66 protein-coding genes and 1 pseudogene are annotated in these 45,121 nt (G+C 38.9%); 43 read left to right on the top strand and 24 right to left on the bottom strand.

Annotated features, from left to right (window positions below):
• Positions 1-112: 112 nt before the first annotated feature.
• From HMPREF9073_RS08505 to HMPREF9073_RS08490, 4 genes and pseudogenes are all read right to left on the bottom strand, one after another.
• Positions 113-469 (bottom strand): TfoX/Sxy family protein, encoded by a 357-nt coding sequence (locus HMPREF9073_RS08505; protein ID WP_009750940.1) that lies wholly within the window; start codon positions 467-469, stop codon positions 113-115.
• Positions 470-475: 6 nt separating this feature from the next.
• Positions 476-853, bottom strand: a complete 378-nt coding sequence (locus HMPREF9073_RS08500) for a hypothetical protein (protein WP_009750939.1) — start codon at positions 851-853, stop codon at positions 476-478.
• Positions 854-1,182: 329 nt separating this feature from the next.
• A pseudogene (locus tag HMPREF9073_RS08495) lies at positions 1,183-1,384 on the bottom strand (helix-turn-helix transcriptional regulator).
• Between the two features lie 161 nt (positions 1,385-1,545).
• Complete coding sequence (locus HMPREF9073_RS08490) at positions 1,546-1,869, bottom strand: hypothetical protein (RefSeq protein WP_009750937.1); 324 nt, start codon at positions 1,867-1,869, stop codon at positions 1,546-1,548.
• 528 nt (positions 1,870-2,397) lie between these two features.
• Here HMPREF9073_RS08490 and rpsL point away from each other — a divergent pair.
• From rpsL to HMPREF9073_RS08320, 34 genes are all read left to right on the top strand, one after another.
• Positions 2,398-2,811, top strand: coding sequence for a 30S ribosomal protein S12 (gene rpsL / locus HMPREF9073_RS08485; protein WP_002679283.1), 414 nt, complete (start codon positions 2,398-2,400; stop codon positions 2,809-2,811).
• A 32-nt stretch (positions 2,812-2,843) separates the two neighbouring features.
• On the top strand, positions 2,844-3,320 hold the full coding sequence (rpsG, locus tag HMPREF9073_RS08480) for a 30S ribosomal protein S7 (RefSeq protein WP_002679527.1): 477 nt from the start codon (positions 2,844-2,846) through the stop codon (positions 3,318-3,320).
• Between the two features lie 8 nt (positions 3,321-3,328).
• Positions 3,329-5,449 carry an elongation factor G gene (gene fusA / locus HMPREF9073_RS08475; protein ID WP_009750935.1) on the top strand — a complete coding sequence of 707 codons (2,121 nt, stop codon included), beginning with the start codon at positions 3,329-3,331 and terminating at the stop codon, positions 5,447-5,449.
• A 12-nt stretch (positions 5,450-5,461) separates the two neighbouring features.
• The gene (rpsJ, locus tag HMPREF9073_RS08470) at positions 5,462-5,773 is read left to right on the top strand and encodes a 30S ribosomal protein S10 (protein WP_002679460.1); all 312 of its coding nucleotides are present in this window, start codon (positions 5,462-5,464) and stop codon (positions 5,771-5,773) included.
• Between the two features lie 181 nt (positions 5,774-5,954).
• Positions 5,955-6,572: a 50S ribosomal protein L3 gene (gene rplC, locus HMPREF9073_RS08465; RefSeq protein ID WP_009750934.1), complete on the top strand. Its 618-nt coding sequence runs from the start codon at positions 5,955-5,957 to the stop codon at positions 6,570-6,572.
• Positions 6,572-7,201 (top strand): 50S ribosomal protein L4, encoded by a 630-nt coding sequence (gene rplD, locus HMPREF9073_RS08460; protein ID WP_009750933.1) that lies wholly within the window; start codon positions 6,572-6,574, stop codon positions 7,199-7,201. The genes rplC and rplD overlap by 1 nt, the downstream gene beginning before the upstream one ends.
• A gap of 7 nt (positions 7,202-7,208) precedes the next feature.
• Positions 7,209-7,496: a 50S ribosomal protein L23 gene (gene rplW / locus HMPREF9073_RS08455; RefSeq protein WP_009750932.1), complete on the top strand. Its 288-nt coding sequence runs from the start codon at positions 7,209-7,211 to the stop codon at positions 7,494-7,496.
• A gap of 21 nt (positions 7,497-7,517) precedes the next feature.
• Complete coding sequence (rplB, locus tag HMPREF9073_RS08450; protein WP_009750931.1) at positions 7,518-8,345, top strand: 50S ribosomal protein L2; 828 nt, start codon at positions 7,518-7,520, stop codon at positions 8,343-8,345.
• A gap of 11 nt (positions 8,346-8,356) precedes the next feature.
• Positions 8,357-8,635, top strand: a complete 279-nt coding sequence (gene rpsS, locus HMPREF9073_RS08445; protein ID WP_009750930.1) for a 30S ribosomal protein S19 — start codon at positions 8,357-8,359, stop codon at positions 8,633-8,635.
• 8 nt (positions 8,636-8,643) lie between these two features.
• The gene (rplV, locus tag HMPREF9073_RS08440) at positions 8,644-9,054 is read left to right on the top strand and encodes a 50S ribosomal protein L22 (RefSeq protein WP_009750929.1); all 411 of its coding nucleotides are present in this window, start codon (positions 8,644-8,646) and stop codon (positions 9,052-9,054) included.
• Positions 9,055-9,062: 8 nt separating this feature from the next.
• On the top strand, positions 9,063-9,803 hold the full coding sequence (gene rpsC, locus HMPREF9073_RS08435; RefSeq protein ID WP_002679516.1) for a 30S ribosomal protein S3: 741 nt from the start codon (positions 9,063-9,065) through the stop codon (positions 9,801-9,803).
• A gap of 20 nt (positions 9,804-9,823) precedes the next feature.
• Positions 9,824-10,243, top strand: coding sequence for a 50S ribosomal protein L16 (gene rplP / locus HMPREF9073_RS08430; RefSeq protein ID WP_002679503.1), 420 nt, complete (start codon positions 9,824-9,826; stop codon positions 10,241-10,243).
• A 10-nt stretch (positions 10,244-10,253) separates the two neighbouring features.
• Positions 10,254-10,445, top strand: a complete 192-nt coding sequence (rpmC, locus tag HMPREF9073_RS08425) for a 50S ribosomal protein L29 (RefSeq protein ID WP_002675028.1) — start codon at positions 10,254-10,256, stop codon at positions 10,443-10,445.
• A 14-nt stretch (positions 10,446-10,459) separates the two neighbouring features.
• The gene (gene rpsQ, locus HMPREF9073_RS08420; RefSeq protein ID WP_002675041.1) at positions 10,460-10,717 is read left to right on the top strand and encodes a 30S ribosomal protein S17; all 258 of its coding nucleotides are present in this window, start codon (positions 10,460-10,462) and stop codon (positions 10,715-10,717) included.
• Positions 10,718-10,719: 2 nt separating this feature from the next.
• Positions 10,720-11,088 carry a 50S ribosomal protein L14 gene (gene rplN / locus HMPREF9073_RS08415; RefSeq protein WP_002675043.1) on the top strand — a complete coding sequence of 123 codons (369 nt, stop codon included), beginning with the start codon at positions 10,720-10,722 and terminating at the stop codon, positions 11,086-11,088.
• A 16-nt stretch (positions 11,089-11,104) separates the two neighbouring features.
• Positions 11,105-11,419, top strand: a complete 315-nt coding sequence (gene rplX / locus HMPREF9073_RS08410; protein ID WP_009750928.1) for a 50S ribosomal protein L24 — start codon at positions 11,105-11,107, stop codon at positions 11,417-11,419.
• Between the two features lies 1 nt (position 11,420).
• Positions 11,421-11,972 carry a 50S ribosomal protein L5 gene (gene rplE / locus HMPREF9073_RS08405; protein WP_009750927.1) on the top strand — a complete coding sequence of 184 codons (552 nt, stop codon included), beginning with the start codon at positions 11,421-11,423 and terminating at the stop codon, positions 11,970-11,972.
• 4 nt (positions 11,973-11,976) lie between these two features.
• Positions 11,977-12,246, top strand: a complete 270-nt coding sequence (gene rpsN, locus HMPREF9073_RS08400; protein ID WP_002675050.1) for a 30S ribosomal protein S14 — start codon at positions 11,977-11,979, stop codon at positions 12,244-12,246.
• 21 nt (positions 12,247-12,267) lie between these two features.
• The gene (gene rpsH / locus HMPREF9073_RS08395; protein WP_002675052.1) at positions 12,268-12,666 is read left to right on the top strand and encodes a 30S ribosomal protein S8; all 399 of its coding nucleotides are present in this window, start codon (positions 12,268-12,270) and stop codon (positions 12,664-12,666) included.
• Between the two features lie 21 nt (positions 12,667-12,687).
• A complete protein-coding gene (rplF, locus tag HMPREF9073_RS08390) occupies positions 12,688-13,230 on the top strand; it encodes a 50S ribosomal protein L6 (RefSeq protein WP_009750926.1) in 543 nt (180 codons plus the stop codon).
• Between the two features lie 11 nt (positions 13,231-13,241).
• The gene (gene rplR, locus HMPREF9073_RS08385; RefSeq protein WP_002679484.1) at positions 13,242-13,598 is read left to right on the top strand and encodes a 50S ribosomal protein L18; all 357 of its coding nucleotides are present in this window, start codon (positions 13,242-13,244) and stop codon (positions 13,596-13,598) included.
• Positions 13,599-13,603: 5 nt separating this feature from the next.
• Positions 13,604-14,128 (top strand): 30S ribosomal protein S5, encoded by a 525-nt coding sequence (rpsE, locus tag HMPREF9073_RS08380; RefSeq protein ID WP_009750925.1) that lies wholly within the window; start codon positions 13,604-13,606, stop codon positions 14,126-14,128.
• A gap of 11 nt (positions 14,129-14,139) precedes the next feature.
• Complete coding sequence (gene rpmD / locus HMPREF9073_RS08375) at positions 14,140-14,322, top strand: 50S ribosomal protein L30 (protein WP_002679387.1); 183 nt, start codon at positions 14,140-14,142, stop codon at positions 14,320-14,322.
• 17 nt (positions 14,323-14,339) lie between these two features.
• On the top strand, positions 14,340-14,792 hold the full coding sequence (gene rplO / locus HMPREF9073_RS08370; RefSeq protein WP_009750924.1) for a 50S ribosomal protein L15: 453 nt from the start codon (positions 14,340-14,342) through the stop codon (positions 14,790-14,792).
• 10 nt (positions 14,793-14,802) lie between these two features.
• A complete protein-coding gene (gene secY, locus HMPREF9073_RS08365) occupies positions 14,803-16,146 on the top strand; it encodes a preprotein translocase subunit SecY (RefSeq protein ID WP_009750923.1) in 1,344 nt (447 codons plus the stop codon).
• A 9-nt stretch (positions 16,147-16,155) separates the two neighbouring features.
• Positions 16,156-16,371 carry a translation initiation factor IF-1 gene (gene infA / locus HMPREF9073_RS08360; protein WP_002675066.1) on the top strand — a complete coding sequence of 72 codons (216 nt, stop codon included), beginning with the start codon at positions 16,156-16,158 and terminating at the stop codon, positions 16,369-16,371.
• Positions 16,372-16,648: 277 nt separating this feature from the next.
• On the top strand, positions 16,649-16,765 hold the full coding sequence (gene ykgO, locus HMPREF9073_RS08355) for a type B 50S ribosomal protein L36 (protein ID WP_002676536.1): 117 nt from the start codon (positions 16,649-16,651) through the stop codon (positions 16,763-16,765).
• A 2-nt stretch (positions 16,766-16,767) separates the two neighbouring features.
• Positions 16,768-17,142: a 30S ribosomal protein S13 gene (rpsM, locus tag HMPREF9073_RS08350; RefSeq protein WP_009750922.1), complete on the top strand. Its 375-nt coding sequence runs from the start codon at positions 16,768-16,770 to the stop codon at positions 17,140-17,142.
• 13 nt (positions 17,143-17,155) lie between these two features.
• Positions 17,156-17,557 carry a 30S ribosomal protein S11 gene (gene rpsK, locus HMPREF9073_RS08345; RefSeq protein ID WP_002679512.1) on the top strand — a complete coding sequence of 134 codons (402 nt, stop codon included), beginning with the start codon at positions 17,156-17,158 and terminating at the stop codon, positions 17,555-17,557.
• Positions 17,558-17,640: 83 nt separating this feature from the next.
• Positions 17,641-18,246, top strand: coding sequence for a 30S ribosomal protein S4 (rpsD, locus tag HMPREF9073_RS08340; RefSeq protein WP_009750921.1), 606 nt, complete (start codon positions 17,641-17,643; stop codon positions 18,244-18,246).
• Between the two features lie 26 nt (positions 18,247-18,272).
• On the top strand, positions 18,273-19,265 hold the full coding sequence (locus HMPREF9073_RS08335) for a DNA-directed RNA polymerase subunit alpha (protein ID WP_009750920.1): 993 nt from the start codon (positions 18,273-18,275) through the stop codon (positions 19,263-19,265).
• A gap of 31 nt (positions 19,266-19,296) precedes the next feature.
• Positions 19,297-19,824, top strand: coding sequence for a 50S ribosomal protein L17 (gene rplQ / locus HMPREF9073_RS08330; RefSeq protein WP_009750919.1), 528 nt, complete (start codon positions 19,297-19,299; stop codon positions 19,822-19,824).
• A 132-nt stretch (positions 19,825-19,956) separates the two neighbouring features.
• Entirely contained in the window at positions 19,957-20,625 is a 669-nt protein-coding gene (locus HMPREF9073_RS08325; RefSeq protein ID WP_034555665.1) for a YceI family protein, read from the top strand.
• A 57-nt stretch (positions 20,626-20,682) separates the two neighbouring features.
• Positions 20,683-21,936, top strand: coding sequence for a hemolysin family protein (locus HMPREF9073_RS08320; protein ID WP_009750917.1), 1,254 nt, complete (start codon positions 20,683-20,685; stop codon positions 21,934-21,936).
• 645 nt (positions 21,937-22,581) lie between these two features.
• Here the strand turns inward: HMPREF9073_RS08320 and sufD are convergent.
• The 10 genes from sufD to HMPREF9073_RS08275 form a co-directional block, all read right to left on the bottom strand.
• Positions 22,582-23,883, bottom strand: a complete 1,302-nt coding sequence (sufD, locus tag HMPREF9073_RS08315) for a Fe-S cluster assembly protein SufD (protein ID WP_009750916.1) — start codon at positions 23,881-23,883, stop codon at positions 22,582-22,584.
• A 4-nt stretch (positions 23,884-23,887) separates the two neighbouring features.
• Positions 23,888-25,057 carry an immunity 26/phosphotriesterase HocA family protein gene (locus HMPREF9073_RS08310; RefSeq protein ID WP_009750915.1) on the bottom strand — a complete coding sequence of 390 codons (1,170 nt, stop codon included), beginning with the start codon at positions 25,055-25,057 and terminating at the stop codon, positions 23,888-23,890.
• Positions 25,058-25,098: 41 nt separating this feature from the next.
• Positions 25,099-25,959, bottom strand: coding sequence for a hypothetical protein (locus HMPREF9073_RS08305; protein ID WP_009750914.1), 861 nt, complete (start codon positions 25,957-25,959; stop codon positions 25,099-25,101).
• A gap of 15 nt (positions 25,960-25,974) precedes the next feature.
• On the bottom strand, positions 25,975-26,715 hold the full coding sequence (sufC, locus tag HMPREF9073_RS08300; RefSeq protein ID WP_009750913.1) for a Fe-S cluster assembly ATPase SufC: 741 nt from the start codon (positions 26,713-26,715) through the stop codon (positions 25,975-25,977).
• A gap of 67 nt (positions 26,716-26,782) precedes the next feature.
• Positions 26,783-27,460 (bottom strand): DUF6348 family protein, encoded by a 678-nt coding sequence (locus HMPREF9073_RS08295; RefSeq protein ID WP_009750912.1) that lies wholly within the window; start codon positions 27,458-27,460, stop codon positions 26,783-26,785.
• Positions 27,461-27,475: 15 nt separating this feature from the next.
• Positions 27,476-27,727 (bottom strand): SMI1/KNR4 family protein, encoded by a 252-nt coding sequence (locus HMPREF9073_RS16575; protein ID WP_369699436.1) that lies wholly within the window; start codon positions 27,725-27,727, stop codon positions 27,476-27,478.
• A gap of 195 nt (positions 27,728-27,922) precedes the next feature.
• The gene (locus tag HMPREF9073_RS08290; RefSeq protein WP_009750910.1) at positions 27,923-28,699 is read right to left on the bottom strand and encodes an SH3 domain-containing protein; all 777 of its coding nucleotides are present in this window, start codon (positions 28,697-28,699) and stop codon (positions 27,923-27,925) included.
• Entirely contained in the window at positions 28,692-29,729 is a 1,038-nt protein-coding gene (locus HMPREF9073_RS08285) for an SMI1/KNR4 family protein (protein WP_009750909.1), read from the bottom strand. The genes HMPREF9073_RS08290 and HMPREF9073_RS08285 overlap by 8 nt, the downstream gene beginning before the upstream one ends.
• Positions 29,730-29,746: 17 nt before the next feature.
• The gene (locus tag HMPREF9073_RS08280) at positions 29,747-30,529 is read right to left on the bottom strand and encodes an SDR family NAD(P)-dependent oxidoreductase (RefSeq protein WP_009750908.1); all 783 of its coding nucleotides are present in this window, start codon (positions 30,527-30,529) and stop codon (positions 29,747-29,749) included.
• Between the two features lie 49 nt (positions 30,530-30,578).
• On the bottom strand, positions 30,579-30,950 hold the full coding sequence (locus tag HMPREF9073_RS08275; RefSeq protein ID WP_009750907.1) for a helix-turn-helix domain-containing protein: 372 nt from the start codon (positions 30,948-30,950) through the stop codon (positions 30,579-30,581).
• A 137-nt stretch (positions 30,951-31,087) separates the two neighbouring features.
• Between HMPREF9073_RS08275 and HMPREF9073_RS08270 the strand changes: the two genes are divergently transcribed.
• Together HMPREF9073_RS08270 and HMPREF9073_RS08265 are read left to right on the top strand one after the other, a co-directional pair.
• Positions 31,088-31,648 carry a hypothetical protein gene (locus HMPREF9073_RS08270; RefSeq protein ID WP_009750906.1) on the top strand — a complete coding sequence of 187 codons (561 nt, stop codon included), beginning with the start codon at positions 31,088-31,090 and terminating at the stop codon, positions 31,646-31,648.
• Between the two features lie 21 nt (positions 31,649-31,669).
• A complete protein-coding gene (locus tag HMPREF9073_RS08265) occupies positions 31,670-32,284 on the top strand; it encodes a hypothetical protein (RefSeq protein WP_009750905.1) in 615 nt (204 codons plus the stop codon).
• A gap of 82 nt (positions 32,285-32,366) precedes the next feature.
• Here HMPREF9073_RS08265 and HMPREF9073_RS08260 read toward each other — a convergent pair whose 3' ends face one another.
• The 10 genes from HMPREF9073_RS08260 to HMPREF9073_RS08215 form a co-directional block, all read right to left on the bottom strand.
• Positions 32,367-32,891 (bottom strand): hypothetical protein, encoded by a 525-nt coding sequence (locus HMPREF9073_RS08260; RefSeq protein WP_034555662.1) that lies wholly within the window; start codon positions 32,889-32,891, stop codon positions 32,367-32,369.
• A gap of 70 nt (positions 32,892-32,961) precedes the next feature.
• Positions 32,962-33,624: a hypothetical protein gene (locus tag HMPREF9073_RS08255; RefSeq protein ID WP_009750903.1), complete on the bottom strand. Its 663-nt coding sequence runs from the start codon at positions 33,622-33,624 to the stop codon at positions 32,962-32,964.
• Positions 33,625-33,693: 69 nt separating this feature from the next.
• Positions 33,694-34,392, bottom strand: a complete 699-nt coding sequence (locus HMPREF9073_RS08250; RefSeq protein WP_034555681.1) for an SMI1/KNR4 family protein — start codon at positions 34,390-34,392, stop codon at positions 33,694-33,696.
• A gap of 29 nt (positions 34,393-34,421) precedes the next feature.
• Positions 34,422-34,730: a hypothetical protein gene (locus HMPREF9073_RS15505; RefSeq protein WP_009750901.1), complete on the bottom strand. Its 309-nt coding sequence runs from the start codon at positions 34,728-34,730 to the stop codon at positions 34,422-34,424.
• Positions 34,731-34,742: 12 nt separating this feature from the next.
• Positions 34,743-34,937 (bottom strand): hypothetical protein, encoded by a 195-nt coding sequence (locus HMPREF9073_RS08240; protein WP_009750900.1) that lies wholly within the window; start codon positions 34,935-34,937, stop codon positions 34,743-34,745.
• The gene (locus tag HMPREF9073_RS08235; RefSeq protein ID WP_009750899.1) at positions 34,934-35,869 is read right to left on the bottom strand and encodes a hypothetical protein; all 936 of its coding nucleotides are present in this window, start codon (positions 35,867-35,869) and stop codon (positions 34,934-34,936) included. The genes HMPREF9073_RS08240 and HMPREF9073_RS08235 overlap by 4 nt, the downstream gene beginning before the upstream one ends.
• Before the next feature lie 6 nt (positions 35,870-35,875).
• On the bottom strand, positions 35,876-36,433 hold the full coding sequence (locus HMPREF9073_RS08230) for an RNA 2'-phosphotransferase (RefSeq protein WP_009750898.1): 558 nt from the start codon (positions 36,431-36,433) through the stop codon (positions 35,876-35,878).
• Between the two features lie 13 nt (positions 36,434-36,446).
• The gene (locus HMPREF9073_RS08225) at positions 36,447-36,764 is read right to left on the bottom strand and encodes a hypothetical protein (protein ID WP_009750897.1); all 318 of its coding nucleotides are present in this window, start codon (positions 36,762-36,764) and stop codon (positions 36,447-36,449) included.
• Positions 36,765-36,822: 58 nt separating this feature from the next.
• On the bottom strand, positions 36,823-37,527 hold the full coding sequence (locus HMPREF9073_RS08220; RefSeq protein WP_009750896.1) for a hypothetical protein: 705 nt from the start codon (positions 37,525-37,527) through the stop codon (positions 36,823-36,825).
• Positions 37,528-37,732: 205 nt separating this feature from the next.
• Positions 37,733-39,601 (bottom strand): M1 family metallopeptidase, encoded by a 1,869-nt coding sequence (locus tag HMPREF9073_RS08215; protein WP_009750895.1) that lies wholly within the window; start codon positions 39,599-39,601, stop codon positions 37,733-37,735.
• Between the two features lie 145 nt (positions 39,602-39,746).
• On the opposite strand from HMPREF9073_RS08215, the gene HMPREF9073_RS08210 reads away from it, so the two are divergent.
• From HMPREF9073_RS08210 to purB, 7 genes are all read left to right on the top strand, one after another.
• A complete protein-coding gene (locus HMPREF9073_RS08210) occupies positions 39,747-40,529 on the top strand; it encodes a TerC family protein (protein WP_009750894.1) in 783 nt (260 codons plus the stop codon).
• A 16-nt stretch (positions 40,530-40,545) separates the two neighbouring features.
• Positions 40,546-40,779, top strand: coding sequence for a hypothetical protein (locus HMPREF9073_RS08205; RefSeq protein ID WP_009750893.1), 234 nt, complete (start codon positions 40,546-40,548; stop codon positions 40,777-40,779).
• Between the two features lie 86 nt (positions 40,780-40,865).
• A complete protein-coding gene (locus tag HMPREF9073_RS08200; protein WP_009413378.1) occupies positions 40,866-41,240 on the top strand; it encodes a hypothetical protein in 375 nt (124 codons plus the stop codon).
• Between the two features lie 34 nt (positions 41,241-41,274).
• Positions 41,275-41,475, top strand: a complete 201-nt coding sequence (locus tag HMPREF9073_RS08195) for a hypothetical protein (RefSeq protein ID WP_009413377.1) — start codon at positions 41,275-41,277, stop codon at positions 41,473-41,475.
• A 328-nt stretch (positions 41,476-41,803) separates the two neighbouring features.
• A complete protein-coding gene (locus tag HMPREF9073_RS08185) occupies positions 41,804-42,037 on the top strand; it encodes a hypothetical protein (protein ID WP_009413375.1) in 234 nt (77 codons plus the stop codon).
• A 502-nt stretch (positions 42,038-42,539) separates the two neighbouring features.
• Positions 42,540-43,661 carry a hypothetical protein gene (locus tag HMPREF9073_RS08175; RefSeq protein ID WP_009413373.1) on the top strand — a complete coding sequence of 374 codons (1,122 nt, stop codon included), beginning with the start codon at positions 42,540-42,542 and terminating at the stop codon, positions 43,659-43,661.
• A 46-nt stretch (positions 43,662-43,707) separates the two neighbouring features.
• Positions 43,708-45,039: an adenylosuccinate lyase gene (gene purB / locus HMPREF9073_RS08170; RefSeq protein ID WP_009413372.1), complete on the top strand. Its 1,332-nt coding sequence runs from the start codon at positions 43,708-43,710 to the stop codon at positions 45,037-45,039.
• Positions 45,040-45,121 lie beyond the last annotated feature (82 nt).

Here is a 45,121-nt window from a genome sequence, read left to right as displayed (position 1 = left end):
TGTTAAGTAATTACTTACGTCGAACTCACGTTAAAATAGAATTTATGATGATTAGTGGGGCAATTGATGATTAACAAAAATCCCTATGAGGTAAGTACCTCACAGGGATTTTTTAGTTGTTTTTATTCTTTTTCTTAGAACTCTTTGCCTTGCTGTTGAACTCTAAACAGAGTTGTAACCAAAAATCAAAGTCTTTTTTTTGGTTGTACCCCGTAGGGTCTACATAGCAATAGCCAGAGAGCTCTTTGCCTCTCATTACCACTGGCGAGAAGCCCTGCCTTTCGGCAATTTCTTCTGTCTGTTGAGGGTCAAACCTACACATTAGGCAATCCTCTCCTATATTGATGCACATCTTGTTATTCACCAAGAAAGCCAAACCGCCAAACATCGCTTTTTCTTCCACCGTGATATGAGAAATTTCAGCTAAATATTCGCGAACTCTATTCGCAAGTGTTATACTATAAGCCATTTTATATTAGATTTTTAAATGCTCTTTGAGATCGGGGGCAAAAGTAGTACCTTCATATTTGCCCTCGTGAAAGTATTCATAAGCACTGACTTCCAATTCCCCACAATCGGAAATAAGATTGCCATCTTCATCGTATATTTTGTAAGTCTGCTGGGTGTTGCCTATGGAATTTTCACCATCTAATCCTAATAAAACGCTGTAAAAAACATCTGTTAAGAGGGTATCTATTACTTCTTTTAGCTGCTCTTGCTGAGTGTTACTGAGCACCATTTCTTTTATTTTGGCATTTACAGCACTGGGGTATTGGGGCTGCTCTTCAAAGCAGGATTTTAGAAAATTTAGTTTTTCAAGGTAAAAATTCTTTGCAAATTCGTCTGAAGTCATAGAGTTGTTATTTAAACGATTCCTTTTTCAATGTATCACAAAGTTTGCCTTGTACTGCCTTGCGTATTTAGGCAAATCTATAAGAGTAGAACCTTCAAACATTAGTTCTATATAATAAGGCAGGTCATATGCTTGTATTTCCTCGTCTATAAGGTGATCAGTAAGGGCGTCGAGTTCGTCAAAATTATATATAGTTATTAGTTTTTTTAATCGATTAGTAAATTAGTAAATTTGTAAATCAGCAAATGGACGTACTGTTCTTTCATTGTAGCAGAAAGAAAACTACGCTCAATCCACTGTTGCCAAGTAGGTAACGCTTACTACTTGTTTCATTTCTCTACAAGAGTTACGACCCCTACTTCGGCACCGAAGAGAGCCAATAACTTGATTTACTTTATCTAAACGCAAGGTTTTTTTGCCCTGTTCCAATTCACGTACAAAGCGCAGTCCGACGCCCGCTCGCATTGCCAATTCAGGCTGTGTAAGGCGTAACTCCTTACGCCTTTCCTTTACAAAAGAAGCGATATTCATAATTAGTAAATTGACTAATTAACAAATTAGCTAATTAGATTATACCTTTTCGGGTGTATTTTTTTATTGAAATTTCTCAACTCGTCAAACCACTGCGTTATTTTCTCTTCCTCAATAGTAAAAGGTAATGTTGATTGAGTAAAAACATATATTTCCCATATTTACTTGTTTATTAATATCAGAAAGGTCATCAATACCGAAAAAAACGCTACCAATAATGTAGTAGGTAAATGAACTTTTACAGCTAATAGCACAGTGAATCCCACCAAAAGTACATTTATAATAATACAATAACGAAAACTAAGAGGCAGTTGCAGTTGGTAATGCATCAAGTTAGCAATCCCAGCAAAGATAAGAGCTAATCCAGCACTGAAAAACCAAAAACCTTCAGCTGAAAAATGCTCATACTTCTTAAAACTCAGTGCCGAGTGTACCACCCCCAGCATTATAATTACTATAATAGTAATGAAATAAAGACTCCTCATTGTAAAAAAATGTTTATCAAAGGCAAAGGTAATACTTTCTAATAACAAATACAAATAGATTCGTAATTTACCGTCAGGTGAAAATTAGTGAAAATTCGTGGAGTTATGATAATCAATCACTTTTGAAGTATGTTGTGTAAGAAGCCAGCGATAGCTGAGTATGTGCTGCAAACGCCCTTTTGCAAACGCCCCCACAAACAAAACATTTTAAACACCTTACATTTTCTTACCTCTTATCTCTTACCTAAAAAACAACTTTTTTGTGATATTTGTAACAAAATTAAAAGTATATAACTCCTTATAATATAATTACTTCTATAAAAAGTAAATGTGTAATATGTTGATAATCAGTGTGTAATAGGTAATTACTGCATCTAACCCCCAACCCCTAACCCCTAACCTCTCTTACCTCTTATCTTTCAGATAGTTTTGTGGTTTTAAAAAATAATTGTACTTTTGCACCCGCTTTGAATAATTAAAGCCTAAAACTCAAGTAAACAAATAAATAAATATATAGTATTGTAAATTATGCCAACAATTTCACAATTAGTACGAAAAGGAAGAACCAGAATTACCAAGAAGAGTAAATCGGTTGCTTTGGATTCGTGCCCACAACGCCGCGGTGTATGTACACGTGTGTACACCACTACGCCTAAAAAACCGAACTCTGCTATGCGTAAAGTAGCTCGTGTTCGTTTAACTAATGGCAATGAGGTGAACGCTTACATCCCAGGTGAAGGTCACAACCTCCAAGAGCACTCGATAGTATTGGTACGAGGCGGAAGGGTAAAAGATTTACCAGGTGTTAGATATCACATCGTGCGTGGCGCACTTGATACTGCCGGTGTTGCCGGTAGAACGCAACGTCGCTCTAAATACGGTGCTAAACGCCCTAAACCAGGACAAGCCGCTGCCGCACCAGCTAAAGGTAAGAAAAAGTAATTTAACACACAAAATCTTTTAACTGAAAAGAAATGAGAAAAAGACAGGCTAAAAAACGCCCACTTTTACCGGATCCTAAGTTTAACGACCAATTGGTTACCCGCTTCGTGAATAACCTTATGTGGGACGGTAAAAAATCAGTGGCTTTTAAAGTATTCTACGACGCTATCGATATCGTAGAACAAAAGAAAAATAACGACGAAAAGTCGGCATTAGAAGTTTGGAAAGATGCTCTTAGCAACGTAATGCCTCACGTCGAAGTACGCTCTCGCCGTGTAGGGGGTGCTACCTTCCAAATTCCTATGCAAATTCGCCCAGACCGTAAAGTCTCTATGGCTATGAAATGGCTCATCGGGTACGCTCGTAAACGCAACGAGAAATCTATGGCTCAGAAATTGGCTGCCGAAATTATCGCTGCCTCTAAAGAAGAAGGTGCTGCCGTGAAGAAAAAAATGGATACGCACCGTATGGCTGAAGCTAACAAAGCATTCTCACACTTTAGATTCTAATTAACACGATGAGTAGAGATTTAAAATATACAAGAAACATAGGTATTGCCGCTCACATCGATGCTGGTAAAACCACCACTACCGAACGTATACTTTTCTATACCGGTAAAACTCACAAAATCGGTGAAGTTCACGATGGTGCATCTACTATGGACTGGATGGAACAAGAAGCTGAACGCGGTATCACTATCCAATCTGCTGCAACCACTTGTAAATGGAACTTCCCTACCGAAAATGGTAAACCTACAGCCGACGCTAAAGAGTATCACTTCAATATTATCGATACTCCCGGTCACGTCGATTTTACCGTTGAGGTAAACCGTTCTTTGCGCGTACTTGATGGATTAGTATTCCTCTTCTCTGCCGTAGACGGTGTAGAACCTCAATCTGAAACTAACTGGCGCTTGGCTGATAACTACAAAGTTCCTCGTATTGGGTTCGTAAACAAAATGGACCGTCAAGGAGCTAACTTCCTCAATGTTTGCAACCAGGTAAAAGATATGCTCAAATCTAACGCCGTTCCTATCGTATTGCCTATCGGTGACGAAGCTGACTTTAAAGGCGTTGTAGATTTGATTAAAAACCGCGCTATTGTATGGCACGAAGAAAACTCAGGTTCTACCTTTGATATAGTAGAAATTCCTGCCGATATGAAAGAAGACGTAGCTAAATACCGTGCTCAATTGATTGAAGAAGTAGCTGGTTACGACGAAGGTCTTCTCGAAAAATTTATGGAAGATGAAAGCTCTATCACCGAAGAGGAAATACACAAAGCACTACGTGCTGCTGTAATGGATATGGCTATTATCCCAATGGTGTGCGGTTCATCATTCAAAAACAAAGGGGTGCAATTTATGCTTGATGCGGTATGCCGCTACTTGCCTTCACCTCTTGACAAAGAAGCTATCGAGGGTACTAACCCTGAAACTGGCGAACCTGCCCTACGCAAACCAGCCGTTGATGCTCCTTTCTCAGCTTTAGCGTTTAAAATTGCTACTGACCCTTATGTAGGACGTTTGGCATTCTTCCGCGCTTACTCAGGTCACCTAGATGCAGGTTCTTACGTATTGAACACTCGTTCAAACAACAAAGAGCGTATCTCTCGTATCTACCAGATGCACGCTAATAAACAAAATCCTATCGAATACATCGAAGCTGGTGATATAGGGGCTGCAGTAGGTTTTAAAGATATCAAAACTGGTGATACCCTTTGCGACGAAAAATATCCTATCGTACTCGAAAGTATGGTATTCCCTGATCCAGTAATCGGTATTGCTGTAGAACCTAAAACAAAAGCCGACGTTGATAAATTAGGTATGGCTTTAGCTAAACTCGCTGAAGAAGACCCTACCTTCCAAGTAAAAACTGACCAAGCCTCTGGACAAACTATCATCTCTGGTATGGGTGAGTTGCACTTGGATATCATTGTAGACCGCCTCAAACGCGAGTTCAAAGTAGAAGTAAACCAAGGACAACCTCAAGTAGAGTACAAAGAGGCTATTACAGGTAAAGCTGATCACCGCGAAGTCTACAAAAAACAAACTGGAGGTCGTGGTAAATTCGCCGACATCGTATTCCGTATGGAACCAGCCGAAGAAGGTAAAGTAGGTCTTGAGTTTGTCAACGAAATCAAAGGTGGTAACATCCCTAAAGAGTATATCCCATCAGTTGAAAAAGGTTTCAAAGAAGCTATGAAAAACGGACCTTTGGCAGGCTTCGAAATGGACGCAATGAAAATCGTTCTTATCGATGGCTCTTTCCACCCTGTCGATTCCGATTCATTGTCATTCGAGTTGGCAGCCAAATTGGGTTACAAAGAAGCTGCTCGCGCTGCAAAAGCCGTATTGATGGAACCTATTATGAAATTGGAAGTTATTACTCCAGAAGAAAATATGGGAGATATCGTAGGCGACTTGAACCGCCGTCGTGGTCAAGTAAATAATATGGACGACCGTAATGGCGCTAAAGTAATCAAAGCTTTTGTTCCATTATCAGAAATGTTCGGCTATGTAACAGCACTTCGAACTCTCTCATCAGGTCGTGCTACTTCTACAATGGAGTTCTCTCACTATGCCGAAACTCCTTCTAACATTGCAGACGAAGTAATTAAAAACGCCAGAGGCAACTAAATTATTAAGCAAATGAGTAATCAACAAAAAATAAGAATAAAGTTAAAATCTTACGACCACAACTTGGTAGATAAATCTGCTGAGAAAATCGTAAAAACAGTAAAAGCAGCCGGTGCTGTAGTAGTAGGACCTATTCCGCTACCTACCCACAAAAAAATATTTACTGTATTGCGCTCTCCTCACGTAAACAAAAAAGCTCGTGAGCAATTCCAATTGAGCTCTCACAAACGTCTCCTCGACATCTACAGCTCTTCATCTAAAACTATCGACGCTTTGATGAAATTGGAATTACCAAGCGGTGTTGACGTAGATATCAAAGTTTAATAACTTTACTAAAATGTCCCGAAACTGCGGGTTAGGGAAAAACGGATAAAAATGATTCAGGGTTAAAAAGCCTCGGGCATTTTTTGACCCTGAAACATTTATAGGTATCATTCCCTGATACCTCACACCTGTCCCCTGACTCCTAAATAAAAAACTAATAACTAATTTAATATTTAATTTTATGTCTGGGTTAATCGGAAAAAAAGTAGGAATGACCAGCATTTTTGATGAGAACGGTAAAAATGTACCTTGTACCATCATCGAAGCAGGTCCTTGCGTAGTTACCCAAGTCAGAACCAAAGAGGTTGATGGCTATGAGGCTCTTCAACTTGGTTTCGATGACAAAGCAGAAAAACGTGCTACCAAAGCTGAGCTTGGTCACTTCAAAAAAGCAGGTACTTCTGTAAAGAAAAAAGTTGTTGAATTCCAAGGTTTTGAAAACAATTACAAATTAGGTGATACTATCACCGTCGATTTCTTCACCGAAGGCGAGTTCGTCGATATCACAGGAACTTCCAAAGGTAAAGGCTTCCAAGGGGTGGTACGTCGCCACGGTTTTGGCGGAGTAGGTCAAACTACTCACGGTCAGCACAACCGCCTCAGAGCACCAGGTTCAGTAGGTGCTTCGTCTTACCCCTCTCGCGTATTCAAAGGTATGCGTATGGCTGGACGTATGGGAGCTGAAAAGGTAACAGTACAAAACTTGAAAGTATTAAAAGTGGTTGCTGAGAAAAATCTTTTACTAGTAAAAGGTTGTATCCCAGGTCACAAAAATGCTTACGTAACTATTCACAAATAATGGAAGTAGCAGTATTAAACATACAAGGAAAAGAAACAGGTAGAAAGGTAACCCTTTCTGATGCTGTATTCGGTATCGAGCCTAACAATCACGTAGTATACTTAGATGTAAAACGCTATTTAGCTAACAAACGTCAAGGTACTCACAAGGCTAAAGAAAGAAACGAAGTAGCTGGTAGTACTCGCAAAATCAAAAAACAAAAAGGTACTGGTACAGCTCGTGCAGGTAGCGTAAAATCTCCTGTATTTGTGGGTGGCGGTCGCATATTCGGTCCTCGTCCTAAAGATTATACACAAAAACTTACTAAAAACGTAAAACGATTGGCTCGCCGCTCTGCCCTCAGCGCTAAAGTGCAAAACCAAGCCCTCGTTGTAGTTGAAGATTTAAATTTCAACGCCCCTAAAACTAAAGATTTTACAGCTGTTGTGAAATCCCTCGGCTTAGAAAATAAAAAATCACTTTTTGTGTTGCCAAATACAAATAATAACGTATATTTGTCCTCTCGTAACGTACCTACTTCAAGCGTAGTAACAGCTTCAGAATTAAATACTTACCAAGTAGTCAACGCTGCAAAGGTAGTACTTACTGAGAGCTCAGTAGCAGTTTTAGAGTCAATTTTAACAAAATAAGAAGAAAATGAGCGTATTAATTAAACCTGTAAATACAGAAAAAGCAACCGAAAATAGCGAGTTAAAAAACTGCTATACTTTCGTAGTAGCTAACGACGCTAACAAGATTCAAATCAAAAATGAAGTTGAAGCTACTTATGGCGTTAAAGTGAAATCCGTACGTACCCTTAACTACGGGCCTAAACGTTCTACTCGTTATACAAAAACAGGCTTGCAAATCGCTAAAACAAACGCAGTGAAAAAAGCAGTTGTGCAAGTAGAAGATGGAACTATAGATTTTTATAGTAATATATAAGTATTTAACAAATAGACAAAAATGTCAGTTAGAAAATTAAAACCAATTACCCCCGGTCAGCGTTTTAGAGTAGTAAACGAATTCGACACCATTACTACTGATAAGCCGGAAAAGAGCTTGCTCGTTCCGTTGAAAAAGACTGGTGGTAGAAACAATCAAGGAAAAATGACCATGCGTTACATTGGTGGTGGTCATAAGAAAAAGTACCGTATCATCGACTTCAAACGAAACAAATTCGGCATCGACGCCAAAGTAGTTTCTATCGAGTACGACCCTAACAGAACAGCATTCATTGCTCTTGTTCAATACACCGACGGCGAAAAGCGTTACATCATCGCTCCCGCTGGTTTGAAGGTTGATCAAGTAATCGTTTCAGGTCAAGAAAATATCGCTCCTGAAATCGGTAACGCAATGCCGCTCTCTCAAATCCCTCTCGGTACCGTAATTTCTTGCATTGAATTGCGCCCTGGACAAGGAGCTAATATCGCTCGTTCCGCAGGTACTTTCGCCCAACTAATGGCTAAAGATGGTAAGTATGCTACCGTAAAATTACCTTCTGGTGAAACCCGTATGATCCTCCTCACTTGCCTCGCAACCATAGGAGCTGTATCAAACTCCGACCACCAATTGGTACTTTCTGGTAAAGCTGGTCGCTCTCGCTGGTTAGGACGCCGTCCTCGTACACGTGCCGTAGTAATGAACCCTGTAGATCACCCAATGGGTGGTGGTGAAGGTCGTGCTACCGGTGGTCACCCACGCTCACGTAAAGGAATACCAGCTAAAGGTTATAGAACCCGTTCTAAAACCAAAGCAAGTAATAAGTATATTGTAGAACGCAGAAAAAAATAAGAGACTAACAAATGGCACGTTCATTAAAAAAAGGACCTTACGTTCACTATAGCTTGGAAAAGAAAATCCAACAAAATATACAATCAGGTAAGAAAAACGTTATCAAAACTTGGTCACGATCTTCTATGATTACACCTGATTTCGTTGGCCAAACTATCGCTGTACACAACGGTCGTCAGTTCGTCCCTGTATATATTACTGAAAATATGGTGGGACATAAATTAGGAGAATTTTCACCTACTCGTTCCTTCCGCGGACACGCAGGTGCAAAAAATAAAGGTAAAAAATAATTAAGGCTATGGGAGTTAGAAAAAAATTAAGAGCAGACGAAATTAAAGAAGCTAAAAAAAGCTTGGCTTTCGCAAAGTTAAATAACTGCCCTACTTCCCCACGAAAAATGCGCTTAGTAGCAGATTTAGTTCGCGGTCAGCAAGTAGATAAAGCCTTGGCTATTTTGAAATTCAACCAAAAAGAAGCAGCAGCTCGTTTAGAAAAATTGTTGCTTTCAGCTATCGCTAACTGGCAAGCTAAAAACGAGAACGCTAACTTGGAAGAAGCAGGAGTATTCATCAAAGAAATCCGCGTGGATGGTGGCGCTATCCTTAAACGCTTACGCCCAGCTCCACAAGGAAGAGCACACAGAATTAGAAAACGCTCTAACCACGTAACTTTAGTGCTTGGAGCTAAAAATTTTAACACAGAAAGCTAAGATAAACTATGGGACAAAAAACAAATCCAATCGGAAATCGCCTAGGAATTATCAGAGGATGGGAGTCTAACTGGTATGGAGGCAATGATTACGGAGATAAACTCGCTGAAGACGACAAAATCAGAAAATATGTTCTCGCTCGTTTATCTAAAGCTAGTGTTGCTCACGTGATTATCGAACGTACTTTTAAACTTGTAACCGTTACTATCACCACCGCTCGCCCCGGTATCATCATCGGTAAAGGAGGTCAGGAGGTAGACAAGCTGAAAGAAGAACTTAAGAAAATCACCGGTAAAGACATCCAAATCAACATTTTTGAAATCAAACGCCCTGAGCTCGACGCCGCTCTCGTTGCAGCAAGCATCGCCCGCCAAATCGAAGGCCGTGTCTCTTACAAACGCGCTATCAAAATGGCTATCGCTTCAGCTATGCGTATGAACGCCGAAGGTATCAAGGTAATGATTTCTGGCCGTTTGAATGGAGCCGAAATGGCACGTTCCGAAAGCTTTAAAGAAGGTCGTATCCCTCTTTCAACCTTTAGAGCTGATATCGATTACGCTATTGACGAAGCTCACACTACTTATGGCCGTATGGGCATCAAAGTGTGGATTATGAAAGGCGAAATCTATGGTAAAAGAGAACTCTCCCCACTCGTAGGTATGACTAAGAAAGCTACCGGTGGAAACTTCTCCGGTAAATCAACTGACAAGCCTGCTGGTGCACCCAAAAGAGCGCGTCGCAAAAAGTAATTTTTTAAAGAACAAGAAAGATGTTACAGCCAAAAAGAACGAAATATCGTAAACAACAAAAAGGCAGAATGAAAGGCGTAGCTCACCGCGGTGCGCTCCTTTCTAATGGTACTTTCGGAATTAAATCATTAGATTCAGCATTCATCACTTCTCGTCAAATCGAGTCAGCTCGTGTCGCTGCTACCCGTTATATGAAACGCGAAGGTCAACTTTGGATCAAAATCTTCCCAGATAAACCTATTACCAAAAAACCACTCGAAGTACGTATGGGTAAAGGTAAAGGTGCCGTTGAATACTGGGCAGCCGTAGTAAAACCAGGTAGAATAATGTTCGAGGTTGGCGGAGTGCCGCTCGACGTAGCCAAAGAAGCGCTACGCCTCGCCGCTCAAAAGCTACCCGTGAAAACAAAATTCGTTGTAGCAAGAGATTATCAAAATTAATTAAAGAACAATGAAACAGTCTGAAATTAACAAATTGACAATAACTGAGCTACAAGAAAAGCTTGGTGAGTTTAAGAAATCGTATGCAGATTTGAAAATGGCACACGCAATTTCGTCATTGGAAAAACCAATTCAATTACGTAACGTAAGAAGAACTATCGCGAGATTGGCTTGTGAGCTAACTAAACGTGAATTACAATAATTCGAACCTGCCTTATGGAAAAAAGAAATTTAAGAAAAGAAAGAATAGGGGTTGTTACAAGCAACAAAATGGATAAATCTATCGTCGTTTCAGAAGTGAAACGTGTAAAACACCCTATGTATGGTAAGTTCGTGTTGCGCACCAAAAAATACGTTGCGCACGACGAAAAAAACGATTGCAACATTGGTGATACTGTACGCATAATGGAAACACGCCCATTGAGCAAAACCAAATGTTGGAGATTAGTAGAAATCATTGAAAGAGCTAAGTAATTATGGTACAACAAGAATCAAGACTAAAAGTAGCCGATAATACTGGCGCTAAAGAAGTGCTAACTATCCGTGTACTCGGTGGTACTAAGCGCCGATACGCCTCTGTTGGCGATAAGATTGTAGTTACCGTCAAAGAAGCTACCCCTAACGGAAACGTAAAAAAAGGACAAGTTTCTACCGCGGTGGTTGTAAGAACTAAAAAAGAAGTACGCCGTGCCGATGGTTCTTATATCCGATTTGATGAAAACGCTTGCGTTCTCTTGAACGCAGCTGGTGAAATGAGAGGTACCCGTGTATTCGGTCCCGTAGCACGCGAACTTCGTGATAAACAATTTATGAAGATCGTTTCATTAGCACCAGAAGTGCTTTAATTTTTAACTAAAGTAAATGATGAAACTAAAAATTAAAACTGGAGATACCGTAAAAGTAATTGCCGGAGAAGAAAAAGGTAAAGAAGGCAAAGTATTACGTGTAGACCGTGAGAAGAACAGAGCGATTGTTGAGGGGCTTAACTTGGTGAAAAAACACACCAAACCTAACGCTCAAAACCCTCAAGGTGGAATCGTAGAAAAAGAAGCATCTATTCACATTTCTAACCTCTCCCTCATCGACCCTAAAACAAAAAAAGCTACTCGTGTAGGTTTCGAAGTGAAAGACGGTAAAAAAGTGCGAATCTCTAAAAAATCTAATGTAGTAATATAATATGGCTTACGTACCTAGATTAAAACAAGAATACAATGAGCGCATCATTGCGGCTCTTAAACAAGAATTTGGCTATAAAAACGTAATGCAGGTTCCTAAACTTGAAAAAATAGTTGTGAGCCGTGGTGTTGGTACTGCCGTAGCCGATAAAAAACAAATCGACTACGCCGTAGACGAACTTACCAAAATTACTGGTCAGAAAGCTGTTCCCACTTATTCTAAAAAGGACGTCGCTTCTTTCAAACTCCGTAAAGGTATGGCTATAGGTGCCAAAGTTACCCTTAGAGGAGAAAGAATGTACGAGTTCTTAGACCGCCTTATCACTACAGCTCTTCCCCGTGTAAGAGACTTCCAAGGCGTCAAAGCAAATGGATTCGACGGTAGAGGTAACTATAACTTAGGCGTTACCGAACAAATCATCTTCCCTGAAATCGACATCGATAAAATCAATAAGATTGCAGGTATGGATATTACCTTCGTTACTTCAGCTCACACTGATAAAGAAGCTAAATCATTATTAAGCGAATTAGGATTACCTTTTAAAAAGAACTAAGTATATGGCTAAAGAATCAATGAAAGCCCGCGAGGTGAAACGTCAAAAGTTAGTAGCTAAATACGCTGCTAAACGCAAAGCTCTAAAAGAAGCTGGTGATTATGAAGCACTTCAGCTCATCCCTAAAAATGCTTCCCCTGTCCGTTTGCACAACCGTTGCAAACTCACCGGACGCCCTAAAGGGTATATGCGCACCTTTGGAATTTCACGTGTGTTATTCCGCGAAATGGCAAACAAAGGATTAATTCCTGGTGTAAAAAAAGCAAGTTGGTAATAATTTAAAAGGACAAAATTTATGTATACAGATCCTATCGCAGATTATTTAACAAGAATTAGAAATGCTAATAGCGCTGGTCACAGAGTCGTTGAAATCCCAGCATCTAAACTCAAAAAGGAAATTACTAAAATCCTTTTCGACCAAGGGTTCATCCTTAGCTATAAATTCGATGACTCTACCGTTCAAGGTACCATCAAAATAGCTCTGAAATACGACAAAGTAACCAAAGAACCCGTTATTAGGCATATTGAAAGAGCCAGCCGCCCAGGTCTGAGAAAGTACGCGGGCGCTGATAACCTACCTCGCGTATTAAACGGTTTGGGTATCGCTATCATCTCTACATCACAAGGCGTGATGACTGGTAAAAAAGCGAGAGAACTCAATATCGGTGGTGAGGTAATTTGTTACGTTTACTAATCAATAAAAAGACAATAAACAATGTCAAGAATAGGTAAAGCACCCATCAATATTCCCGCAGGAGTTACAGTTACTATCAAAGATAACACCGTAACCGTAAAGGGGAAATTAGGCGAATTAACCCAAGAGGTTAAAGACATTGCTGTAAAGCAAGAAGATGGACATTTAGTGTTTGAAACTACAGATACTACCAAAGACCAAAACGCTAAACACGGATTATACCGTGCATTAGTACACAATATGGTCGTAGGTGTCTCTGAAGGTTTCACTAAAGAATTAGAGTTAGTAGGGGTTGGATACCGTGCAGCTAACCAAGGTCAAAAACTCGACTTAGCCCTCGGTTTCTCCCACAATATCATTCTCGAATTGCCTAAAGAAATTAAACTCGAAACAATCAACGAGAAAGGTAAAAACCCCATCATTAAATTAACTTCTCACGACAAACAACTACTCGGTCAAGTAGCGGCTAAAATCCGTAGCTTCCGTAAACCTGAACCTTACAAAGGTAAAGGCGTTAAATTCGTAGGCGAAGTGTTGAGAAGAAAAGCAGGTAAATCAGCTTAATAGTTAGAACAATGGCATTATCAAGAATAGAAAGAAGACAACGTATTAAAAGCAGAATCAGAAAAGTAGTAAAAGGTACTGCTGAACAACCTCGTTTGGCTGTTTTCAGAAGTAATAACGAAATCTATGTCCAAATCATAGACGATACTAAAGGTACTACCCTGTTGGCTGCATCTTCACGCGATAAAGAAATTAGTGCCGCCAAAGGTACTAAAACTGAAAAAGCAGCATTGGTCGGTAAAGCTATTGCTGAAAAAGCTTTAAAACAAGGTATCGAAAAAGTATCCTTCGACCGCGGAGGTTACCTTTACCACGGACGTGTAAAATCATTAGCCGACGGTGCTCGAGAAGGCGGACTTAAATTCTAATAACTATGTATCAGAAATATAAAAATATAGAATATGTAAAACCAAGTGGTTTGGAATTGAAAGACCGTTTGGTAGGTGTACAACGTGTTACTAAAGTAACTAAAGGTGGTCGCGCTTTCGGTTTCTCCGCTATCGTTGTAGTTGGCGACGAAAACGGAGTCGTAGGTCACGGGTTAGGTAAATCTAAAGAGGTTTCCGAAGCTATAGCTAAAGCTGTTGAAGACGCTAAGAAAAACTTAGTGCGTATCCCCCTCAACGGTACTACCTTGCCTCACGAACAAAAAGGAAAATACGGCGGTGCCCGTGTATTCCTACAACCCGCTACCGATGGTACTGGAGTTATTGCTGGTGGTGCAGTACGTGCCGTATTGGAATCCGTAGGTATCCATAACGTACTCTCTAAATCTCAAGGCTCTTCTAACCCTCACAACGTGGTCAAAGCTACTTTCGACGCTTTATTACAATTGCGTAGCGCTAAAACTGTCGCTGCTCAACGTGGCATCTCTTTAGAAAAATTGTTTAAAGGTTAATTTATATAGCTATGGCAAAAATTAAAGTAACTCAAATTAAAAGTAGCATCAAACGCCCTAAAGACCAAAAACTTACTCTCGAAGCTTTAGGTCTTACTCGTATCGGTAGAACCGTCGAACACGACGCTACACCAAGCATCCTTGGTATGATCAATAAGGTAAAACACTTAATTTCTGTAGAAGAAGTTAAATAATATTTTTATACAAAGTTATGAACTTGAGTAATTTACAACCCGCACAGGGTTCAATTCACAGAGAAGGGAAGCGCGTAGGTCGCGGTCAAGGTTCTGGTAAAGGAGGAACTTCTACCCGCGGTCACAAAGGAGCTAAATCTCGTTCTGGCTTTTCTAATAAGATTGGCTTCGAAGGTGGTCAAATGCCCCTACAACGACGCGTACCAAAATTCGGTTTCAAAAACTTTAACCGTAAAGAATACGTCGGTATCAACTTAGGTCGTATCCAAGAACTCGTTGATAACGGTAAAATTACCGATAAAGTTGACCTCGAAACCTTAGTTCAACTAAACCTCGCTAAAAAAACCGACTTGGTCAAAATTTTAGGAGGTGGAGAACTAAAATCTAAATTAAAAATATCTGTTCATAAGTTTACTGCAAGTGCTAAAGCCGCTATCGAAGCTGCTGGTGGCGAAGCAGTAACCTTGTAATATTCAATTTATGAAGAAGTTTATCGAGAACCTGACCAATATTTGGAAAATTGAAGAGTTAAAAAATAGAATCATTTTAACTCTCGGAATTTTGTTAGTTTATCGCTTCGGAGCTCACATCGTCCTCCCTGGTATCGACTCCGCTCAATTACACGAGTTGTCTACCAAAACCTCTGGCGGTGGTCTCCTCGACATCCTCAACGCTTTTACTGGTGGCGCTTTCTCCAATGCCTCAGTATTCGCACTCGGGATTATGCCCTACATCTCAGCTTCTATCGTCGTTCAGTTGATGGGAATCGCTATTCCTTATCTCCAAAAACTACAAAAAGAAGGTGAAAGCGGACGCCGAAAGATAAACCAAATCACTCGATGGCTTACTATTGCAATATGTATTGTACAAGCACCCGTATACCTATACGGTATCAATAGATTAGGAGTCCCTGATTCTGCCTTCCTTTTAGGCAAGGGACTCTCTTTTATCGTACCCGCGGTGCTTATCTTAGTAACAGGAACTATTTTCGCAATGTGGTTAGGTGAAAAAATCACCGATAAAGGAATTGGTAACGGTATCTCCCTACTCATTATGGTAGGTATCATCGCTCGCCTCCCTCGCGCATTCCTCTCCGAAACCGCTTCTCGACTTACCGGTACTGGTGGACCTCTGTTAATTCTCATCGAGATAATCCTTTGGTTCGTGATCATCCTGCTCTGTATCTATCTGATCAAAGCAGTACGACAAATCCCAGTACAGTACGCCCGTAGAACAGCCGACGGAGGAACTGCTAACGAGAGAAATATCTTCGGCGCTCGCCAATACATTCCTTTAAAACTTAACGCTGCAGGGGTAATGCCTATCATCTTCGCTCAAGCCTTGATGTTTATCCCAGCCACTGTAGCCGGATTATCACAATCCGAATTTGCCAAAAGTGTTCAAGCAGCCTTCTCCAACGTCTTCGGATTTTGGTACAACCTGCTCTTTGCAGCTATGATTATACTATTCACGTATTTCTACACTGCAATCACAGTGCCTACTAACAAAATGGCCGACGACCTAAAACGTAGCGGAGGTTTCATCCCAGGTATACGCCCAGGTAAAGAAACGGGCGACTATTTAGACAAAATTATGTCGCTCATCACATTCCCTGGCTCTATATGTATAGCCTTGGTAGCTATCTTCCCTTCACTGCTCAAAATTATCGGTATGCAAGACCAATGGGCATTGTTCTACGGAGGTACTTCACTACTCATCTTAGTAGGGGTTGCTATTGATACTATGCAACAAGTAAATTCATATCTGCTCAATCGCCATTATGATGGTTTGATGAAAACAGGTAAAAATAGAAAAGTATCTTAATTAAAATTTATGGCTAAACAAGCAGCAATTGAACAAGACGGAACTATTGTAGAAGCACTGTCTAATGCAATGTTCAGAGTGGAGTTAGACAATGGGCACGTAGTCATCGCACACATCTCAGGAAAAATGCGTATGCATTACATCAAACTACTCCCAGGTGATAAAGTAAAACTCGAAATGAGCCCTTACGACCTAAGTAAAGCTCGCATCACCTACCGTTATTAGTTTTAATTAAGAGAATTCTTCCAATATTTTGGTTGATAATTTCTCACAGATACAACCCTTTTAGTTATATCTGTGAGAAATTACAATCATAAAATAAGAATTTTTTATTTGTGGTATTTTTAGCGTAAAACATTTGTATTCAAAATGTTGAATACAAAAATTACGCTCAAAAAAACGAGTGAACTAAATGCAAAATGAAATTTTTGTACACTAAAAATGTGGCTATTACAAAAAAAAATTGTAGTTTTGCGCACTCTATTGATATAAACAAAACAAAATGAAAGTTAGAGCATCAATTAAAAAAAGAAGTTCCGAGTGCATCATTGTGCGCAGGAAAGGACGATTGTACGTAATTAACAAGAAAAATCCTAAATTTAAACAACGACAAGGATAATTATGGCACGAATTGCAGGTATTGACTTACCAAAAAACAAAAGAGGGGTTATTGGTTTAACCTACATTTTTGGTATTGGAAAAAGTAGAGCTAAAGAAATATTAAGTAGAGCTCAAGTAAACGAAGACACTAAAGTAAACGAATGGAATGACGACGAAATCAGCCGCATTCGCGAAATCGTTGCGTCTTACAAAATCGAAGGAGAATTGCGCTCCGAAATCCAATTAAACATCAAACGTTTGATGGACATCGGTTGTTACCGCGGTATCCGCCACCGTAACGGATTACCTTTGCGCGGTCAAAAAACTAAAAACAATTCTCGTACAAGAAAAGGTAAAAGAAAAACTGTTGCGAACAAGAAAAAAGCAACTAAATAATAAGTAGTAGAGTATGGCAAAACAAAATGCAAAAAATGCAAAAGTCTCTAAAAAGAGAAAAGTAGTCGTTGAGTCTGTTGGCGAAGCTCACGTTTCAGCTACTTTCAACAACGTTATCATTTCTCTTACCAATAAAAAAGGAGATGTAATTGCTTGGTCGTCAGCAGGTAAAATGGGCTTCAGAGGCTCTAAGAAAAATACCCCTTACGCCGCACAAGTAGCCGCCGAAGATGCTGCTAAAGTAGCTTTCGACGCCGGTCTTAAAAAAGTAAAAGTATACGTAAAAGGTCCAGGTAACGGTAGAGAATCCGCTATCCGCACTATCCACAACGCTGGTATCGAAGTAACCGAAATTATCGACGTTACTCCCCTTCCTCACAACGGATGCCGCCCTCCTAAAAAACGTAGAGTATAATTTAATATAACAAGTAAGAAAGGTGAGTTGTTATCGAAGGAATGCCTTAATTCATAACTGCCTTTCATTTTAAACAATTCAAAATGGCAAGATATACAGGACCAAAAACTAAAATAGCTCGTAAATTTGGTGAAGCTATCTTCGGAGATGATAAATCTTTTGAAAGAAAAAACTATCCTCCCGGACAACACGGCTTGGCTCGCCGTAGAGCAAAACGCTCTGAATACGCCACCCAGCTACAAGAAAAACAAAAAGCTAAATATACTTATGGAATCCTCGAAAAACAATTCCATAACCTATATGAAAAAGCTAAAAGAAGTAAACACATCACCGGTGAGGTGCTTCTTCAACTTTGCGAATCTCGCTTAGACAACGTCGTATACCGTATGGGTATCGCTCCTACTCGTAGCGCCGCACGCCAATTGGTGTCTCACCGCCACATCACCGTAAACGGAGAAATCGTAAATATCCCATCTTACTCACTTAAACCTGGCGATGTAGTAGGCGTTCGCGAAAAATCAAAATCTTTAAGCGTGATCGAAAATTCATTGGCTGCTCACAGCACCGTATACGAATGGATCACTTGGAACCCTGAAAAATTAGAAGGTACTTTCGTAGCTGTACCTCAACGTATTCAGATTCCTGAAAATATTAAAGAACAGTTAATCGTAGAGTTGTACTCTAAATAATAAATAAAAAAGACAGCAGTCAAAATATGGCATTATTTAACTTTCAAAAACCAGATAAAGTTATAATGATTGAATCATCTGATTTCGAAGGGCGATTTGAATTTCGCCCTTTGGAACCAGGATATGGTTTAACTATAGGTAACGCATTGCGCAGAGTTATGCTCTCCTCCCTCGAAGGTTTCGCTATTACCTCTGTGAAATTTGATAAAGTAGACCACGAATTTTCTACTATACCAGGCGTGAGAGAAGACGTAACCGAAATCATTCTCAACTTGAAACAAGTTCGCTTCAAACGCCAAGTCGAAGATGTAGAAAATGAAACAGTTACCATTACTGTTTCTGGTAAAAAACAATTGACTGCCGGTGATTTTCAAAAAACTCTTTCAGGTTTTCAAGTGCTAAACCCCGATTTGGTGATTTGCAATATGGAAACTTCCGCCGCCTTTACTATGGAAATTACCATTGAAAAAGGTCGTGGATACGTGTCCGCCGAAGAAAACGCAAAACCAAACGCCGCTATAGGAGTCATCGCTACCGATTCAATCTTTACTCCTATCAAAAACGTGAAATACACCGTTGAAAATTATCGTGTTGAACAAAAAACTGACTACGAAAAATTAGTCTTCGAAATTAAAACCGACGGTTCCATCCACCCTAAACAAGCCCTTACTGAAGCCGCTAAAACCCTCATCCATCACTTTATGCTCTTCTCCGACGAGAGAATTACCCTCGAAGCCGATGAAGTAGCCCAAACCGATGCTTACGACGAAGAATCATTACACATGCGTCAGTTGCTCAAAACTAAATTGGTAGATATGGACCTTTCAGTGCGCGCTCTCAACTGCTTGAAAGCCGCCGAAGTAGAAACATTAGGCGACTTAGTATCATTCAACAAAGCCGATTTGATGAAATTTAGAAACTTCGGTAAAAAATCCCTCATCGAACTCGACGAATTAGTGGCTAACAAAGGTTTGGTGTTCGGTATGGATACCTCAAAGTATAAATTGGATAAAGATTAACTCGCTCTTGCGATATTTTAACTAAGGAAAAATGAGACACGGAAATAAAATTAATCATTTAGGAAGAAAATCTGCTCATAGAAATTCAATGCTCGCCAATATGGCTTGCTCTCTTATCGAGCATAAACGAATCAATACTACCTTGGCAAAAGCAAAAGCTCTAAAACTTTTTGTAGAGCCATTGGTAACTAAATCTAAAGAAGATACTACTCATAATCGTCGTATCGCTTTTAGTAAATTGCGCAACAAATACGCTGTAACCGAGCTCTTCAAAGAAGTAGCAGTAAAAGTAGGCGACCGCCCAGGTGGATACACTCGTATCATCAAATTAGGAAATCGTTTAGGCGATAACGCCGAAATGGCTATGATTGAGTTCGTAGACTACAACACTACTTACAACGTAGCTAATAAAGCAGCTAAAAAGAAAACTACTCGTCGTGGTAGAAAAAAAGCAACTGAAGAAACTGCAACTGAAGCAAAAGCTGAAGTTAAATCTGAAGTAAAGTCTCAGGTTAAATCTGAAGCAAAATCTGAGGTTAAAGCTGAAACAGCTGAATAATTGCAATTATTTAAGTTAATAAAAATAAGGAGGTTTGCCACGGCAAGCCTCTTTCGTTTTCTAAATAAATTTGGCAGAATAGATTATATTTCATACCTTTGCCCAATTAATGACTTAAAAATGAAATCACTAATGAAAAAAATCGTCTTGAGCTTAGCTGTTATAGCAAGCATTGCACTCGTGAGTTGTAACAATACAAACACTCAACAAAGTACTGAAACAACTACCCCTACTACCGAGCAAACTACTGCACCTGAAGCTACTCAAGCATCTACTTTTGCTTACTCAGTTGATCCTACTTCAGTAGTAGAATGGGTAGGTAGCAAACCTGCAGGCAAACACAATGGTACCGTAAATGTTACCAAAGGCGGTGTAAATGTAGAGAATGGTGCTATTACCAAAGCTGAGTTCGTGTTGGATATGAATACTATCACAGTACTCGACCTCCAAGCAGGCAAAGGTAAAGAAGACCTTGAAGCTCACCTTAAAGGTACTGATCCTGAAAAAGTAGACCACTTTTTCAATGTGAAAGATTTCCCAACAGCTTCTTTTGTATTCAAGAAATTCGATGGTAAAAACCTTACTGGTGACCTTACTATCAAAGGTAAAACTAAAGAAGTGTCTTTCCCTGCTACTGTTACTGTTACCGATAACGAAGTGAGCATCGTTTCTCAACCCTTCAAAATCAATCGTGTAGATTTTGGAGTGAACTATGGTTCTAAATCAGTGTTTGATGATTTAAAAGATAAATTCATCAACGATGATGTAGAGTTAGTAGTAAAAGCTAAGGCTACCAAGTAAAAATTCTTTTCATAAATAAAAGGCAGTTGCTACCAACTGCCTTTTTCTATTATTCTTATGGTTGAACCTATTTCTATAATTATTATCCTTACTACGCTGGCACTTTCAGCCTTCTTTTCGGGCTTTGAAATAGCATACGTATCGTCTAACAAAGTACACTTAGAAATCCTCAAAAAACAAGAGGGTGTGATTGCCAACGTGCTTACTAAACTCACTCGAAAGCCCTCTAAACTATTGGCTACTATGCTCGTGGGTAACAATGTGGCTTTGGTAGTCTACGGTTTTGAAATGGGCAAGGTGATGACTGCCCTCTTGCCCGAATTCTTCCAAAATGTGCTTTGGCATACTATAATCTCTACCCTTATCATCCTCATTACAGCAGAGTTTATGCCTAAAGTATTCTGCCAAATTTATGCTAATCAGTTGTTGAAAATATTTGCTATTCCTGCTTATTTTTTCTACCTACTGTTTTATCCGCTTTCCAGCTTTGTAATGTGGATTTCCGATTTTGTACTGCGTGTATTCTTCAAAACAAAAGGTGATTACGTGCCTCTTTCATTCACTAAAGTAGAATTAGTAGACTACATCTCTGAACAACTGGAAAATGTGCCTAAAAAAGAAGAAATGGATAGTGAAGTGCAGATGTTCCAAAACGCTTTAGAGTTTTCGGGAGTAAAAGCGCGTGAGATAATGATACCCCGCACCGAAATAGTAGCTGTAGAACTCAACGAATCTATTGAAAATCTGATTGCTACTTTTGTCTCTTCGGGATTTTCTAAAATATTGATATACAACGAAAATATCGATGATATTTTGGGCTATGTACACTCGTTTGATATGTTCAAGAAACCTAAAAATATCAAAGAGGTACTCATTCCTATCGTGAATATCCCTGAAACTATTCAAATAAACGAAGTGTTGAATCTCCTTACCCGTAAGCGCAAAAGTATGGCTGTAGTACTCGATGAATATGGCGGTACTTCAGGGATTGTAACCTTAGAAGATATTGTAGAAGAACTCTTTGGCGAAATTGAAGACGAACACGACAAAGATAAGTTTATAGAGGAACAACTATCGGAAACTGAATACCTATTTTCAGCGCGTTTAGAGGTGGAATACCTCAATGAGACATATCATTTAGAAATTCCTGAAAGTGAAGAATACGAGACCTTAGGAGGCTTTATTGTGCTTCACAATGAAGGAATCCCTACCCAAGGTGAAAAGATAGAAATTTCTCCATTTACTTTTGTAATTGAAGCTTGTTCCCAAACCAAAATAGAAACTGTAAGATTGATAGTAAACAACGAATAATTATCAATTGTTATCAATTGTTATCAATTAAAAAAAGACTCTCCCTTTCGGAAGAGCCTTTTTTCACAATGCATATAAATACTACTACTAACTCCAAAATTAATACTTTTAAGCTAATAAAAATTTTATGAACTTAAAAGTATTTGTTTTTTCCATAAAATTTTGTCCTATAAATAGCTTAATAAATGATCTTTTTCAGTAATTTAATTTTTTTCAATTTCTGCTTTAATGATAATGTTTCTTATAGTAAGCAATTTTGATTAACAATTAGCAATCTCTGTTTCTCAAAATCTTGTTTTCAATGAAATAATCTTTATCTAACAATGTTTCTTATAGCAATTTTTCAGTAATTTTGTTTAATTCAGTTTTTTCAAGCAATTTTCAGTATAATCATTTATTATGATTTAAATGCACTTGTAAGCTTTACTAACATCCCGTCTGTCAAACTTACGCTTACTATATAGAAAATAGTGTGCCAAAAATGAAATACCTGTCTATTTTACCTCTAAGTTGCTTATTGTCAGTGTTAAATAAAAAATCGATACTTCGTTCCAAAAAATAAAATTACAGTTTTTTGTATATACGCTATACGGAATCTTTGTATAACTTTCTCATTTTATACGTTGTTAGCTCATACTTCTTCTCTTAAAAATCTACGGTTACTCCTAATTTTTCAGCAATAATGCGATTGATATACTCTGAAAGAGCGGGGATTTTCACGCTTTCTAATACGGTATTTGCAAAAGCATAAGTGAGTAGGGCAGAGGCTTCTTTTTTGCCTATCCCACGTGTTTGCAGATAGAATAAGGAGTCTGCACTGAGAGAGCCTACAGTACAACCGTGTGAGCACTTCACATCATCAGCGAAGATTTCGAGTTGGGGCTTGGTGTATACTGTTGCCTTATCGGAGAGGAGAATGTTGTCATTCTGCTGATAAGCATTCGTTTTCTGGGCGATTTGCTCTACCATTATCTTACCATTGAACACATTGGTGGCTTCATCACTTACGATACTCTTATAATCTTGATGACTCTCGCAGTTAGGGTAAGCGTGGTTTACTAGCGTATAATGGTCGGTGTGTTGTGTGCCTTTGAGAATGCTCAACCCTTTGAGGGTAGATTCTAAATACTCGCCTTGGTGATAGAAATTGAGGTTGTTGCGAGTGAGTGTGCCCCCAAACGAGAAAGTATGTACGCTGGCGTGGCTATTTGCTTCTTGCGAAATATAGGTGTTATCGATAAGGGAAGCTGTCAGACTATCGTTTTGCAATTTGTAATAGTCGAGGAAAGCCTCTTTGGCTACAAAAGCCTCGGTTACTGCATTGGTAAGGATTGCCGTAGCTGTATCCGATAAGTTTTGGTGTACTTCAATGACTTTGAGCTGTGCATTCTCTCCCACTGCAATAATATTGCGCGGCTGATAGCAAGTGGTTTCTTTTCTGTCGTTGAAATACAACAATTGTATGGGTTTATCTACTATTTTTCCTTTAGGTACTTCTATATAGAGCCCTTCTGAGGTAAAAGCCGTGTTGAGAGCTGTGAATATATCGCCTTTTTCGGTATTGGTGTTGAAATATTTTTTGATAAAGGCTTCTCCTCCCTTGTGCAGCGCCTCTAATAGGGGCGTAATGGTAGCACCTACAATCTCTTTGCTCGATATTTCGGGGCAGTAATAGCCGTTTACAAACACAAGCTGATAGCAATCCGCGATAGCGTACTTGTGTAACACTTCGGGAGAGAGGGTTGTTTTATTGTGAATAGGTTGCCACAAGCTGTAATCAGTAGCTTGGAGGTTAGAGAGTGAGGTGTATTTCCACGCTTCTACTTTTTTATGTGGGAAACCTTTTTCGGCAAAGAAACTAAGGGCTTCTTTGCGAATATCTTTTAATATATCGTCTTTATGTGGGAACGCCTCAAAGGCAGCAACCCATTTTTCTTTTAAATTCATCTTTTTAATTTTTTAATTCACTTGGTAAGGGTATTGCGTATAACTTCTTGCAATTTGTGGCATAGCTTGCTGTAGGGTCAAGACCGAAAATTGTAAGGATTTCATCTTTGATAGCCTTGTTGAAAGGTGCGCGCAAATCTCTATCACACCAGCGTAAGTCCTCTCCACTGAGCATTTGTGCTAATCGATGTTTTCTATACATCTGTGGTGAAATACCATTTCCTCTATTGTTATAATCTAAATTATCGGTGAGTGTTTTGAGTTTTTTGGCTCTTTCATCAAAGGCGGCTTCACTCATTCCTAATTGTATCAATCCCCATTGCAAAAAATATTTAGGACCGCCGTATAACATAAATCCATCATCTTCAAAGTTGATAGGGAAGTCGTATTCTTCATCGGGGATAGGAGCGTTGCCTATAATTTCGTATTCGCCATAGAACAAATTGTTGTCCATCATCACGTTAGAGGGCATTGTTTTTTGCTGTTGCAATACTTCTATAGCTACATTTTTAGTATCGGAAGCATATACAAAGAACTGTATCATCACAGGTCGACCGAAAAGAAATCTCCAAAAATGGTTTTCGGGGATAATATTTTCTTTTTGAACCTTATAGATATCTAAAACCACTCTGCCAAATCCGTATTGGGTGCGATTGAGCTTAAAGCAGAAAATATCACCTTTTTTGAATTTTACGTGTTTGCGTTTCTGTTGTTTAAATTCGGCTATTTCCTCTAAATGATTTGCTGGTGATTGAGCTATAAAATCAGCTATTTGCTGTGGGATAGAGGTTTGCTTTCTATCGGAAGGCTTTTCCCAAAAAGTGTCGTAAAAAGTGATTTCGGAGGTGTGGCTCGTTATTGCCAACCGGTCATTTTTGATTTCTACCCACACGCCAATAGGGGTGCGTTTTTCAAAATGATTGGCTTGCAAAGGCACTTCTTTACCTTTTTGGGTTTTAGGTAACAATATTTTGCGGTTGCGTGTCGCTTCCTCGTATTGTTTTTCAATATACTTTTCCTTTGAGGAGATGATTTGCCTTTTGATGATATCGCCGTCAAAATACAATATGCTCTCAGGACGGTGTTTGTCGCCTGCCAATAAAACCCTATCCCAATGAGGTAATATAGGATCTAAGCCTACGTATTTGCGTTGTTCGTTATTGAGTTCAAACATACCGATTTGTCAATTTGTCAATTTGCTAATTAGCAAATTGGCTAATTTTCTAATTTACTAATGAGCCAATGGTATATAGGATTACTTTGTTTATCTACTTCAGTATATCCTCCTATCAGTTGACCGTTGTGGTAGTTGAGTTCGTCAATATCGCTTACTAAAAACTCTTCTACCTCATCTTGATAAGGTTCAAAACCTTTGAAAATGATTTCGTCTTCCACTGTGAGGGTACTGACATCAAAAATGTAATGCCGATTGCAGTACATATCGGTAATCAGTATTTTGTCACCTTTGAAAGGTTGTGCTACGGCTCCCCAATCCTCGGAGAAATGGTGCTTTTTGAGCGTTTTTAGCGATGGATAACTCATTACATAGAGCTCTGCCTCGTAGAAATTGGTGAATACAGCTTCTTTTTCACTGAGCATACAGCAGAAATCTACATCATTAGGCAATTGTTTGGTGACTTTTAGTTTTTCGTTTTCAAAAGATAGCAGATAGCTCATACAGCCGTCTTGTCCGCCATAGAAAGTGATAACTACCTTGTTGTTAGGTAATGCTTTCAGCTCTATATTAGCATCGTAGATTTCGTCGTCCATAGGCATAGACACCAATACCTTCCCTTGTAAATCATACACCCATACGGTGATGTGTTCAGCATCGTGGCGCTGGGCAAGCCAAATTTGCTGGCGATCTATCGCTAATAAAGCCCCAACAATAGGTTTATTTATTTCCCAAAGCAGTTCTTTTTCAAAAGTGTAGAGCGAAAATCCTTCTGACTCATTGCATACGCCTATTTGCCGATGTTCATAGTCAATAGCAAAGATGTCTTTTCTTTTTAAGAACTGAAATGTCTCAGGCAACAAAGGGTTTGTTAAGGTTTCTGTGTATTTTTCAATAAGCATAACCGTAATTCATCATTATCCTTTCAACCAATCATAACCTTTGGCTTCCAATTCTAAGGCGAGGTTTTTGTCGCCTGTTTTTACGATTTTACCATCGGAAAGCACGTGAACATAATCGGGGACGATGTAGTCTAAGAGGCGTTGGTAGTGGGTGATAACGAGCACTGCATTGTTTTCGTTTTTGAGTTTGTTCACCCCATTAGCGACAATGCGGAGGGCATCAATATCGAGACCAGAATCGGTTTCGTCGAGGATAGCAATTTTGGGTTCGAGCATTGCCATTTGGAAGATTTCGTTGCGTTTTTTCTCACCGCCAGAGAATCCTTGGTTGAGGGAGCGAGAGAGGAAGTCGGGGTTTATTTCTAAAAGGGCTGCTTTTTCGCGTATTTTTTTGAGGAGTTCGGCAGCAGGCATATCGGGGAGTCCTTTTGCTTTGCGGCTCTCGTTGATAGCTGTTTTGATGAAGTTGGTTACTGATATTCCAGGGATTTCCACGGGGTATTGGAAAGACATGAAGATGCCTTTGTGAGCGCGCTCTTCGGGGGCATCTTCTAACAGACTTTCGCCTTCTAAGAGGATATCACCCTCGGTTACCTCGAAGTTTTCGTTGCCTGCAATCACCGAAGAGAGGGTAGATTTTCCGGCTCCGTTAGGTCCCATAATAGCGTGAACTTCACCTGCTTTTATTTCTAAGTCAATCCCCTTGAGGATTTCTTTGCCGTCCACACCAGCGTGGAGATTTTTTATTATTAACATTTTAATTGAGTTTAGCGTTAAGGGCGCAAAGTTCCGATATTATTTTGAATTATGCAAAATTAGCTACTTATTTCTCATTGTGTATTGCGTCGCAAAGGCGGAATATCAGTATTTGTTTTATAGATAGGAAAGAAGCTTCGTCTTGCCAAGTTTGGGCGTATTGGTGCAGGCGTTCTGCTCCTTCGTCCCAATCTTCATTGTTTAACAAGCACTCGGTTACATATCCGCTTTTTGTACGTGCTACAAAACATTTTAGCGACTGGATACGGTATTCGGTAGTGAAATTTTGAGGCAGAATGTCTATCAAAAGGTTGTAGAAATCTCTTTCATTGGGAGGCGTTTGCCATTTTCCTAACAAATATAGGTTGCCTATAGAGGTATGCCAATGATAATTGTCCCGATAGATATCGCAACCTTTATCAAAAAGGCAACCCAAGCTATTGATGATGGTTTGGAATGTAGTAGAAAGGTAATTTTCTATGAATGAATCTATCTTTTCCTCATCGGTATCACCAAAACCTGCTATATTATCCAAAATTCCTTGTGGGAAAAATCCATCCTCTAAATAAGTGCCTATATGCATTGGCAACACACTTTTATGAATATCGGGGGTGATAGGGATAGGATCAAGCTCAATACGCATTTTGTCGCCTATTCGTATCATAAGATTAGGCAAATCAGGAGAGGCGTCATAGCCTTGATCTCTTATCTGTTTAGAAAGTTCTAAAAGTATTATTTCTTCCATAATATCTAAATTTTATTAGCTTAGTTTCTCTAAAAACTCTAAAAAACTACTTGCTACTTTGCGCCATTTCCACTCACCTGCACCGTGGGGAGCTTTGTAGATAGGCGCATCGTTGCCGTCACTTTTGGAAAGGTTGAGTATATAAGGGTCGGCATCTTTATCGGCGATTACGAGCCAATGGGCTTTCCAATCGGGAAAGAGTTCATCATTGGGACTACTGAAAGCATAACCGCATTGATGCTTTATTAAAGTATTAGCACCATACAGATTGATGCCCTTGAGGAAAGCATCATCGGCAGGCGAAAATCGTTCTAAGAAAGTGAGGTAGACAGCGAGCAGTTCCCAACGCGTTTTAATATTGTCAATAACTTGCTTTTAGTCATTTTTTTTAGTTTTCACTTTGCATAGAATGTTACAAAAGCTGTTAGAAAAGTTGTGCAAACACATAGATTTGCACTAAAATTAGAAAGAGCCTACTTTTCTGTCTTTGTAAATACCATTTATTATCTGCCAACAAACATCATATTCTGCAGCTCCAGCCCCGCCTGTTGTTACTATGTATAAAGCATCATTATCTTTATCGTAATAAACTTTTATGGCAGACAAAGGATCAAGCAAATCACTATAAGCCTTTTTAGGGAAATCAACTTTTTTACCGTTAATGGTTACTTCAATGCTTTTATATTCGTCTTTAGGAAGGTCGTAATCAACGCCATAAGGGTCAAATCCGTCTATTTTAGTAACACCAAACTTTTTAGTATAAATAATTTTATGTTTGTTTTTGTCGAACTTTTGAGTTGCAACCTTTACTTCAATACCATTTTGTGAGAAAATATCTAAGTATTCATTCCCTCCAACTGATGGAATAGCTTTAAAATGATGTATCCATTGTACTCTATCTTTATAGATATATCCATTATCTTCGTTTTTAAGCCAATTGCCAATAGGATCTTCACCAATATAAACCATTGTATTATTGTTAAGTGTACCAATAACCTTACTTTTGATGTTGGCTTTCTCACGAATATTTACATAACCATCGTTATCTTTGATAATGCCAAAGAAGTCTTTTACTTGTGCAAAACTGCAATGACTTATGAATAATAGTGCTAAAAGGATTCGTTTCATTACTATAATATTAATTTTGTTCTTTTGTAACGCAAAATATGACTCACTACCATCGGTAATGGTGAGGAGTTTTTGAGAGAGGTCGCTGAAATCTTTTTCTTGTTTACTCATTGTTTGCTTCTTCAAAAGTTACGGTTACATTGGGGAATTTCTTCAGCGCCTCAATACGCTCTTTGAAAGCGCCTAAAATATACTCTTCCCACGGGATACCACACTGGTCGTTGTAGTACAATTGCATTTTCTTGCTGTACTCTAAGCGATCGGTAACAGCTTTGTTTTGTCGCCAATTGAGGGCTTTGAGCGCATCATACACTTTGTCGTTTTTGGCAGGGATAGGACTTACCCGTACATAGAGCGTTCCGTCTATATATCGCGGAGGAGTACTTTCTATCTCATTTTCAGTTGTATATACAAAGGTCTTTTCGCCTGTTATAGGGATATATTGCTGCAGGAGTTGCTCCAATTCTTCATCAGATAATAATCCTTGATAGGTTTGGGTAGAACGTGGCAACACACGTGTGAAATTGGTGAGTTTCCGGCTGTAAACATCTTGTAATACTTGCCGTTGTGCCTCGTTGCTTATATAAGGCAGATGACTTTGTAGTAGGCGGGCGATATTTTCGTAGAAATTACCTTCACTGCGTACGAGCGACCCCTCGTATATATCGTTTACCGAGTTGAGCATCTCATAGAAAAAGAAGTCTTCGAGGGTGTTTGCTAATAGTTCAGCCTCGTCAGAATCGTGTTGCAAGAGTACTATTGGGCACGAGCTACAAGCTCGCGCCAGCGATGGGGATGAACTACAATCTCGCGCCAACGATGGAGCGTTTTGGTTGTACAAAAAGCAATAATAATCACCGCCGCCCGTTTGTCCGAAAGGAATAAAAAGGTAATCGGGGTTGATGCTGAACCAACTGTCCTCGCCATTGAGTTCTTCGATAGTTTCGGCAATATTAGCAAGCGGGATTAACTCAAACTCACCACTGTACAAAAAAAGTGGTGGGTGGTTTTTAAGTCGTGGATATACTTCTTTACTCCAAAGCGAAGCATATTCGCCTATATCAAGCATTTGGTTGGCATAAAGCCGATGATATAGTTCAGGATATTGAAATTGGTATTGTTGTTCTAAGGTTTTTAACATAAGAGGAAATTAGCAAACTATACTTCTTTATACACATGCAAAGCATCCGCTTGGTGGAGGGGGGTAACGGTAATATCAGTAATTTGAATTTTATCAGGTAGATTGACGATATAGGCGATAGTGTCGGCGATATCTTCGGCATATAAAGGGGTGATACCCTTATACACGTTCTCGGCTTTCTGCTCATCTCCTTTGAAGCGTACCTTACTGAAATTGGTTTCTACCAACCCTGGTTTTACATTGGTTACCTTTATATTTTTGTCCATTAGCTCTATGCGCATCGCATCGCTGAGGGCTCTTACGGCAAACTTGGTCGCGCAATAAATACTGCCATTGGGGTAGGCTATTTCTCCCGCTACCGACCCTACATTTACAATCGTTCCTACCTTGCCAGTGGCAATCATTAGCGGAATCACACTGTTGGCGATATAGGTAAACCCTTTGACGTTGGTGTCGATCATCTGGTCTATATCTTCTATGGCGTAGGTATGGAGGTGTTGCAATCCTATTGCTAAACCCGCATTGTTGATAAGCATATCAATTTGTCGCCATTTTTCGGGTAAGGATTGTATGTTTTTCGCCACCTCTTGGTAGTTTCTCACATCGAAAGCTAAGGTAATAACCTCTATAGCGTGTTCTTTTTCGAGTTGAGCTTTCAGTTCCGCCAATACTTCAGCCCTACGAGCGCAGAGAATGAGGTTTACGCCCATTTGCGCCAGTTTTTCGGCTACGGCTTTACCTATCCCACTGCTGGCACCTGAGATAAAAGCGATTTTTCCTTTGATACGATTTAGTTCCATTTGTTTAGATATTTAAGTGTTAGGTTTTAGAATATTTCACTTTAGAAAATTATTCTTTTCTTAAATAGGCTATTTCTTTCTGCAACTGAGCAATTAAATCATCTTTAGATTTGATGAGTAGTTCAGTTATTTCCTTATTTTCTTGGTAAAAATGTTCTATTTTTTGTTGGTATACAGCATCGTTATGGTAATTGTTCTGTACCATTTGTTGTTTTTCTAAATCGAGCAATTCTCCTACGGGGATTTCTAATATCATAGAAATTTGAAAGAGTCTTTCTACTGATAGTTTAGTTTCTCCTATTTCCAATTTGCGATAAGCAGGCACAGAGAGGTGTAATTCCTCCGCCATATTTTCATAAGAATACCCTTTTTTAGTTCTCTCTTGTACAATTTTATTGATTACTTTTTCTATATTCATCATAATAAGTTAATGATTTGAGAGGCAAAAGTAAAGAATATTATCGAAAAAGTAAAATATATTTTGAAAAAGTTTAAATAGAATATTGTTTTAAACGCTTACTTTTGCACCGTTAAAAATCATTTAAAAACCATAAAACAATGAAGAACTTTCTATTATTTCTAATTTTTGGAATGGGATTAATGTCTTGTTCTGATAATCTAACAACTTCTAAAACTGACAAGCTAATAAAAGAAGCCTTGGCAGAAACAACTCCTTTTTATGGAGCTGCCCGTATTTCAGAAAGTAAAGGAGAATTTATTTCTAAAGATGATTTACCTATCTATGAGAAGTTAGTTCAAGAAGGCTATATCACTATGAAAAATACAGAGTTGCCTTATGGTACTATTAGTAAAAGTAGCTATGATATAGCTTTTACTGATAAAGCTAAACCTTATATGATTGGTAATAGAGTGCGTGCTTACACTCTTGTATTTGATAAAACTGACGAAATACAAATAGTAATGCAGAACAAAGCACGTGTAAAAGCTATTTTTAAAAAAGAAGATAGAACGCCTTTTTACGATTTGTCTTTTTTAGGTAAAGATGACACGTATATGAGAACCTTTACCTTTGATAAAACAGAGAACAAGGGTTGGGTAACACACAGCGTGCTTCCTATGCTTAGACTTTCAATGGGAATTTTTCAAAAAGAACAATAATTAAACCAAGTATATAAACTGATGAAAAATCTATTTTTAATGCTATTTGTTACCTTATCTTTTATAGGGAATGCTCAAACCAATAACGATTGGGAAAAAGTAATTATCACTCGTAATCCTGAAGATGTAAAAGGATTAAAACGTTTGAATGATGTTTCTGCCGAAACGAGTAGATTGTATGGAAAGCAATCTAAATTGCGAGATGAAACTACTAAGAAAATCAAACAAGAGGCAGCTAAAATAGGTGCTACTATAGTACTTATCACAGTTGATAATTTTGCGATGACACCTATCAATAACGTGAATATGGTAGGGACTGCTTATAGTGGTGAAGTTTCTCAACAGGAAGAAAAAGTTCCTCAAAAAGTAGAAGTGAGTGGAGAAAAAGTATCAGAAGAAGATATTATTATTACACGAAATCCTGAAGATATTAAGGGATTAACACGTTTGGGAGATGTATCATCAGAAGCAAGTAGACTTTATGGAAAACAATCAAAATTACGAGATGAAGTAACCAAAAAATTAAAGAAAGAAGCTGCAAAATTAGGAGCGAGTATAGTGCTCATCACAGTTGATAATTTTGCAATGACCCCAATCAACAATGTAAATATGGTAGGAACAGCTTATAAAAAATAATCTGCTATCATAATAATATCTAACTTTGCCAAAGTTTTTGCCTATGAGGCTCGCACTTTTGGCAAAGTTTTTTTTATTCTATCTAATCCCATATCTTCTTCATTACCTCCTCCACAGTAGGCTCGTGATATTTGCCTTTTTTATCTTTGATGGTATTGAATACAGTAGGGTCAAAATGCGGACAGTTGAGTTCTAAAAACTGAAAGAAGTAGCCATCGCTGTAAAACATATAAGGCATAAACTCCTCCTGAAAGTCGTTTTCGCACTCAAATTCATTGTCTATGATGATACGTACAAAAGCAGCGATATCTTCACGAGTGAGGTTGTTGTGCTTTATAGGGTCAGGCATTGCCAAATCAAAGGCAAAAGCCTCAATACCATTGCCTTCCCACCATTCCCATAGCCAAGTATCGGAAAGGTCTTTGCCCGTGAGTTTACTGAGGTATTGCTCCATCGCCTTGTATTCTTTGTCAAATACTTCTTCGGGAGTGTCTTCACTTTGGGCATCCCAAAAGGCTTCATAGTCTTCTAAACGTTTTAGTACAAGAGGGTAGAGTTTTTCAGCAGTAGCAAAATCGGGACGTAGTTCTTTTCTAAGTGTTTGCATTTGTTTAGGGTTTAGAATGGGACAAAGGTAGTGAAAAATTAGTAGATTAGCAAATTTTCCAATAGGCACATTAGCTGTATTTCTTTTCTATTCTGTTGATGATGATTTTGCCTGTGCTTTTGTAATAGGCTTCTGTAAAAGGGAGTGCTTTGAGATAGGGGATATCACTCTTGTTACCAAACGCCTGAAAGCATACAGCAGCACTACACATTAGCATTTCGTCTTTTTTAGACTGCCCAAAGCTGATGATTTGTTTTAAGATAGGTACAAAAGCCTCGTGAAGGTTTTTATTCACTTTTTCACTTTTGAGTTGGTGTGATATATCACAAAGTTCATAGGTGTATTCTTTTACAAAATTCTCCTGCTCATCGGTGATTTTAGCAGAAAAAGTTTGAGCAATTTCCAAAAAAGCAGGGAGTGATTCCTCTGTGGGTAACCCTTTTAATACTCCAAAAACAATGCTAAAGAAATCTTTTGTTTTGTGTATTGATTTTACCAAGCCTTGTACCCCTTCTTCTAAATAAATGCAAAGGGCATCTACCCACGAGGCGAAAGGCACAATAAGCTCATCATTGAGTGGTTGCCAATCGTATTGCGCTACCATTTCTCGCAAGGGAGTAATATATTCCTTATTAGGTGTTTTGAGGATTTTTAAGAGGTCTTCTACCTCCAAATTGCCTTTTTTCTCCAACAGATGGAGCTTTTTGATGTGTTTTGCTACTGCTTCGGTCATATTGTTAATTTAGTTAATTTAGTAGCTATATAATTTTAACTTTACCAAAATATTTAATTGCCTGTCGTGCTACGACTCATCGTCGTAGGAAGTGTAATCCCATTCCAAGCCAAAGTTTTCCATAGCGTCTAAAAGAGTATCAAATAACTCTTGTTGAGCGCTGCCTATAAAAATAGCTGTGGCTCGGTTTGTATCTCGGTGTACAGCAAGGGTAATGACTATTTGAAAATTGGCATCGGTAAAGGTGCGTTGTCCTTCCCAACTGAGAGAGGTGAGTTCGGTATATTGTTTTTCTATATGGGCAACTGCTCCTGTGGGTACTTCAAAGTCTTCCATTTTCCAACCGCCCATTGCATTAGCATTGTAACGCAAGCCTCCCATCACACCGTTGTAAATGGCTATGTACAGCCAAAAGTCGGAGAGTGTTTCAGTTTCTAATACCCAATCTGGGTCGGTTTCTGAGCCGTAATTCCCCCAAACGGGTGGGTTAGAGATTGTCAAATCCTCTTTGCGAATTGCCCACATTACCACCCCTTGGTTTTCTTCACAAAAGCATAAGTAATCCCCTGCAAAGTACAACTGCTGGGGCGTTGCTAAACTGTTAAACGACTGGTTTACGCTTTTTGTTGCCCCTAACTGTAAGTAATACGCTCGGAACTCCTCAGGCAAGGTGATGAGCAAGCGTTTTTCAGCTTTTAATAACTGTGCTTCCGAGAAGCCTTTGCAGTTCTTTGGTGTGAGATTGTATAGTTTTTTAATGTTTTCCATATCACTCATAATACTTGTTTTTTAATTAATTAACTGAAATATTTGGTAAAATCTAAAAAGTGTTGTATTTTTGTCCCCGAAGATGAGTTAAAGTCATAGACTCGCTGGGCTAATAACCCAGATGCGTTATCGGACGTGTTGAGTAAGGATTTTAACTCATCTTCTATTATTTTATCTTCTTTCTTTTTCAAGAATAAAGCTGAAATATTTTTCAATACCTCCATTGCATCAGGAGTTAATGTTGCAATTAAATAATCTTTAGCTACTATTTCACTTCTTTTTACTTTATTGAACAAACTCATTATGAAGTTCTTAGCCTTATCCTTTAAAGTTTTCATAATCACAATTGTTTAATATTTCAGCAAATAAAAGCCCCATATCATATTGCTGAACTCTCCTGCTACAAAGCTGTGTGTCTCGCCGTTTATCACTACTTTTCCCGTTTCTTGCCATTTGTAGTCAAAGATATTTACGCCAAATAGTTTTACCTCGCCTTCTACTCCCGAGGTTTCAAACTGCCACGTTTTTTGCTTGAATAATTTCATTCTTTAATTATTTTTCTATCAATAAAATTCATTTGAAAGCTATCTTTTTCTTTTGTGAGTATAAGCTGTTGTTGCTCAAAAAACATTAAGAGTTTTTCGTTTTTTGGCAATGTGAATTTGCTTGCTATCTCATTGTTCTCTAATGAAAACTTACAAAAAGTGTTTGTTTTTTCGTAACAATCCATTAAAAAGAGATATTTTTCATCTTTAGAAAGTTTGAAGTTGTCAAATTTTATATTGAAAGGACTTAAATCATAATCTTCATAAGTACCATCGGGTGCCATTTTACGGATAATGGATAGAAGTTTTCTGTTGTTATTACATAAATTCATATAAATATTGCCTTTACTATCTTTCTCTACAGACCTATAAGGGGCTGTATTGAAAAGTATCTCTATTTTATCTTTTACCAAATCATAACGTTGTATTGCTGTAGGAGCATAGATAAGGAGGTGCTCTTCATCTTCAAAATCAAGAGATAAACACCCCTCTACCTTTGTTACTTTCCTTTTTTTAGTGCCTTCAATACAATTGAAAGTAAAGAGACTTTTATCAGCAGAATTCATCAAGAAAAAAATAGGCTGATGATTAAAAGCTATACAGCTAGCTGTTTTAGGGAAATTCTTATCATACATATCGGTGATAAGCAGGTTTTCACGTTGTATTCTTAACAAATAGTCGTCAGATAGAACTAATATGAATTGTGCATCGGGAGTAAAGTATATTTCCTTTATATTGTTTTTTAAAGATATAGAGGCTTCTTCCTCACCTGTAGCAAACGACAACCGGCGTAGGCGTGTATATCTTCCATAATCATCTTCAGCTCCGCCCCCTACATAAAAGCAATTCGGATTAAAGGGGTCGGCTATAGGGGTAATATTAAAAGCAGACGATTGTTTAAACTGTTTCTTCCAAATGATTTCTGTTTGCATAGTGTTTTAATTACTAACGATTAGGTCTAAAAACTTTGGTGGTACTTCATCTGTAAGCCAAACCCCATTAGCAGAGAGATAAAAAACATACCCTGCCTCATACATTGCCATTGTATTTACTTTAAAAATGACGGGCTTGCCGTGTCGGGCACCTACTTTGGTTGCGGTTGCTATATCAATGCTGAGGTGTACATACTGGCGGGTTTGCTTTTGGAGTCCGCTTTTGAGAATGCTCTCTACAAACCTGCTGGCAGTGCCGTGATACAAACATTCAGGAGGTGTTTGGGGCTGTAATTCTAATGTTACGGCAAGCGAATGCCCTTGATTGGCGCGTATTTTTGTGTTATCCTCGCTAAAAGCATATCGTTGTTTGCTATCGGTAGCGACGATTTCTTCCAACATTTTAAGGCTGAACACTGGAAATTTACGCTTCATATTCTTAATGAGCACATTCACCTCAGCCCAACCGTGTGTGTCGAGGCTAATACCAATCGCCTCAGGGTGGTGTCGCAGTACCAAACTGAGAAACTTGCTCTCTTTTTTATGTTTTTCTTCTTTAGACATTGTTCAATATCCTTTAAACAAACACTAATCCCGTTTGCTGTAAGTAATAGTTCCTCCCTACTTGCTCCTTTGCTTTGTCGGAAATCCAAAAATCAGGTTTGAGCAATTGCTCTCCTTTCATCATCTTTGCTTTATGACTGATTTTCTTAATCTGCTTGATGATATCCTTGAAAATGGCATACATAGGGTACTTTTCGGTGCTGATATAGTCCATATCCACCAGCGTATTACTAGTTACAAACTCATAATCATCTCTACTGAATACCGCTTCAAACTCCTCAGGAGTGATTACAAAATTAAAACTTTTGTGCCAAGTGTTTGCAAAATACATAATGATAGTTATTTAGGGGTTAGAAATTAGGGTTTAGCTTTTAGTCGCTATTTAACAATTATTTCCGAAACAAGTTCCTCGCTGCCTTCTCATTGCATTTTTGATGTTTAGCATAAGCCTTAGCAGCACGCAGGCGTATCTGTTCATCGCTTTCACCATTCACATAGCCCGTAAGTGCATCGTGAAGCGTGTAGGCTTCGGCAGCCATCAATCCTGAAGTCCAAACCAGCGGATTTACCTTTGCGTGTTGTAGGTGAGGCTCAAAAAAACGCTTGCTATAGCACGCCAAGATAATCACATCGCGTGTCTTACCGTCAGTGTTTTTATAAGCAGTGTTGAGTTGGAAATCCATCAGTCCATCGTGTCCTACATACGCAACCAAATCGGCATTGCCAGCAGCGGCATTTTTCAAGAAGTTTTCTGTACAAGTTTTGATATATTTGCCATCGTAAGCATCGGCGATAAGCGTATAGTTTTTAGTAGCGTGCTTAAAGGTTACTCGCTCCAAAATAATATCACTATAAGGCTTTTCCGATTTTACAAACTTCCATTCCTTACTGCGTTTAAAATAAGTGCGCACGCCATAACCACAACCCCAATAAAGGTTACTATCGGCATCTTGCCCATTGCCAATTCCTTTGGGTACCGGCACAATGCCCTGATACTTATTATCGCAGAGGGCTACCAAAACGTGTATAGTTTTCGTCTGTTGCGCCCATATAGGGGCTGTAACCAAGCAAAAGAATAATAGGAGGTGTTTCATTGTGTTTTCAGTCAAATATTTTGTCTATTGCTAAGATATTTGTTTGTCTATTGCTAAGAAAGAATCTTTTATAGTTTTAATTATTTCAATCGAAATGTCTCGTTATATTCTTCTTAAAAGTCAAAAGTTTAGTAAAAGATCAAAGGTTGAAAAATGGTTTTGTTTTCCTTTACACCACCTTCAACCCTTGATTATTATTTAAAGTTTATTGTTTAAATACGTTGTTTTCTCTATTGATATCCACACTTCTGTTGTTAGGGTCTAACACTATGCTTTGGATATCACTCAGTGGCATATCAAGCTCAAAAGTGTAAGTGAGGTTACCCCAACCCCAAGCAGGGAGTACAAGGCGAGAGTAAGCAGGATAAGTATTAGGTTTTTCGCCGTAAGTCATTCGCGAAGGCACATATACATATTGAGTTTTCCCAGCTTTATCAGTTACAAAAAGGTCGATAGAGAGGGGTAATCTGCCTAAACGCTTGAGGGTAACGGTAGTTTTATTACCTTTAGCAGTTACCTTGTCGATAGCGTAATCAGCTACGTGGTCGGTTTGCATAAACTCGTTGAGGAACCACTGCAATTGCAAGCCCGATACTTTTTCGGCAATGCGAATAAAATCGTTAGGAGTAGGGTTCTTGAAAGCAAATTCGCGATAATAACGTTTGAGAGTTTTTAGTAGCGCCTCATTACCCATTAGGTAATCTAACTGAGTGAGAAATAACTGACCTTTGTAATAAGCGGCAATGCTATAGGCGTAGTTGGTTGCATAACGATCGGAATGAGTGATAGTAGGCTCTTGCAAACCCGATTGTACCAAATTGAGGTAGCCTTCATAAGCATCTTCAAAAGGATATGCGTTTTGAGGGACAAGCCCTAAAACTTGCTGTTCGGCAAGAGTTTGTATATACGAAGTAAAGCCCTCGTCCATCCACGGATAAGCAGCTTCATCAGTAGCTAAAAGGTGTTGAAACCAAGCGTGAGCCAATTCGTGAGTGGCTGTGCCTACTAATTTTTCATATTTTTCACCACCTACCATAAGGGTGCACATAGCATACTCCATACCGCCGTCACCACCTTGGATAAAAGAGTATTGAGGCCAAGGGTAAGCACCGATGAGCTTGTTGAAATAATCAAACACTTTCAGCATATCAGGCTGAATGCGTTTCCAAGTTTCAGGATATTTTTTGTAGAAGAAGTGTATAGTTTTACCATCAGCAAGTTGGTGTTTGTCGTGTACATACTGAGGGTCGGCAGCCCAAGTGAAATCGTGTACGCGTTCGGCAACAAAGTGCCAAGTTCTGGTTTTAGCTTTTTTAGGTAGCGCAGGAACTTTTACCCCTGCATCTTCATAGCCAAAGCCTATTTCGTTAGCGTTTTGGAGTATACCTGACCCTGCTACCATATAGGTTTTGTCGAGGGTGATTTTCACGTCAAAATTGCCCCAAACGCCATAGAACTCACGTCCTAAGTACTCGGTGGTATGCCAACCTTGGTGATCGTAAGCCACCATTTTAGGGTACCATTGTGCCATTGAAAGAGCTACGCCATCGGGGTTGTTGCGCCCTGCACGGCGTATCATCACAGGTACTTGCCCTTCAAAAGTCATATCGAGCACTGTTTTGCTATGAGGGAGGATAGGGGAGGGGAGGGTAACTTTCAAGATAGTACTCTCGTGAGTGAAAGTTGCTTTTTGCCCATCTTGAGTCATAGCAGTAATGCGCAAAGAGCCTATTTCGGAAGGTGATAGTTTGGCAATTCTACTCTCGTAGACAGGTTTTTGTTTAGTGCCTACATTGTTAGCCATACGTCTATCGGGGTCGGGGAGAGCTTGCAAGTTGCTGTCCATCTCGCTATTAGGTTGGAAAGCATTGTAGTAGAGGTGGTAGAATACCACGCGAAGAGTGTCGGGGGGGTTGTTTGTATACGTGAGTTTTTGGGTACCCTTGTACTGAAAGGTTTTCACATCCATTGTCACGTCCATTTGGTAATCAGCTTGTTGTTGCCAAGGATTGTCTTGCGCACTTACATTCAGCGCAAAAGCGAAGCCACAAAGGGCTAATAGCATTTTTTTCATCAGATGAATTGTTTTAGTTTTTTAGAAAGCGCAAAGATAAAGGTTAATTTGCTCATTTCCAAATTTGCTCATTAGCAAATTCTTTACTACCTTTGTCGCCTCAATTATTGTTAATTATTCATTGTCAATTGTTAATTGAAATATTATGAATTTTTTATTTTCTGTTGATGCTCTTGTGGCACTCCTTACCCTTACTTTCCTCGAAATCGTTTTGGGGATTGATAATGTGATATTTATCTCTATCGTTACAGGTAAATTACCCGAAAACCAACGCAAACGTGCTACTCGCTTGGGACTCTTCTTGGCAATGTTTATGCGTATAGGTTTGCTATTGGGAATTTCCTTCCTCATTCGTCTCAAAGACCCGCTTATCAGTTTTGATTGGGGTTGGTTTTCAGCACATTTCAACGGACAAGCACTGATACTTCTCGTGGGAGGTATTTTCTTACTCTACAAATCAACTAAAGAAATTCACGCCAAAGTAAATCATATAGAGCACGTTACCGAATCGGAACAACCTCAAGCGCGACAACACGCTTCATTTAGCGGAGTTATCGTGCAAATCTTACTGATAGACATCATTTTTTCAATAGATAGTATCCTCACAGCTGTGGGAATGACCAATGGATTGGAAGGTGCGATTTACCTAATGATTATCGCTGTAATTCTTTCGGTGGGAATAATGATGCTCTTTGCCAACCCAGTAGGTAATTTTGTGAACCGCAATCCGTCAATTCAAATATTAGCCCTTTCCTTCTTGATACTCATTGGCTTTATGCTCATTACCGAGAGTATGCACCTTTCGGAAGCAGTACTCGCTGGACAAACGGTAGGGGCAGTGCCTAAGGGTTATTTGTACTTTGCGATAGCTTTCTCATTGGGCGTTGAGTTTTTGAATATGAAAATGCGGAAGAAGACTAATAACTAAAAAAAAATAAAAAGATATGAATGCAATTTTAACCACTCCTCCACAAGGTATTTCTTTGGAAAATGCTATGAATATCCTTAAAAGTCTTAACTTTAATATTGTTGATGTTAAAAAATTAAAGAAGGAAGAGAAAGAGATTCCTAATCAAGAAACCAAAGAAGCTATGGCTGAAGCAGAAAGGTTGATAAAGGACAAAGATACACCTTTCTTTGATGATGTTGATGCGTTTTTGTCGTTCTTAAAAAACTAAAATTAGAAACTAAAAAAGAAGATGAGTATAAGTATCAGTTATTCTCTTCTTTAGGCTCACATTCAGAACTTTTTAAAAAGTAAGAAATGAAAGTATACACCAAATGCAAACATTGCGCTGAAGAACTATCTTGCACTACAGAAGCTACTGACCGTGTGGAGTTTGCGATGCAAGAGGGGGAAGAAAAATCATTCGTCTGCCCTAACTGCAATCGCCGTTTTACTTATGAACCCAACGATTTTCGCGCCAAACCCTCAAAAATAGGACAAATAGTAGCCTTAGCCATTCTCATTTTGGGAGTGCCTGCTCTTATCTATGCTTTTGCAGGAAAGAACTACATAGTATTAGGAGGCTATTTGCTGATTCCGTGGGCTGTCTATGCGATTATCACCCAACAAGACCGCAGCAGAGTAAGCAGTTTCAACCAAGTGCTTTTTAGAAGGAAATCACAACGAGAATAACGAGCAATCTCTTTAATTAAATAAGATTAAAACAATGAATACAAATGTAATAGAATCAGAGAATTATGTAGAGGGAGTTAAAAAAGAAGACCTCTATGATGGGCTTACCCAAAAAGAGCTTGAGCAAATAGAACTTTCTAAAAAAGAAACTCGAGCAGGGCTATGGTTTAGTCATTCAGAAGTACAACAAGATGCAAAAGCGCGTTATGGAAATAAGATGGTCATTGAGGGCTAGGATAAGTTATCTTGATACACTTGATTTTTGGTATAAGCATAACAAATCATACAATTATTCTCAAAAGATTATTGATGCTGTAGATGTACTTGAGAAAGAGTTGAAAGAAGCTCCCTATTTTTTGGCTAAATATATTGAACATTTAGAATTGTATAAGAAGAATTTTCTAAATTCTAAATTCTAAATTCTAAATTTTCAGTATACTATGAGGTTCTAGAAGAAGAAAGGGTAATATCAATTATGCACTTTAGAAGTAATAAACAAGAACCTTTATAAGGTATTTGAAATTAGAGCTAAATTTCTTTAACTACTAAATAAGATTAAAACAATGAATACAATAACTTTTGACAACGCCGATTTATTGTTGTTTCAACCTTTGTTTGATAGGTTTAAAATAAAGACAACAGTTATAGAAAACGATGATTTCTACTACGATTTGTCGGCAGAAGATGTAGAAAATATAGAGAAATCTAAAGAACAAAAAAGATTAGGTCTTTACAAGCATACTTCAGAAGTTCACAAATTAATACAAGAAAAATATGGAATTGTTTTGGACAGATAATGCTATTGATAATCTTGATGTTTAGAAGCACCAAACAAAAACCTTTGTTCTAATATTTTAAAAGACTAAAATATTATTATGTACTCTGTTATTATCTTTTTAGGATTTTATAATTTGCTTTTTGCTGTTTTCCATTTGTTGTTTTGGAGACTTTTTAAATGGAAGGAAGAGGTGCACAAACTCAGTTTTGCCAATCGCGGAATTATCCAAATTCTCAATATACAAATAATCTATTATTTTGTAGCAGTAGCAATAGTTTGTTTCTGTTTTACTAACGAACTTCTCACTACTAATTTAGGAAAATTTTTCTTACTTGGTAACTCGTTGTTCTGGGCAATACGTTTGGTACAACAATATATATTTTTGAGAAAAAATAGTTTTGTAATTCACATTCTGGCAGTGCTATTTTTGTTAGGAGCAGTATTATTTTTCTTGCCCTTGCTTTACTATTAACCCCCTGAAACCTAATCCCTAATCCCTGACCCCTAACACTCCCTAAACAATGAACAATATTTTAGGATATGACACTATAAAGAACTATTTAAAAGCTAGTGTGGAAGCAGGTCGCATTCCACACGCTCAGTTATTTGTCGCTGGCGAAGGACAAGGAGGACTGCTAATGGCAATCGCCTACGCGACTCTCATTCTTTCGCACGATAACCCTAAAGCAAAAAACCAATGTGCTCAACTCGCTCACCCCGACCTCCATTTTGCTTTCCCCACAGCGACTAACGACAAGGTGAAAAAAGACCCTATTAGCTCGCTCTTTATGGACGAATGGCGCACTTTTGTAAAGGAACAGCCTTATGGCTCTCTTTTCGATTGGTTCGTATTCCTTGGAATTGAGAAAAAACAAGCCAACATAGGGGTAAATGAGGCTAAAGAGATTACTAATAAGTTAGCACTGAAATCATTTGAAGGGGGCTATAAAGTGATGATTATCTGGATGGCAGAGAAGATGAATCCCGAAGCCTCTAATAAGCTCCTCAAACTCCTTGAAGAACCCGCCGATAAAACGGTCTTTCTCTTGGTGGTAGAAGATGAAAATGCCTTGTTAGACACTATCAAATCGCGCTGCCAAATTCTGCGCTTTCCGCCACTCAGTGAGAAAGCTATCAAGGAAGCGCTCATCGCACGTGGTTTGGCTGAAGCCGAAGCAACTAAAATAGCCCTACGCGCTCAAGGAAACTTCAACAAAGCCCTCCAACTGATGGACAACAAAGAAAGCGAAGAAGCAACCTTTGAACGTTGGTTTATTGCGTGGGTGCGTACTGCCTACCGTGCGCGTGGCAACAAAGCCTCTATACGAGGACTCTTGCAATGGAGCGACGAGATTAATACGGTGAATAGAGAGATGCAAAAACAGTTTTTACTCTATTGTGCAGAGGTGTTTCGTCAGGCATTTTTGCTGAACTACACAGCCTCCAATTTGGTGTATATGCAATTCAACGATCCTACTTTTCAACTTGCTAAATTTGCGCCCTTTATTCACGGCAACAATATCGAGGCAATACATAACCTCCTCGAAGAAGCTCAGTTACACGTGGAGCGCAATGGTAATGGCAAAGTTATTTTCACCGATTTAGCTATCAAACTCACAAGATTGTTACACACTAAGCAATGAGACAATTTCCTAATTTTCTAATCTGCTAATTTGCTAATTTGAAATTATGTTAACCGCAATTTCCCCCATTGATGGTCGTTATGCCGATAAAACGACCTCCCTTGTGCCTTTCTTTTCCGAAATGGCACTTATTCGTTATCGCGTACAAGTGGAAGTAGAGTACTTCATCGCTCTATGCGAACTCCCCTTGCCTCAACTCGCTGCCTTTCCTAAGGAAAAATACACCGATTTGAGAAAACTCTACCAAAATTTCACCGAAGAGGAAGCTCTAAAAGTAAAAGAAATAGAGCAAACTACCAATCACGATGTGAAAGCGGTAGAATACTTTATAAAAGAAGCTTTCGATTATCTGCAACTGCAACCCTATAAGGAGTTTATCCACTTCGGGCTCACCTCTCAGGACATCAACAATACCGCTATTCCGCTTAGCATCAAGGAAGCCGTACAACAAGTGTATTTGCCTGCTTTAGAGCAATTACTCGGCAAACTGAGAAGTTTAGTAGTCCAATGGAAAGATGTGCCATTGTTAGCACGCACTCACGGTCAGCCAGCATCTCCTACGCGTTTGGGTAAGGAATTCGAAGTGTTTGTCGTTCGTATGGAACAACAGTTACAAACCCTTATCGCAGTGCCTTATGCTGCCAAATTTGGGGGAGCAACCGGTAACTACAACGCTCATAAAGTAGCCTACCCTAATATCGATTGGAAGGCTTTCGGCACCCGCTTTGTTGAGGAAATATTAGTGTTACACCACTCATTCCCTACTACCCAAATTGAGCATTACGACCATTTAGCTGCTCTTTTCGATGCGCTCAAACGCATCAATACGATTCTCATCGATTTGAATCGCGATATTTGGACGTATATCTCTATGGATTACTTCAAACAACAGATAAAAGCAGGCGAAGTAGGCTCTTCGGCTATGCCTCATAAGGTAAATCCTATTGATTTTGAAAATTCTGAAGGTAATTTAGGCATTGCCAACGCTCTTTTAGAACATTTATCGGCGAAATTGCCTATTTCCCGTCTGCAGCGCGACCTCACCGATAGTACAGTATTGCGCAATGTAGGGGTGCCTTTTGGTCATATTCTCATAGCCCTGCAATCTACCCTCAAAGGGCTCAATAAACTCCTTTTAAACGAAGATAAAATCCGCGAAGATTTACAAGACCATTGGGCAGTAGTAGCCGAGGCTATCCAAACGATTTTACGTCGTGAAGGTTATCCTAACCCCTATGAAGCCCTCAAAGCCCTCACACGCACCAATACCGCTATCACAGCCGAGACTATCAGCAACTTCATTGATACCTTGGAAGTAAGTGAAGATGTGAAGGCAGAACTAAAAGTCATCACCCCCGAGAACTATACAGGAGTTTAGTTTAGGTAAGAGATAAGAAGTAAGAAAAATGCTCAGGTAAATCCCTGATAAGAACATTATAATGAAATGTACATATCCTACT

Origin of the sequence: Capnocytophaga sp. oral taxon 326 str. F0382 (assembly GCF_000318295.1) — a bacterium.
In the GTDB taxonomy this organism is placed as follows: domain Bacteria; phylum Bacteroidota; class Bacteroidia; order Flavobacteriales; family Flavobacteriaceae; genus Capnocytophaga; species Capnocytophaga periodontitidis.
This window is presented reverse-complemented; position numbering and strand designations above follow the sequence as displayed.

Excerpts from the sequence above, each read along its gene's own strand:
- rpsC (WP_002679516.1), top strand. The coding sequence starts at position 9,063 with ATGGGACAAAAAACAAATCCAATCGGAAATCGCCTAGGAATTATCAGA.
- rplX (WP_009750928.1), top strand. The coding sequence starts at position 11,105 with ATGATGAAACTAAAAATTAAAACTGGAGATACCGTAAAAGTAATTGCC.
- rplQ (WP_009750919.1), top strand. The coding sequence starts at position 19,297 with ATGAGACACGGAAATAAAATTAATCATTTAGGAAGAAAATCTGCTCAT.
- rpsQ (WP_002675041.1), top strand. The coding sequence starts at position 10,460 with ATGGAAAAAAGAAATTTAAGAAAAGAAAGAATAGGGGTTGTTACAAGC.
- fusA (WP_009750935.1), top strand. The coding sequence starts at position 3,329 with ATGAGTAGAGATTTAAAATATACAAGAAACATAGGTATTGCCGCTCAC.
- rpsE (WP_009750925.1), top strand. The coding sequence starts at position 13,604 with ATGTATCAGAAATATAAAAATATAGAATATGTAAAACCAAGTGGTTTG.
- rplE (WP_009750927.1), top strand. The coding sequence starts at position 11,421 with ATGGCTTACGTACCTAGATTAAAACAAGAATACAATGAGCGCATCATT.
- HMPREF9073_RS08275 (WP_009750907.1), bottom strand. The coding sequence starts at position 30,950 with ATGATGAATATAGAAAAAGTAATCAATAAAATTGTACAAGAGAGAACT.
- HMPREF9073_RS08265 (WP_009750905.1), top strand. The coding sequence starts at position 31,670 with ATGAAAAATCTATTTTTAATGCTATTTGTTACCTTATCTTTTATAGGG.
- HMPREF9073_RS08195 (WP_009413377.1), top strand. The coding sequence starts at position 41,275 with ATGAATACAAATGTAATAGAATCAGAGAATTATGTAGAGGGAGTTAAA.
- HMPREF9073_RS08220 (WP_009750896.1), bottom strand. The coding sequence starts at position 37,527 with ATGAAACACCTCCTATTATTCTTTTGCTTGGTTACAGCCCCTATATGG.
- HMPREF9073_RS08230 (WP_009750898.1), bottom strand. The coding sequence starts at position 36,433 with ATGTCTAAAGAAGAAAAACATAAAAAAGAGAGCAAGTTTCTCAGTTTG.
- rplR (WP_002679484.1), top strand. The coding sequence starts at position 13,242 with ATGGCATTATCAAGAATAGAAAGAAGACAACGTATTAAAAGCAGAATC.
- HMPREF9073_RS15505 (WP_009750901.1), bottom strand. The coding sequence starts at position 34,730 with ATGAAAACTTTAAAGGATAAGGCTAAGAACTTCATAATGAGTTTGTTC.
- rplP (WP_002679503.1), top strand. The coding sequence starts at position 9,824 with ATGTTACAGCCAAAAAGAACGAAATATCGTAAACAACAAAAAGGCAGA.
- rpsD (WP_009750921.1), top strand. The coding sequence starts at position 17,641 with ATGGCAAGATATACAGGACCAAAAACTAAAATAGCTCGTAAATTTGGT.
- HMPREF9073_RS08205 (WP_009750893.1), top strand. The coding sequence starts at position 40,546 with ATGAATGCAATTTTAACCACTCCTCCACAAGGTATTTCTTTGGAAAAT.
- rplN (WP_002675043.1), top strand. The coding sequence starts at position 10,720 with ATGGTACAACAAGAATCAAGACTAAAAGTAGCCGATAATACTGGCGCT.
- HMPREF9073_RS08325 (WP_034555665.1), top strand. The coding sequence starts at position 19,957 with ATGAAAAAAATCGTCTTGAGCTTAGCTGTTATAGCAAGCATTGCACTC.
- HMPREF9073_RS08260 (WP_034555662.1), bottom strand. The coding sequence starts at position 32,891 with ATGCAAACACTTAGAAAAGAACTACGTCCCGATTTTGCTACTGCTGAA.
- HMPREF9073_RS08240 (WP_009750900.1), bottom strand. The coding sequence starts at position 34,937 with ATGAAATTATTCAAGCAAAAAACGTGGCAGTTTGAAACCTCGGGAGTA.
- rpsK (WP_002679512.1), top strand. The coding sequence starts at position 17,156 with ATGGCAAAACAAAATGCAAAAAATGCAAAAGTCTCTAAAAAGAGAAAA.
- rplD (WP_009750933.1), top strand. The coding sequence starts at position 6,572 with ATGGAAGTAGCAGTATTAAACATACAAGGAAAAGAAACAGGTAGAAAG.
- HMPREF9073_RS08295 (WP_009750912.1), bottom strand. The coding sequence starts at position 27,460 with ATGGAAGAAATAATACTTTTAGAACTTTCTAAACAGATAAGAGATCAA.
- HMPREF9073_RS08500 (WP_009750939.1), bottom strand. The coding sequence starts at position 853 with ATGACTTCAGACGAATTTGCAAAGAATTTTTACCTTGAAAAACTAAAT.
- rpsH (WP_002675052.1), top strand. The coding sequence starts at position 12,268 with ATGTATACAGATCCTATCGCAGATTATTTAACAAGAATTAGAAATGCT.
- HMPREF9073_RS08250 (WP_034555681.1), bottom strand. The coding sequence starts at position 34,392 with ATGGAAAACATTAAAAAACTATACAATCTCACACCAAAGAACTGCAAA.
- sufC (WP_009750913.1), bottom strand. The coding sequence starts at position 26,715 with ATGTTAATAATAAAAAATCTCCACGCTGGTGTGGACGGCAAAGAAATC.
- HMPREF9073_RS08270 (WP_009750906.1), top strand. The coding sequence starts at position 31,088 with ATGAAGAACTTTCTATTATTTCTAATTTTTGGAATGGGATTAATGTCT.
- rpsG (WP_002679527.1), top strand. The coding sequence starts at position 2,844 with ATGAGAAAAAGACAGGCTAAAAAACGCCCACTTTTACCGGATCCTAAG.
- rpsN (WP_002675050.1), top strand. The coding sequence starts at position 11,977 with ATGGCTAAAGAATCAATGAAAGCCCGCGAGGTGAAACGTCAAAAGTTA.
- HMPREF9073_RS08255 (WP_009750903.1), bottom strand. The coding sequence starts at position 33,624 with ATGACCGAAGCAGTAGCAAAACACATCAAAAAGCTCCATCTGTTGGAG.
- HMPREF9073_RS08505 (WP_009750940.1), bottom strand. The coding sequence starts at position 469 with ATGGCTTATAGTATAACACTTGCGAATAGAGTTCGCGAATATTTAGCT.
- HMPREF9073_RS08310 (WP_009750915.1), bottom strand. The coding sequence starts at position 25,057 with ATGTTTGAACTCAATAACGAACAACGCAAATACGTAGGCTTAGATCCT.
- rplF (WP_009750926.1), top strand. The coding sequence starts at position 12,688 with ATGTCAAGAATAGGTAAAGCACCCATCAATATTCCCGCAGGAGTTACA.
- infA (WP_002675066.1), top strand. The coding sequence starts at position 16,156 with ATGGCTAAACAAGCAGCAATTGAACAAGACGGAACTATTGTAGAAGCA.
- rplC (WP_009750934.1), top strand. The coding sequence starts at position 5,955 with ATGTCTGGGTTAATCGGAAAAAAAGTAGGAATGACCAGCATTTTTGAT.
- purB (WP_009413372.1), top strand. The coding sequence starts at position 43,708 with ATGTTAACCGCAATTTCCCCCATTGATGGTCGTTATGCCGATAAAACG.
- ykgO (WP_002676536.1), top strand. The coding sequence starts at position 16,649 with ATGAAAGTTAGAGCATCAATTAAAAAAAGAAGTTCCGAGTGCATCATT.
- rpsL (WP_002679283.1), top strand. The coding sequence starts at position 2,398 with ATGCCAACAATTTCACAATTAGTACGAAAAGGAAGAACCAGAATTACC.
- HMPREF9073_RS08490 (WP_009750937.1), bottom strand. The coding sequence starts at position 1,869 with ATGAGGAGTCTTTATTTCATTACTATTATAGTAATTATAATGCTGGGG.
- HMPREF9073_RS08175 (WP_009413373.1), top strand. The coding sequence starts at position 42,540 with ATGAACAATATTTTAGGATATGACACTATAAAGAACTATTTAAAAGCT.
- HMPREF9073_RS08305 (WP_009750914.1), bottom strand. The coding sequence starts at position 25,959 with ATGCTTATTGAAAAATACACAGAAACCTTAACAAACCCTTTGTTGCCT.
- HMPREF9073_RS08210 (WP_009750894.1), top strand. The coding sequence starts at position 39,747 with ATGAATTTTTTATTTTCTGTTGATGCTCTTGTGGCACTCCTTACCCTT.
- rpsM (WP_009750922.1), top strand. The coding sequence starts at position 16,768 with ATGGCACGAATTGCAGGTATTGACTTACCAAAAAACAAAAGAGGGGTT.
- sufD (WP_009750916.1), bottom strand. The coding sequence starts at position 23,883 with ATGAATTTAAAAGAAAAATGGGTTGCTGCCTTTGAGGCGTTCCCACAT.
- rpsJ (WP_002679460.1), top strand. The coding sequence starts at position 5,462 with ATGAGTAATCAACAAAAAATAAGAATAAAGTTAAAATCTTACGACCAC.
- HMPREF9073_RS08200 (WP_009413378.1), top strand. The coding sequence starts at position 40,866 with ATGAAAGTATACACCAAATGCAAACATTGCGCTGAAGAACTATCTTGC.
- HMPREF9073_RS08290 (WP_009750910.1), bottom strand. The coding sequence starts at position 28,699 with ATGAGTAAACAAGAAAAAGATTTCAGCGACCTCTCTCAAAAACTCCTC.
- rplB (WP_009750931.1), top strand. The coding sequence starts at position 7,518 with ATGTCAGTTAGAAAATTAAAACCAATTACCCCCGGTCAGCGTTTTAGA.
- rplV (WP_009750929.1), top strand. The coding sequence starts at position 8,644 with ATGGGAGTTAGAAAAAAATTAAGAGCAGACGAAATTAAAGAAGCTAAA.
- HMPREF9073_RS08215 (WP_009750895.1), bottom strand. The coding sequence starts at position 39,601 with ATGAAAAAAATGCTATTAGCCCTTTGTGGCTTCGCTTTTGCGCTGAAT.
- HMPREF9073_RS08185 (WP_009413375.1), top strand. The coding sequence starts at position 41,804 with ATGAATACAATAACTTTTGACAACGCCGATTTATTGTTGTTTCAACCT.
- HMPREF9073_RS08320 (WP_009750917.1), top strand. The coding sequence starts at position 20,683 with ATGGTTGAACCTATTTCTATAATTATTATCCTTACTACGCTGGCACTT.
- HMPREF9073_RS08225 (WP_009750897.1), bottom strand. The coding sequence starts at position 36,764 with ATGTATTTTGCAAACACTTGGCACAAAAGTTTTAATTTTGTAATCACT.
- HMPREF9073_RS08285 (WP_009750909.1), bottom strand. The coding sequence starts at position 29,729 with ATGTTAAAAACCTTAGAACAACAATACCAATTTCAATATCCTGAACTA.
- HMPREF9073_RS08235 (WP_009750899.1), bottom strand. The coding sequence starts at position 35,869 with ATGCAAACAGAAATCATTTGGAAGAAACAGTTTAAACAATCGTCTGCT.
- HMPREF9073_RS08280 (WP_009750908.1), bottom strand. The coding sequence starts at position 30,529 with ATGGAACTAAATCGTATCAAAGGAAAAATCGCTTTTATCTCAGGTGCC.
- rpsS (WP_009750930.1), top strand. The coding sequence starts at position 8,357 with ATGGCACGTTCATTAAAAAAAGGACCTTACGTTCACTATAGCTTGGAA.
- rplO (WP_009750924.1), top strand. The coding sequence starts at position 14,340 with ATGAACTTGAGTAATTTACAACCCGCACAGGGTTCAATTCACAGAGAA.
- rpmC (WP_002675028.1), top strand. The coding sequence starts at position 10,254 with ATGAAACAGTCTGAAATTAACAAATTGACAATAACTGAGCTACAAGAA.
- secY (WP_009750923.1), top strand. The coding sequence starts at position 14,803 with ATGAAGAAGTTTATCGAGAACCTGACCAATATTTGGAAAATTGAAGAG.
- rpmD (WP_002679387.1), top strand. The coding sequence starts at position 14,140 with ATGGCAAAAATTAAAGTAACTCAAATTAAAAGTAGCATCAAACGCCCT.
- HMPREF9073_RS08335 (WP_009750920.1), top strand. The coding sequence starts at position 18,273 with ATGGCATTATTTAACTTTCAAAAACCAGATAAAGTTATAATGATTGAA.
- rplW (WP_009750932.1), top strand. The coding sequence starts at position 7,209 with ATGAGCGTATTAATTAAACCTGTAAATACAGAAAAAGCAACCGAAAAT.